Consider the following 53,620-nt stretch of genomic DNA (forward strand, 5'->3'; position numbering starts at 1 on the left):
CGGCCTTCCCTGCGCAATGGCTTTACGGCTTATGCCGTGCTCTCCCCGGAGACGAGTTCTTGGTTGACTCCGTCGCTGCCGTTCAGCTCTCGCCTACCCGACAGCTTGACACCTGCAACGGGTGCCAGGACCACACGGTTTTGCCGTACGCTTATCCACGCCGTCGTCGAGGCGTAAACCAGCGTCCACCGCAACCCGCCCAACGTCCGTGACGACGGCCGACGCCCTCTGAGTGGGACGGGATGGCGATAGATGCGCACTGATTTGGGTCGGCCGGCAACAGAAATATTTTTGATTTACAGAAATTTTCTACTTGACACGATTTCCGTAAATCAGAACTGATTTGCCCCCGCTTCGCCAAGGCTACGCCGGGCGCGGCCGTCGGGCCAATAGGCCGCATGTTTTTGACTTGCCAGAGCGCAACTCGGCTCTTTCACGCCGGAGAACGACGCACTACGCTGTCCCCAGCGCAGCAAGCCTTGCCCGACCAATCAAGCAGGCACCTGCGCAAGGGAGGGAAAATGATGCCGCAGCTCACGCCTGTGAACCGCCGCAAATTGCTGGCCATGCTCGGCGGCTCGATTGCCGCGCCGTATCTCGTAAGGCGCGAAGCGTTCGCGCAAGAGGCCTGGCCGACGCGGCAGGTGAAATACGTCAACGGTTTCCCGGCCGGCGGCGCCACCGATACGCTGTCGCGGATCATCTGCCAGAAGATGAGCGACCTGTCCGGACAGACCTTCGTCGTCGAGAACAAGGCTGGCGCGGGCGGCGTGCTGGGGGCCGATGCTGTGGCGAAATCGCCGCCCGACGGATACACGCTCGGCCTCGGCGGCATCGCCAGCAACGTGCTGGCGATCGGCAGCTACGCAAAACTTCCCTACGATCCGCGCGGTGATTTCACCTTCATCGGCGGCATGTGGCAATTGCCCAATATCCTGGTGGCGAGGAAGGATCTGTTCTCCTCGGATATCAGGGAATTGCTGGCCGCGTTCAGGAAGGAGCCGAAGAAATACACCTATGCTTCGGCGGGCTTCGGTACCACGCTGCATTTGTCGGGCGAGATGATGAACAGCATGGGCGGCGTGGAGGTCAACCACATTCCCTATCGTGGCGCCGGGCCGGCGTTGACCGACCTGCTCGGCGGGCGCGTCGATCTGTTGTTCGACAATCTGCCCGGCTCATTGCCGAGCGTGCGCGCAGGCCAGGTCAAGGCGGTTGCCGTCACCTCGCTGAAACGCATTCCCGAACTTCCTGATGTGCCCACGATGGCCGAGGTGCTGCCGGGATATGCGATGACGTCGTGGACCGCGCTGATCGGGCCAGCGAACATGAAGGCCGATCTTGTCGCGCAGGTAAGTGCGCTCACCGTCAAGGCGCTCGCCGATCGCGCCTTGCAGGAGCGCTACGCAGAGCTTGGCGCCACGCCTTGGCCGGCGTCATCAGCCGAGATCAGCAAATTCCGCGACGACGAGGAAAAGCGGCTGCTGCCGATCATGCAGGCGGCGGGGATCAAGCCGGGGTGAGTGGGCTGGTGGCCGGGGACAGCAGCGGTAATGACCAACGCGCTACTCGGACCTCCGCGAACGGCACGCCGCGAAGACTAGGCGGTTGTTGCCAGCAGCATCCTATGACACCATCCAGGTACCGCGTTTTCATGATCTCTGGATGCCTATGCCACCTCGGAAATATACTTGGGAAAAGCTGTCGGATGAGCAGTTGCTCAAGCAGCGTCTCAGCAGCCTGAAGGTCAAGGTCAAGGGCACCTGGCTCGAGGACTGTCTCGGCACTCTGAACGAAGAGCTCCAGGCGCGGGGCATACGGCTGCGGCCGCACGCGTGGATATCGAGCGAATGGTTCAGTCCGGCAGATGTGCCCGGCATTGCCATCCCATTCTATCTTGCTCATCCCCGCCTGATGAAACTCGAGAAAAAAATGATGCTCGAGGTAGAGGGAAGTACCTGGTCGGAGTGCATGGCCATCCTCCGTCACGAGGCAGGCCATGCCATGCAGCACGCTTACCAGTTGCAACGCCGCCGACGCTGGCAGCAGTTGTTCGGCCCGTCCTCGAAACACTATCCGCTCTACTACCGGCCCAATCCGGCCAGCCGGCGTTACGTCCAGCATCTTCGGCGCTGGTACGCGCAGAGCCATCCGGACGAGGATTTCGCCGAAACCTTTGCGGTGTGGCTGCGACCGCGGTCGAAATGGCGGGCACGCTATGCCGGTTGGCCGGCGCTGAAGAAGCTCGAATATGTCGACGAGCTGATGAGCGAGATTGCAGGCGAGCGTCCGCCGACTACATCACGGGAGCGTGTCGATCCGCTGTCCGGGCTCAGCCAAACGCTTGGCGAGCATTACCAGAAGAAGCAGGCGTTCTACGCTTTCGAGCCGCCGAAGACGTATGACCGCGACCTATCCCGTCTGTTCTCCACCGATCAACGACATCGACGGGCGCAGCCGGCGGCGTCCTTCATCAGGCGGCACCGCGCGCAAGTCAGGCAGCTGGTCGCGCTATGGACGGGCGAGAACCAGCTTACGCTCGATGCCGTTCTCGATGACATGATCTCCCGCTGCCGCGAACTCGGTCTCCGGGCCCCGGGCTCGGAACGGAAGCTTGTGATCAACTTCACCATTCTGTTGACCGCCAAGACCATGCACGCGCTGTTCGGCCCGTCACGCCGCAAATGGATCGCGCTATGAGACGCCTGCGCGTTCTAGTCCTGATGCATCCGGACTTCTTGCCGCCGGACTCGACCGACGGATACACCGCGCAGGAAATCAACCGATGGAAAACCGAATTCGACGTCGTGAGCACCTTGCGCGCGGCAGGCCACGATGTGCGCCCGCTCGGCGTGCAGGAGGAAATCAAGCCGGTCCGGGACGCGATCGAAAGTTTCAAGCCGCATGTGGTGTACACATTGCTGGAGGAGTTCCACTATACGTCGGGGTATGACCAGCACATCGCGAGCTTTCTCGAGCTGATGAAAGTCCCGTATACCGGCTGTAACCCGCGCGGCCTGGTCCTGGCGCGCGGCAAGGACCTGTCCAAAACGTTGGTGCACCATCGCCGGATCGCGGTGCCGGCCTTCGCCGTGTTTCCGATGCGCCGCAAAGTCAAACGGCCGACGCGTCTTGCGCTGCCGCTGATCGTCAAGAGCCTGAACGAGGATGGATCGTTCGGCATCTCGCAAGCATCCATCGTCGATACGGACGAGAAGCTTGCAGAGAGAGTCGCTTTCGTCCACGAACGGATGGGAACTGCCGCCATCGCCGAGCAGTACATCGAGGGACGTGAGCTCTATGTCGCCGTGCTCGGCAATAATCGGCTGCGAGTTCTGCCGGTTTGGGAATTGAAATTCGGCAGCATGGGTGGCCAGGGGGCACGGCAGATTGCCACCGAAAAGGTCAAACACGATCCCAGTTACCAGGAACGCGTCGGAATTGTAGACGGGCCGGCCAAGAACCTTGCGCCGGAGGTATCTGCCCGCATTCAGCGAACCGCGAAACGCATCTACCGTACACTGAAGCTCGATGGATACGCACGCATCGACTTTCGGCTCTCTGCCGACGGCACTCCGTATTTCATCGAAGCGAATCCCAATCCCGAAATAGCGAAGAGCCAAGAGTTCGCTACAGCCGCCCGGCATGACGGGCTTGACTACCCCGACCTGCTAAATCGCATTCTGGCCCTCGGAATCAGCCGGGCAAAGGCGGGCGCATCCGTAGGCTGAAAGGCAACGCAAAACGGTCATGCACAGCGGTGGTGCGCGCTCGGAAGTTGATGTTTCTGCGCTCGTCAACCCAAGGCGGGAGATATAAAGTCCCTGTGCAGGCAAGTTGGTCTTTGGGCGCCATCGAACCGCACGGTGATGCCGGTGGTACGAGGGCTCAGCTCAATGACAATGCCAGCCCGGTCAGCCAGCTCTGGGCACCGAGCGACTCCAAGTTTACTCATCTTGAAACGGGTGCCGACAAAAATTCTGTCGGCTTTCTGGTCAATCATTATGGCTATTCGATAAGTCGAAAAAAATCGTCTTCAGTAAAGCAAAGCGTCAAATCGCAGGGATCAGACTAGATCGGATCAACCCTGTGAACAATCTCCGGAGTAATACCGGACTCCGCAACGCAAGTAAGCTGCGTATCGCAGCGCAGCATTGATCGTCACTGATGAACACGCGGCCAAGCGTGGGAAAGCGAGTAAAACCAGCCACACGACGACAAAGCTTTCGGCATCGGCGGTCCAGTCGCTGGGATTTGCCGCGACAGCTGAAATCTCACGTCCGCCGAGGACACGCGATGCAGAAAGGCAACGCCCCGACGGAATGTCATCCGAGCAAGAAAATCTCCTTAGTATTTCCCGGACCAAGCGTGTATTTCCGGAACCCAGTCGGTACGGAGCGGGCCATGGAATTATTTCGGGCTGAGATGGTGGCCGTTGTGGAGAGTGAGACGGACAAGGATTGCCCTTCTTGTGGCGAGAGGTTGAGGCTGGTTCGAACAATGGTGAGCCCGAGCACCGGCTGCATCGTCCACATGTTCGAATGCAAGTGCGGACAGCGCACTTGGGCCGATTAGACGACTAAGAGTACAGCCTGTATCGATTGGACGACAACGTTGTCGTGCGGCAGTCTCGAAGACCAAGATGGTGGGTTACGCTTCCGCCTTTCGCTCTTTGAGCGACGGCGGACAAGTCGCTAACCCACCCTATGAAGCTGCGTCATCGTGCGGCCCTGACGTTCAGCCGACCAATTCGACCTTGCCGCTGTCGAGCCGATAAATACCACCGACGACCTTGATCTTGCCCTCGGCTGCGGCGGCGCTGAGGATTGGCGTCGCCGATTTGAGCCGGGCGACAACGTCGATGACATTCTGGCGGATGGCATTCGCGAGCTTGTCGCCGGGTTTGTCCGCGCTGGCCTTGACGGCAGGCGCAAGCGCGTTGACCAGCGACGGCAGGTGGCCGGGCAGAGTGGTGTTGTCCTTGAGCGACTTGATCGTGGCATCGACGGCGCCGCAGCTGTCGTGGCCGAGTACCAGGATCAGCGGCGAGTTGAGCACGGCTACGCCATATTCCAGGCTCGCGACCGTGTCGTCATTGGCGAAATTGCCGGCAACGCGGCAGACGAACAGATCGCCCCGGCTGCTGTCGAAGGCATATTCCGGCGCGATGCGGGAATCCGCACAGCTCAAAATGCTGGCGAAGGGATTCTGGCCGCCAACAAGAGCTTCCCGCTCGCTTTTGAAATCGTGCCGGCGCGAGACGCCTTCGACATAACGCGCATTGCCTTTCATCAACCGATCGAGGGCCGCGGCCGGCGACATCTGGTTCTGCGGCTTCGGCGGCGGTTTTGTATCCTTGGCCTTAGGATCCTTGGCAAAGGCCGCCGGCGCAAAGGCCAGAGTTGCGGCGATCCCGCCTGTGAATTGAAGAAAGCGGCGGCGTGAGGTTTCACGAACTTCAATGGCACGGCTGGCATCGCAGATACGGCACATGGCGGTTCTCCTTGGGGAGACGATAGCGATGCCGACGTTTATGTCACTGCGAGTGACGCGATGCAATCAGGCTCGCCGATTGCAACCCCAGCGGGTTCGCGCAAAGTGTGCTCAAATGACAGTTCGTAAGATACGTCCTTACGCCCGCGACGACGCCTGTCGCGATACGCTGTAGGCGTCCCAGCTGCCCCAGCTCACCTGCGCGAGGCTGCGCAGGTCGGTCGCCAGCGGCCGCTTGGTTTGCCTTTCGTGCGCGGCGATGCATCGCTGCGATTCAGCGATCTTGCGCTTGAGCTGGGCCAGGGCTTTTTGTTGCGCATGGCCGGCCGCGCCGGTCATCTCGCCAACCCGGAACCGGGCGATTTCCAGTTCCTTGACGGCCTCGCGGTTCTTCTTGAGCTGAACCCGGTGCCAGGCGATGTTGCTATTGCTTTCAGCGTTCATGTTTGCAGCCGTGATCAATACGAGTGGGCAGGAGAGGGAACGCCTGCGCGCGCCGGCCAGGTGACCCGACCTGGTCAATCCCTTGGATCCTCTCCTGGACTTTCGAGGATGAGACGGCTTGGTTAACGAAGGGTTAATGGCGTGGTAACGATCCGTAGGATCAGCGCCACAGGCAGCCTCAGCGCTGCTCCGCCGTCGCCGGCTTCTGATCGTCATCCGCCAGGCACCGGATGACAAAAGCGGTCCAGTCGCGCGGCAGCACCTTGGCGAGATGGGCCTTGCGCCGGCATTCGAGTTGCTCGGCCTTCTTGGCGTTCGCCTTCTCCTCGGTGAGGGAGGATTGCCTGATCCGGCGCAGCGTCACCGGCTCGCCGTCGGACTCGAATTGCAGTTCGTATTTCTGGCCATCCCTGGCGGTCGCCGCACAGGTGATGCTGGAGACCTGCCGCGTCGCGATGATCCCCATCTGACGGCAGGTGCCGGTCGATGATTCAACCAGTGGCACCGGCAGGCCGTCGACCTTCGGCCTTTCCTTGGAGTTCAGCAGCATCCGGTCGACCTGCAGTTCATAGACGTTGTCCTGCTCGCGGCGGCCGGTTTCGCCGGAGAACGAAATGATGTGGCTGTCATCCTTGGGATCGTCGAGCACGATCGTGAAATGCGCGCGGCCCTGCTGGCCGTGGAAATAGGCTACCGCCTTGCAGCCGAAATCGCTGCCGGCGATCTTGAGCCTGGTGCACTTGCCCGAGATGTGCGCGTACATGTCGATGTCGGGCTCTTCACGTTCCACCGCGCCCGCGGTCAACGATGGCGTTGCCGCACAGAGAACGCCAACAAGGAACGGCCAGCACAAGCGCATCGTCATGTCCGGTTCAGGAGAATTGGCCCGGTCAGGCACCGAGGGAATATCAGTTCGAATCGCATTCTGGTGGAACACTTTGTCGTTTCGATGGAACTTTTTGCCGGAAAAACACGGCAATCTGCCGCACTGCACCGGGGAATCATGGCCCTTTTAACCCGACACTAACTGGGATTCCTAACCGGGCTTCCATTCATCGCTGGCCTGATACCCATAGCCTCCAGCGTTGTCGATACGAGGGTTGAGGACTTGAAGACCGGAGCCAAAGCAAGTGCAGACGTCGCACAGGGCTATGCCGTGCGGCTGATGCAGCATTTGGTGGTCCCGACCTTCGTGCTCAATCCGAAACGGCGCGTCGTGATCTGGAACCGGGCCTGTGAGCGCCTGACCGGCGTCGTCGCGGCTGACGTCATCGGCACATCGGATCATTGGCGCGCGTTCTATCAGCAGCAGCGTTATTGCCTGGCCGATCTGGTCGCGCTCGGACGGCCCGACAAATTGAGCCAGCTCTATCCCGAGCACACCATCCCCGATGACGGCGTCGGCTTTTCCGCCGAAAACTGGTGCGTGATGCCGAAGCTCGGCAATCAATTGTATCTCGCCATCGACGCCGGCCCGATCCACGACGAGGACGGCAAACTGATCGCTGTCGTCGAGACCCTGCGCGACATGACCGATCAAAAGCGTGCGGAGCTGGCGTTGCAGACGCTGGCCGCGAGCGACGGCCTGACCGGCCTTGCCAACCGCCGTTCGTTCGACCAGACGCTGGCGATGGAATGGGCGCGTGCGCAACGAACCAAAAAGCCGCTGTCGCTGCTGTTGTGCGACGTCGACCATTTCAAGCTCTACAATGATCTGCACGGCCATCAAAAAGGCGACGAGTGTCTGCGCGCGGTGGCGGACGCGATCGGCAAGAACGCGTTTCGCCCGGCCGATCTTTCGGCGCGCTATGGCGGAGAAGAGTTCGCCATCATCATGCCCGAGACCGATTCCGCCGGCGCGCGAAAACTCGCCGAGCGGCTGCGCGATGCGCTGGCGCGGGGCCGGCTGCCGCACGGCGCGCCTTGTGTGCCGCCGTTCGTGACGCTGAGCATCGGCATCGCGACGCTGGTGCCGAGCGAGGATACGCGCGCGGATTGGCTGCTGGGACAGGCCGACCAGGCGCTCTACGCCGCAAAATATTCCGGCCGCAACCGCGTCGTGTCGGCCGACAAAGTGCTCGCCGCGTTCGCCGGCGCGCAGGACCTGCGCGAGAGCGAGACGCCGCAGCCGGTCCGCAAGCGCCGTGTGCGCAAGTCGGCTTGACGTTCGCGCTTTCCGTCATTTCCTCAAAACGACCGCGGCCCTCGTCAGGGGAGCTGACAAGGGCCGCGTTGGTACACATCGTCGCGCCTAGGTTCGCAACGAGGTGTGGGAGCTCGGGATTACGAATTAGAACGGCAGCAGCACGTCCATTACCTGCTGGCCATAGCGGGGTTGCTGCACGTCGGTGATCTGGCCGCGGCCGCCATAGGCGATGCGGGCCTGCGCGATCTTCGATGAATCGATGGTGTTGTCGCTCTGGATGTCTTCCGGGCGCACGATGCCGGCGACGATCAGTTCGCGGATTTCGAAGTTGACGCGGATCTCCTGCTTGCCTTCGACCACGAGGTTGCCGTTCGGCAGCACTTGCGTCACCACGGCGGCGACGTTGGTCTGCAGCGCTTCCTGGCGGTTGACCGAACCCTTGCCGTCGGTCGACGCGGTCGAGTCCGCCGTCAGGATCTTGCCCGGCAGGATCTTGTTGGCTTGCGTGATCGTCTGGGATCCGAGGAAGTCGGTAACGCCGGAGTCTTCCTTGCTGGAGCGGCTGCGCTGGGTCTGGTTGGCGATGTTGGCCTTGTCGGTGATGTTGACGGTCACCGTCATGATGTCGCCGACGCGCGCGGCGCGCTGGTCGCGGAAGAACGCGCGTGAGCCGTTCCGCCACAGCGAGTTCGCATTGTAGGAGGCCTGCTCGGGCTTGGGCATCGGCATCTGCACCGGCTTGTAGCCGGGCTGCGTGGTCGGATTCTCGATCTCGGTCAGCTTCGGCTTTTCGCCGATCTGGGAGAGACGGTCGATCGAGGAACAACCGCTTGCGAACGCTGCCACGGCCAGCAAGGCGCCGGTGAGAATGAAGCGGTTGATACGGGAGACTGACATTTACATTACTCGGCTTTTGGAGCGACTGACGAACTGAGTTTGGCGACGGCGACGGGGGGGGCGGCTTGTCCGGTGCTGCCGAGCGAGGAGGTGGTATCGGCGGCGGCAGGCGCAGGGCGCGGCGCGGCGACCGTGATCGAGACCTGGCCGCGGCCAATCACGGTGCCGGACACCGTGCGCTTGGATTGCAAATTCATGACGTTGACGACGTCGCCTTCGGTACCGCTTTCGAGCGCCTTGCCGCGCACGGTGAGGTAAAGTCCGGGGGAATCGTAGACCAGCGTGACGTTCTGGTCGCGCTGCACCAGATCCGGCTTGGCGAGATCGGCAACCCGGACGGCCTGGCCGGCGCGCAGCTGGCGGCGCGCCTGCATGCCGACCGCGCGGTCGCGCGTGGCGGCATCTGCGCCGACTTCGGCCTTGGGGCGGCGCTCGACCACGACGTCGGAGGATTTCAGAACTTCGTTGCGCTCGATTGCGCGCGCCAGCACCGCGGCCTCGATGGTCTCGATCGCGGTGCCGGTGAAGCGCAGCTTGATCGGCGCCGTGCCGCTGTCGTTGGAAATTTCGAAGGTGACGTCGAAGCGGCCGTTGCGCGGATCGAAGCGCACGATGGCGGCCTGCATGCCGCCGCTGTTGGAAGCATCGAGCCTGACATCGCCGGGATCGCGGTCGAAGGTGAGATTGAGATTGGCGGCCTCGCCGAGGCCGTTCTTGCGCTCCAGCGCGCGCGCGATCTGCTGCTCGATGTCCTTGCCCTCGAGCGTGCGGGCCAGCCGCGTCACCGAAATTTCCTTCAGGTCCCGTGTGTCGACGCCGATCACGTGATGCGACCGCAACGCATTGAGCACCTGCGCGACCGGCAGCGAACCGGTGGTGCCCAGATCCGGCGCGCGGTAGATCGCGATCTGCGCAGCACTGCCGGCGTTGTCGATGATGTCGCCGATCCGCACCAGGTCGCCCGTGACGGTCACGCTGGCGCGCAGCGCGGGTGCGGCGATGACGTCGCCACGGGTCTGCGCGACCGCTGTCGCCGCGGAGGCGGCGAGCAGTGCGGTGGCAACGAGGAGCGCGCGGGCGATCATGACAATTCCTCAGCGGAACATGTTGGAGGTGGATTGCAGCATCTGGTCGGCGGCGCTGATCACCTTGGCGTTCATCTCGTAGGCGCGCTGCGCCGCGATCAGGTCGGAGATTTCGGTGACGACCTCGACATTGGCCTGTTCGAGGTTGGACTGCTGCATGTCGCCGAAACCGTCGGTGTTGGCGATGCCGTCCTGCGGCGGCCCCGAGGCCGGCGTGTCCGTGAACAGATTGTCGCCGATCGGGTTGAGGCCGGCCTTGTTGATGAAGCGGGTCAGGCCGATCTGGCCGACGGTCGACGGCGTGGTCGATCCGGGCAGCAATACCGACACCTGGCCCTGGGCGTTGATGGTGAGGCCGGAAGCGCTCTGCGGGATCGTGATGGTCGGCTGCACCGGGTTGCCCTGCGAGGTCACGACGCGGCCCTGCGCGTCCATCTGGAACGAACCGTCGCGGGTATAGGTGTAGGTGCCGTCAGGCATCTGGATCTTGAAGAAGCCTTCGCCGCGGACCGCGATGTCGAGCTCGTTGCCGGTCGGCAGCAGCGTGCCCTGGCTCATCAGGCGCGGCGTGCCGACGGTCTTGACGCCACCGCCGATATCGACGCCCACGGGCAGGATGGTGCCCTGATCGGACGCCTGCGCGCCGACCCGGCGCACATGGTCATAGATCAGGTCCTGGAACGCGGCGCGCTGCTTCTTGTAGCCGGTGGTGCGCATGTTCGCGATGTTGTTGGAGATCACCTGAACGTTGAGTTCCTGTGCCGCCATGCCGGTCGAGGCTGTGTAGAGTGCGCGCATCGATCAAAACTTTCAGGTTATGCCGGAACTTCGGCGAGTTTCTCGATTGCGGATTTGTGCAGATCGCTCTGCTGCTGCAGCAGCGCCGAGATCTGCGTGTAGGCGCGCGTGATCTCGATCATGCGGCTCATCTCGGTCACCGAATTGACGTTCGACTTTTCGATGAAGCCCTGACGAACCCTTGAAGTGGTGTCGATCTGGGCGACGACGCCCTGGCCCGCCGAATAAAGGTTGCTGCCTTCCTTCTCGAGCTGCTGGGCGTCGGCGAAAGAAACCAGTCGCAGCTTGCCGCGGACCGAGTCGATGCGGCCGGTGCCCTCGACCACGGTGATGCTGCCGTCGGCGGCGATGTTGATTTCCTTGTCGGTCGGCTGGAACACGATCGGGCCGGAGGTGCCGAGCACGGGATTGCCGCCGGCGGTGACCAACTGGCCCAGATTGTTGATCTGCAGACCACCGTCGCGGGTGTAGCGCTCGCCGGCCGCGGTCTGCACCGCAAGGAAGGCCTTGCCGTCGATCGAGACGTCGAGCGGGTTCTTGGTGATTTCGGTATTGCCTGCCGCGAAATCCTTGAAGGTGGCGCGGTCCTGCACGAACGCGACTTGGCGGTCGGGGCGCTGGAAATTGTCTTCATGCGCGGGCGAGCGCAGAAATTGCTCGAACAACGACCGGTCGGCCTTGAAGCCGTTGGTGTTGACGTTGGCGACGTTGTTGGCGACGACATCCATCTGCCGTTCCAGCACCATCTGCCGCGATAGTCCGACGAGAAGCGTATTCTCCATCGGTGGTTCTCCCCTTCATCGATCAGCGTGCTGCTCTCCCAAGCCGCCCGCCGATCTCTCGAACCGCCCAGGCTCTCCCAAGCCCGTGGTCCGCCAAGTACTCAGCGAAAGCCGTGCCAGTTTGGAAAACGACGATTTTTAAAGGGGTTAGGCGTTTTGCCGGGGCGATTACGGACGGCAGAAAGGTCTTGTTGACCATGTTTGCCCGGCAACTTTTTCCTAGTTGAGGGCCAATGGAAAGGTTCCGTTAACCATTATTACCCTAGCGTTGCATTTGAAGAGAGCGCGTGTGCGCTGGCGGCTTTTGTATCGCGTCTGGGGCCTCGTACGGCCCGGCTGGTGGCAACCGTGTTCGTTCCCAATTGGATCGGGCGGGGCAATGGCGGACAACGAAGCAGAAGGTGCTGCCGAAGGCGCGGAAGCCGTCCCGGCTAAAAAGGGCAAGCTCAAGGTGATCATTGCCGCCGTCGGGTTCGTCGCCATCCTTGGCGCCGGCGCGGGCTGGTTCTTCCTGATGCGCGGCCACGGCGAGGAGAAGCACGCCGAGGCGCCGCCGCCGAAGCCGCCGTCCTTTGTCGAAGTCCCGGACATGATGGTCAATCTGGTCGGCGCCCCCGGCGAGCGCGTGCAATATCTCAAGGTCAAGGTCGTGCTCGAGTTCAAGGAAGAGAAGCAGCTCGAGGCGATCAAGCCGACGCTGCCGCGCGTCACCGATCTGTTCCAGACCTATCTGCGCGAACTGCGCCCCAGCGACATCAACGGCTCGGCCGGATTGTTTCGCCTCAAGGAGGAGCTGACCAAGCGCGTCAATATCGCGCTGGCGCCGCAACAGGTGAGCGCGGTGCTGTTCAAGGAAATCCTGGTCCAGTGACTCAGCAGGTCTCATAATCATGGCCAACGGTAAAGACCTCGACCAGGACGCAATTGCCGCCCAATGGGAGGCCTCGCTCGATTCCGAGGATCCGGCGGCGGCGGCGGAAGAAGCTGCGGCCAATGAACTCTCGGAGAGCATGGCCCTGCAATGGGCCGCGATGGTCGAGGACGGCAGCCGCGATTTCGGCAACAAGGCCGGCGGCGAGCGGGTCCTGTCGCAGGAAGAAATCGACAATCTGCTCGGCTTCACGGTAGGCGACGTCAATCTCGACGACAATTCCGGCATCCGCGCCATCATCGATTCGGCGATGGTGTCCTACGAGCGTCTGCCGATGCTCGAAATCGTGTTCGACCGCCTGGTGCGGCTGATGACCACGAGCCTGCGCAACTTCACCTCCGACAACGTCGAAGTCTCGCTCGACCGCATCACCTCGGTGCGGTTCGGCGATTACATGAATTCGATTCCGCTCCCCGCCGTGCTCAGCGTGTTCAAAGCCGAAGAGTGGGAAAACTTCGGCCTCGCCACCGTCGATTCAAGCCTGATCTATTCGATCATCGACGTGCTGCTCGGCGGCCGCCGCGGCCAGACGTCATTGCGCATCGAAGGCCGCCCCTACACCACGATCGAAACCAATCTGGTCAAGCGGCTGGTCGAGGTCGTGCTGGCCGATGCCGAGCAGGCGTTCCGGCCGCTGTCGCCGGTGACGTTCTCGATCGACCGGCTGGAAACCAATCCGCGCTTCGCCGCAATCAGCCGGCCTGCCAACGCCGCGATCCTGGTGCGGCTGCGCATCGACATGGAAGACCGCGGCGGCAATATCGAACTGCTGCTGCCCTATGCGACCATCGAGCCGATCCGGCCGGTGCTGTTGCAGATGTTCATGGGCGAAAAGTTCGGCCGCGACCCGATCTGGGAAGGCCACTTTGCCACGGAGGTGGCGCAAGCCGAGATCTCCGTCGACGCCGTGCTGTATGAAGCCAACGTTCCGCTCAAGCAGCTGATGAAGCTGAAGGTCGGCGACACGCTGCCGCTGGAAATGAAAAAGGACGCGCTGGTGTCGGTCCGCTGCGGCAACGTCGTGCTGACCGAAGGCCGCATGGGCCGGGTCGGCGACCGCGTCGCCATCCGCGTCACCAAGCAGCTGCGCAAACCGAATACCACCTTCGCGATGTTCGAGAAGGCCGACGAGCAAACCAAGTTGATGGAGGCACAATGAGTCATTCCCTCGGAATTATCATCGAGAGTCTGGTGGCGGTGCTGCTGCTGCTGACGATCGGTTATTGCATCCTGCTCAACGCGCGCCTCAAGCGGCTGAAGGCGGACGAGCATTCGCTCAAGGCAACGATCGGCGAACTGATCACCGCCACCGAAATCGCCGAGCGTGCGATCGGCGGCCTCAAGCATACCGTTCGCGACGTCAATGAGCACCTCGGCAGCCAGCTGACCGCGGCCTCCCAGATGTCGACGCAGCTGAAGGGCATGCTGGCCGAGGGCGACGGCATCATCCGCCGCCTCTCGAAGATCGCCGTTGCAGCGCGGCCGCTGACGTCGGAGCCGGAACAAGCCGCCGCTCCCAAGGTATCGAGCGCAAGAGCAGTCGCGGCTGCCGCGGAAGCTTTCTCGGAACGCCGAAGGGCTAGTGGCCTCGCTGCATGAAATCGTTTCGCGACATACGTGTCATTCCGGTGGTGCTGGTCGCCGTCTTCGGCCTTGCGGTGCTGAAGGTGGCCGGCCTCGTCATCGACGGAGGATACGTATTCGACTATCAGCCGCAGCCGGCCAAGAAGTCGTGGGCGCAGGATACTTTCAATTTCCCGGGCGGCGGCTCCAAGGCGGCGTCCAAGATCGCCTCCAAGCCTGAACCCGACGACATCACAGGCTCGGTGCCCAAGCCCAAGGAGGAGGCGCCGAAGCCGGCGGCCCCCGCTGCCGCCGATCCGCCGCCGCAACAAAGCGGCACGGTGATCTTTCCTGAACCCAACCAGCAGTCGATATCGCCGTCGGAGCGCGCCATTCTCGAGCGGCTGCAGGCGCGGCGGCAGGAACTGGAGCAGCGCGCGCGAGAGATCGAGATCCGCGAGAGCCTGTTGAAATCGGCCGAGAAGCGCATCGAGGGGCGGGTCGAGGAGATGAAGGCCACCGAGGCGCGGATCACGACCGCGACCGGGCAGAAGGCCGAAACCGAAGCCGCGCGCTTCAAGGGCATCATCACGATGTATGAGGGCATGAAGCCAAAGGACGCCGCCAAGGTGTTCGACCGGCTCGAAATGTCCGTTCTGTACGAAATCGCTTCCCAGATCGCGCCGCGCAAGATGTCCGACATTCTCGGCCTGATGCAGCCGGAGGCGGCCGAGCGGCTGACCGTGGAACTGGCGCGTCGCGCCGGACCCGACAAATCCGCCTCGACGGCCGAATTGCCGAAAATTGAAGGCAAGATGCTGCCGCAAAAGCCCAATTGACGGGGATATTTAACAATACCTTAAGCCGGCCAATTCAAGATTCAGCCGCGAAGGCGAGGGCGCCTCGCTGCTGCAATCGTTGAGGCCAAGAGACATCCTGGATGGGGCAAAGGGCTGCCGCTGGAATTGGGTCGCAAGGCCGCGCATTGGCGCGGATGGCCCGGCGCTGCCTTGATGTAACCCTTAACCGATCTCTTAACCGATCTCTTGGGCTCCGTTCGCCACTTGCCATCCTGCTGGTACTCGCCGGCTTGACGGCGGCCTGGCCGTGCCGGGCGCAGGACCTCGTCAAGGGCGAAGCAACGTTCACGGCGTCCGGCGGCTATGCGCGGCTGGTGCTGAAGCTTGCCGAGGACGTCGAGTCCGACGTCATCACGGCCGGCTCGATCATCGTGATCCGCTTCAAGCGTCCGGTGGACATTCCCGTCGACAAACTGAGCGACGCCGTGCCCGATTATGTCGGCTCAGCCCGGCGCGACCCTGATGGTTCGGCGATCCGGCTGTCGCTGGCGCGGCGGGCGACGATCAACACCATGACGGCCGGCGAGCGGATCTTCGTCGACTTCCTGCCCGACAGCTGGACCGGCCCGCCGCCCACGCTGCCGGCCGACGTCATTCGCGAACTGGCCGCGCGGGCCCGCGCCGCCGAACGCGCGCTGCGCGCCCAGCTTGCGGTTGCCGCGGCCAAGAAGAAGCCGCCGGTGCGCGTCCGCGCCTCGGTGCAGCCGACCTTTGTCCGCTTCGTCTTTGAAATGCCCAACGGGGTCAACGTTTCTTCGGTGCTGAACGAGCAGAAGCTGACGCTGCAGTTCAACGGCGTGCTGGCGTTCGATCTGGCCGATGCAAAGGTGGCGGCGCCGCCGAATATCGCCTCGATCACGCAGCGGACCGATGGCGATGCCTCCGCGGTCGATATCGTGTTGATCGGCGAAGTCGACGTGCATTCCTTCCGCGAAGAGAAGAACTACGTCATCGACGTCGCCTTCCAGCAGGTCGACAAGCCGGCGGCGGAACAGGCGCAAGCCCCGGCTGCCGCGAATGCCCCGGCTGTAGCGCATGCCCCGACGGCCAGGTCGGGGGTCGCAGCGCAGATCGCCGCTGCCCAGGCGATCGCCCACAGCAAGCCGCTCAACGACTCGATACCGCCGCAGCATCTCCCGCAACTGCCGCCGGTTACGTCGGAGGCAATCGCCGAGCAGGCCAAAATCGAGATCAATTCCGGCGAACCGCAGCAGGCGCCGCCCGCAATGGAAACAGCGCCGCCAGCCCCCGCGACAACGCCGGGCGCGATGCCGGTCGTCGAGCAGGCTGCTCCTGCAGCGGAGAAGCCGGCGCCGCAGGCTGCAGCGCCCACACCCGCCGTGGAAAAGTTGCTGGCTGCGCCTCAGAAGCCGGCGCTAGCGGCCGAGAAGACGGCGCCAGCGGAGACGCCGAAAGCCGCACAGCCTCCGGAAGCAAAGCCGGCCGCCGCGATCGAGACGCCAAAACCCGCAGCACCGAAGAAGGCCGCTTCTGCTGCCGTTGAGGCGCCGAAGAAAGCCGAACCACCGGCGGCTGCCGTCGAGGCGAGGCGGGACAGCGACGGCCTGCGCGTGATGTTCTCCTTTGCCGCGCCGACGCCTGCGGCCATGTTCCGCCGCGCCGACACGGTGTGGCTGGTGTTCGACCAGACCGGGCCGATCGATGTCGAGCAGATCCGCGCCAAGGGCGGCGCAATCATCGGCGACGTCAGCCGGCTGCCGCTGGAAAAAGGCCAGGCCATCCGCATTCGTCTCAACCGGCCGCAGATGCCGTCGCTTGAAAGCGATGGCCGCGCCAACGGCATGGTCTGGACGCTGACATTTGCCGATCGTGTGCAGGCGCCACCATTGCCGCTGCAGGTGTTGCGCAACATCACCGATCCGGCGCTGGCCAACGTCACCGTGCCGCTGGCGAACCCCGGCCTCATGCATCGGCTGGTCGACCCCGACGCCGGCGACACGCTGCTGGTGGTCACCGCGCCGCCGCCGACCCGCGGCTTCATCAAGCGGCAGGACTTCGTCGAACTGTCGCTGCTGGAATCCGTCCACGGCGTCGTCGTTCATCCCAATTCCGACGATATCACCGCTGAGGTCGGATCCGACAAGGTCATGCTCGGCCGGCCGGGCGGGCTGACGCTGTCGTCGGCCGACGTCTCTGCCGAACGCGCCACCGCGGCGGTGCGGTCGTTGTTTGACGCCAAGGAATGGCGCAAGAACCGCGAGGAGAATTTTCTGGGCCGGCTGGATGCGCTGATCAAGGCGGCGGCCGCGGCCGGCGATGACGGGCTGGCGCAAGCCCGGCTCGACCTTGCCAATTTCTATATGGCGCGGGGGATGTTTCAGGAAGCGAGGGGAGTGACCAATCTCATCCTCTCTGAATCCAAGGCTGGAAGTGAAGACGCTGGCGTCGTCATGGTCAATGCGGTCGCCAGCATCCTGATCGGCCATCCCGAGCGGGGACTGAAGGGCCTGGCCAGTCCGGTGATCGGCAACGGCTATGACTCCCAATTGTGGAAGGCGCTCGCCTTTGCCCGCCAGGGCAAATGGGCTGACGCCCGCGAGAAGTTCAAGAACGCCGAATTCTCGATCGCGGCCTTGCCGCTGGAAATGCAGCGCATCGTGACCGCGGATGCGATGCGGGCGTCGCTCGAGGTGAAGGACTATGCCGGAGCCTCGCGCCGCCGCAGCGAACTCGAGGTCGTCGGCGTGCCGAAGGAAATGAAGCCGGAGATCGCGGTGTTGCGCGGACGGCTGGCCGAGGCGCTCGGCCACGACAAGGACGCACTCGACGCCTACCGGTTCGCCGCCAATTCGTCCGATCGGCCCGCTGCGGCCGAAGCCAAGCTGCTGGAGGTCTTGCTCCGCCAGCGGCGCGGCCAGCTCGGGCAAGCCGAGGTGCTGCGCGAACTGGAAACGCTGTCGGCGATCTGGCGTGGCGACGCGATCGAGTTGAAGACCCTTGCTGTATTGTCGCAGCTATATGCCGACGCGGGCCGCTACGAGGAATCGCTCGCGGCGGCCAAGACCGCGACCCGGCTGCAGCCGAATTCCGAACTGGCGCGGCAGGGCCAGGACGCCGCGTCCGCGCTGTTTGCGCAGCTCTTTCTCAGCCCCAAGGGCGAGGACATGAAGCCGATCGATGCGCTCGGCATGTTCTACGAATATCGCGAACTGACGCCGATCGGCCGCCGCGGCGACGAGATGATCCGCCGTCTGGCGGACCGCCTGGTGGCGGTCGACCTGCTCGATCAGGCCGCCGAGCTGCTGCAGTATCAGATCGACAAACGGCTGGAGGGCGCCGCGCGCGCGCAGGTGGCGGCGCGCCTTGCCATGGTCTATCTGACCAACCGCAAGCCGGATCGCGCTGTCGCGGCGCTGCGCACCACGCGCATCGCCGATCTCTCCGGTGAGTTGCGCCAGCAGCGCCTGTTGCTGGAGGCGCGCGCGCAAAGCGACGTCGGACGCCATGATCTCGCGCTCGACATCATCTCCAACATCACCGGACGCGAGGCGATCCGCCTGCGTTCCGACATCTACTGGGCGTCACGGCAGTGGCGCGAGGCCTCCGAACAGATCGAACTGTACTATGCCGATCGCTGGCGCGACTTCAAACCGCTGAACGCGGTGGAGAAGGGCGATGTGATCCGCGCCGTCGTCGGCTATGCGCTCGCCGAGGACGCCATTGGACTGTCGCGCTTCCGCGAGAAATATGCGCCGCTGATGCTGGGCGATACCGACCGGATGGCGTTCGATATCGCAAGCAAGCCGGCCGCTGCCTCAAGTGCCGAATTTGTCTCGATCGCCAAGATGGCGGCGGGCGTCGACACGCTCGACGGCTTTATCCGGGAAATGAAGGTCCGCTTCCCCGACGCCACCGCGCGCGCGCCGATTTCGCCCGAAATGGCCAGGGGCGAGCCGGTCCACACCGGTTCGCTGCCCGCGATATCAGGACACAAAACCGCCGGAGCGGCAAAATAGTAGTTCAGGCAACCCCCGGCGGGGTTTGCGCGCCAGCGTTTCGTCGGTTAAGCGAAATCCACACATCAAGCCGTATGGAAGTTTGTCGTTCGATGCCGCTGACCCGGGGCCGAATTGTAGGACACGACAACGAACGATTGGCGTTCAAGTTCACCATGCAAAATGGGGACGAGCCGATCGAATGCCAGATCAGTGACGCCGCCATGGACGAGCTTGCTGGCGTCAAGGGAACCGAGAGCCTGGCAAGACAGGCGCAGTTTTTGGCGCTGCGAGATGCCGTCGAGCGCATCGCCTCCGACATGTTCGACACGGCGCCGGCCGTGAAGGGCTATGTCGTCAGAATATTCACAAAGCACATCCCGAAATAGCGGCCGGCGCGGCAAGGTATCGCGGCTCGCGCCCGTCCCCTCGACAGAGCGCTTCCGAACCGGCAACCTGCGCGCACAAAATCAAAGACGCCACCGGGGGAACTATCGCCATGAGCAAGCCAGCCAAGACCGAAGCCGAACTCATTGCGATGGCAGTAGCCGAGTTGAAGGTCCATGCCGATTGTCCCGATGGAATGGTGATCTCGGTGCTCCGCGACGGCGACTCCTGGGAGTTTCGCGTAAGTGCCGAACAGGCGACGATCGACAAGCCGGGCTATCCCGAATGCGTCGCGATGGTGGTGCAGATCGGCGACCACCTCTGCAAGCAGTATGATTTCAAGGAGTGAGTAGACCGCGAGGAGTTGCGCGCCTTTCCTATTTCGCAGGATTGCGCACAGCGTAGGCGGTACGAAGTCCCGGCACGAAGCCGCAAGCCTCGTAAAACCGATGCACGCGCGGATCGGCCCGGCCGCTCTGCATCAGTACCTGATAGCAATCCTGTTTCCACGCCTCGGCAAGGGCTGCCGCGATCACCGCGCGGCCGTGGCCGCGTCCCTGGAAGTCGGGATGGGTGGCGACGTTCTCGAGAATGCCGAACTGACGACCGCCGCGCAGAAGATTGGGCGTGGTGATGAGCGTGCAGGTTGAAACGATTCTACTGCTTTCGTCCGATACAAAGATCATTACTCCTTCGCGGGCGAGGATCTGCGCCCAAATTATTCTAGCTCGTTCCGGCTCCGCACTCCGGCTGACGTCGGACTCGGCAAACAGCGCCAGCAACGCGTCGAGATCGCCGGCATTTACCAGTCGCGCACTTGTCATCCGTGAGCTCCTTGATTGAAACCGTTTCCATCCCAAATCGTAGCTTCCCAAGCGGCCAAATAGCGTGAGAGACGGACTAGATTTTATGCATCCCAGGAATACACACCGAACGCTGGTTCCGGTCGCGATAGCTGTCGTGGTCGCGATCATCGGCACCGCGTTTTTCGCGGTGGAATTGCGGACCAAAGACGTGGTCGCGGACAACGGTATCAGTATGATCACGACGGCTGTCGTCGAGAAGGCCGGCGCGACCGCGTATCCGACCGTCCGTGACACCGGCGCGGATCAAATCAGCTACGTCCCGTAACTCTGCACCAGGCTTCCCGCCACCAGCGACCAACCGTCGACCAGCACGAAGAAGATCAGTTTGAACGGGAGTGACACCACGACCGGCGGCAGCATCATCATGCCCATCGACATCAGAACCGACGCCACCACGAGGTCGATGATCAGGAAGGGCAGGAACAACAGGAAGCCGATCTCGAAGGCGCGCTTCAGCTCGGAGATCATGAAGGCCGGCACCAGAATCCGCAGCGACATCTCTTCCGGCGTCGCCGGCGGCGGCTCGCGCGACATGTCCAGGAACAGCTTGAGGTCCTTCTCGCGGACGTTCTTCAGCATGAAGCCGCGCAGCGGCACGGACGCCCTTTGCAGCGCGTCCTCGACGCCGATCTGGTTGGCGACCAAAGGCTTGATGCCGTCGTCATAGGATTTTTGCAGCACCGGCCCCATCACGAACGCGGTCAGGAACATTGCGAGCGCAATGATCACGGAGTTCGGCGGTGCGGTCGCGGTGCCGAGCGCGGTGCGCAGCAGCGACAGCACCACCACGATCCGGGTGAATGACGTCATCATGATCAGGATCGACGGCGCGATCGAGAGGATCGTCAGCAGCGCGATCAGCTGGATCGCGCGTTCGGTGACGCCGCCACCGCCCTGGCCGAGATTGATGCTGATGTCCTGCGCCAGCACCGGATCGGCGAGCGATCCGGCGGCTATCAGTGTGACAAAAAATAAAACTCTACGCGGGGCTTTCGCCGATCTCACGAAGGAGACTTCGGGCGGCCCAGCAATGAGGCCATCTCGTCTTCGAGATTCTCAAACCCGCTTTTCTGCGGCGCGGGCGCGGGGGGCGGGGCGGGCGTCTCGCTGCGCGAGGGGCGGGCAGGCGGCGGCTCCGGCGCGACCGGCGGCGCGATCGGCGCATCGGCCGGCCGGCGCAAGGCAGCTTCGAGCCGCTGCGCCATCTCGGCGAGATTCTGGTCGGCGGACTGCGGCGGAGGCGCAGGCGGCGGGGGTGGCGGCGGCGGTGCTGCGGCACGCTCGGGCGCACGGACCGGCGGCGGCGCCTTCGGCGGCTCCATCTGGCGCTGCTGCCGCGGCATCAAGGGTTCATTGCGCGCCATGCGCGGCGGGACCGGATCGGGACGCGGTTCCGGCCGGCCGCCCATCGGCTCCGGCGCGAAGCTTGCCAGTGGATCGGTGCGGCGCTCGGCCATCGGCGGCGGCGCCGGGCGGCGGAGTTCGTCGGCGAAAGCGGGTCGTGCCGGGCGCGGCGGCGGCTCGGGCATTTGCGGCTCGGCGTGATCGAACGGGTCGCGCGCGCTCTCGTCGTTCCAGCCGGCATCCGGCAGCGGGGCGATACGCGGCGGCTGCTCGCCAGTGACCGCAGGCCGCGGCGCCATCTGCTCACGGCCCGGCATGGCACGGACGATATTGGGTTCCACCACGATGTCGCTGGGGCCGCCGATCATCAGGAGATGCTCGACATTGTCGCGCCGGACCAGCACCAGGCGCCGGCGGCCGTCCACCGCGGCGGCGTCGATCACGGCCAGCCGCGGCATCCGCCCGCGATTCGGGTTGGCACCAAGGCGGTTGGTGGCGAAGCGCCGCACCAGCCATGCGGCAACGCCGATCAGCGCCAGCACGGCGATGAATGCGAAGATGAAATATGCTGTCTGCATTCTCTAGTCCCCGGCCTCAGGCCGTTCTCACATGCTTGCTTCGAGGTGCGCGGACCTGATCTTCCAAGTTGAACATGATTCTTCCGGATTCATGTTCCGAAACGATATTCATGTTCCGAAGCGATCCGTCGACCGGCGAATCACGCCCGAGATGAGCCCTATTCCTTAGTTCCCCACGGCAAACGCTGCCGCCCATTAATTAATAGACCAAGAATCGCTTGATCCAAAACGACTTCTGAGCGCCCCCGGCCGCGTTGGCCGTTGCTGGTTAACGCAGGTTTCGTGGCGAAAATGCGCTCTTTTGGGCGCCGGCCCCCGTGCAAGCGCGTTGTCCACGGCCTGATTCTGCGGATTTTAACCAGCCGTTAACCATACACCGGGCAAATTCTGCCTACCTCGCGGCGCCTGCCAGAGGTTAACGAGGACCCGCTCGCGATGGCCATCAACGATCTTCCGATCCTGTCGGCGCTGCGCACCAAGATGCAGTGGCATCAGGAGCGCCAGCGGGTACTCGCCGAAAACATTTCCAACGCCAACACCCCGAACTTCAAGCCGCGCGATCTGGTGGAACCGAAATTCGACAAAAAGGGTTCCGCCGCCACCGTCGGCGGAACCTTCGGTTCGATGGCGATGATGCGCACCAGCGCGAGCCATATCGGCGTGTCCGGCGGCGCCCAGACCTTCGACGGCGATGGCGGCAAGAGCGGTTTCCTGACCCGGCCGGCCGGCAACGCCGTCAATCTGGAAGATCAGATGGTGCGGGTCTCCGCCAACCAGATGGACTATGCGGCGGCCACCTCGCTCTACACCCGCAGCCTCGGACTTCTCAAAACCGCGATCGGAAAGCGCTGACGCGCCGCATTTAGGGGAACCGGATCATGGCAGATGATGGTGGAAGCGACTTCGCCCGCTCGATGAGCATCGCGACCTCGGGCCTGCGCGCGCAGGCCGGGCGGATGCGGGTGATCTCGGAAAACATCGCGAACGTGGATTCTACCGCGCCGACTTCCGCCGGCGATCCCTATCGCCGCAAGGTGCCGACTTTCTCCTCGGCGCTGGACCGCACGATCGATGCGAAAGTGGTGACGCTCGGCAAGGTGCGCACCGACCAGTCGGCGTTCCGCATCAAGCACGAGCCGAGCAACCCGGCGGCGGACGCCGCCGGCAACGTCAAATATCCCAACGTCAACCCGCTGGTCGAAATGACCGACATGCGCGAAGCCCAGCGGTCCTATGAGGCCAACCTCAACATCATCAGCGCCACGCGCCGGATGATTCAACGCACGCTCGATATTCTCAAGGCCTGAAACAGGAATCATAGACCATGGCTTCACCGACAGTAGCAGCAAACGCCTACGCCGCGCTCTCGCGCATCATGGAGACCGGCGGTGCCGAGAAGGGCGGCCAGACTTCGGGCGGCCCCTCCTTCGGCGCGCTGCTCAAGGATGCCGTCGGCAGCGTGATGGAAGCCGGCAAGAAGTCGGACGCCCAGACCATCGCGATGACCTCGGGCAAGGCCAACGTCATGGACGTGGTGACGGCGGTGGCCGAGACCGACGTCGCGGTCTCGACGCTGGTGTCGGTACGCGACCGGGTGATCCAGTCCTACGAAGACATCATGAAGATGCCGATTTGACGTCCTTGGACGTCATCCCGGGGCGATGCGCAGCATCGAACCCGGGATCTCGAGATTCGGGTTCGCTTCGCGCCCCGGAATGACGCTGCGGAAAGAGCGAGACAAAAAATGACCGGTGCTGAAACCCTCGACGTGGCGCGTGATGCGATCTGGACCATCGTGGTGGTGTCGTCGCCCCTGATGGTGGTCGGCCTCGTGGTCGGCGTCGTGGTGTCGCTGTTCCAGGCGCTGACGCAGATCCAGGAGCAGACGCTGATCTTCGTGCCGAAGATCCTGGCGATCTTCGTGACATTATTGCTGGCGTTGCCGTTCATGGCGGATTCGCTGCAGGGCTACATGATGCGGATATCGTCGCGAATCATAGGCGGATGATGCACTGTGGTTGAGCCATGCGCATCGATGTCTCGTTCCTGCCGGCCCTTGCCGCGACTTTCATGCTGGTGTTCGCCCGCGTGGGGGCGATGGTGATGCTGTTGCCGGGATTTGGCGAGAGCAACATCCCGGTCCGGATCAAGCTCGCGATCGCGCTGTTGTTGACGCTGATCATCCTGCCGCTGCACCGCGCCGCCTATCAGGTCGATTTGACCTCGATGAGCGCGATGGGCGTCCTGATGGTGCACGAGATCGTCATCGGCGTGGTGCTCGGCGCCACCGCGCGGGTGACGCTGTCGGCGCTGGCGGTCGCAGGATCGGTGATCGCCCAGCAGCTCGGCCTCGGCTTCGTCACGGCTGTCGATCCGACCCAGGGCCAGCAGGGCCTTCTGATCGGCAACTTCCTCTCCATCCTCGGCATAACGCTGTTGTTCGCCACCGACACCCATCACCTGGTGATCGCGGCGCTCAACGAGAGCTACCGGATTTTCTCGCCGGGCGAGACGATGCCGACCGGCGATGTCGCGGCGCTTGCGACCCGGGCTTTCGCCGCCGCCTTCAAGATCGGCCTGCAATTGTCGGCGCCGTTTTTGGTGTTCGGCATCGTCTTCAACATGGGGCTCGGCATTCTGGCGCGGCTGATGCCGGCGATGCAGGTCTATTTCGTCGGTGTGCCGCTCTCGATCCTGATCGGCTTCTTGATCTTCGCCGGCGTCCTCACGGCGATGATGGGCACCTATCTGAACTACTTCACCGGCGTCATGCACGAGCTCACACCTCTTAGATAGAGCATGATCCGGAAAAGTGGGCACCGGTTTTCCCTCGCGACAAACGCGAAGCGTTTGCGCGGAGATCATGCTCAAATAAAAAAACCAAGGCACCGCGATGGCCGACGATAGCGACGATAAAACAGAAGACCCTACGCAAAAGCGTCTCGACGACGCGCATGCGAAGGGCGACGTTGCCAAGAGCCAGGAGGTCAACACCTGGTTCGTGATCGCGGGCGCGACGCTTGTTTTGTCGACCTTCTCGGGCTCGATCGGCGGCGGCATCCTGATGCCGCTGCGCAATTTGATCGCCAATGCCGGCACGCTGCGCGCCGACGGCTCGGCGCTGCTGCAACTCGGCAATACGCTTGGCATTGCCGTGCTGGCGGCGATCGGCGTACCGCTGTTGATGCTGATGCTATCGGCCATCGCCGGCAACATGATCCAGCACCGGCTGGTGTGGTCGTCGGAATCGCTCACGCCCAAATTCAGCAAGGTGTCGCCCGGCGCCGGCTTCAAGCGCATCTTCGGCAAGCAGGCGCTGGCGAATTTCCTCAAGGGCGTGTTCAAGCTGGTCGCGCTCGGCGCCGTCATGATGGCGGTGCTGTGGCCGGAGCGCCACCGGCTGGAATCGTTCCTGGCCTTCGACCCGACGGCGATCATGGGCGTCACCACCAGTCTGACGCTGCATCTGATGGGCGCGGTGGTGGCGATGCTGGCCGCCGTGGCGATCGCGGACTACTTCTTCCAGTACCGGCAGTGGTTCGAGCGGCAGAAGATGTCGCTGCAGGAGATCAAGGACGAGTTCAAACAGTCCGAAGGCGACCCCCACATCAAGGCCAAGATCCGGCAGTTGCGCCAGGCCAACATGAAGAAGCGGATGATGACCGATGTGCCCAAGGCCAGCGTGATCATCACCAACCCGACCCACTATTCGGTGGCGCTGTCCTACGACCGCGGCATGTCGGCGCCGGTCTGCGTCGCCAAGGGCGTCGACAATATCGCGTTCAAGATCAGGGAGATCGCCAAGAAACACGACATTCCGATCGTCGAGAACGTGCCGCTGGCGCGCGCGCTCTATGCCACCGTCGATGTCGACGAGGAAATCCCGGTCGAGCACTATCATGCGGTTGCCGAAATCATCGGCTTCGTCATGGGGTTGAAGCGCGACGCTGCCGGCCGGCGCAACTGACGGATGGGTCGGAAATTGCCTTGAAATGCGTTGGATAAAGCCCTGGACGATATTTTTTACGTGTTTTCTTCACTCGAACCGGTGCTCATTTCGCTTGAAACCGCTATTGATGCCAATTAGCCGCCTGATGGACTTGCGCTTGCCGGTCCGATTCAGGCACTCAAGGGAGGCGCGCAGATCAGCGCGCCATCCCATGCCGACGGGCTTGCGTCCCCTGATATGACCGCCGAAACCGACAGCCATCCGTCCCCCGAGCCCTTCGCGGCCCATGAGCCGGCGCGGCGTGGCGGCAGCATCGTGCTGGTGCTGCTGGTGGCCGCCGGCATCGTCGCGATCGCGGTCGTGCTGATGACCATCGGCCGCGCCCAGGCCCAGCCCTATATCCTCGGCGTGCTGGCGCTGCTGGCCATGGTCGGCCTGTTCAATCTGTTCGCCTTCGCCGCGGGCATCATCCGGTTCACCGACCGCAGCACCGACGATCCGGTGATGGGGCGGATCGCGGACCATGCCTATGACGGGCTCGCGGTCACCGATTCGCGCGGCCATGTGGTCTATTCCAACGCCGCCTATCTGGCGCTGACGGGGGCCGCGACCGCCCAGGAGGTGCGCCCGATCGAGCGCGTCTTCATCGGCAATCCCGATGTGTCGGAGGCGGTGTTCCGCCTGCTCAAGGCGGCGCGCGAGGGCAAGCGGCAGCAGGAGGAAGTTCGGATCGCAGGGACCGACGGCGCCCATGGCCGCTGGCTGCGGATGCGGGTCCGTCCGCTCGGCGCCAGCAAGCGCGAGGCGAAATATTCGGTGTGGTCGATCGCCGACATCACACGGGATCGCGAGCGCCAGGAGGACGTCTTCAAGGAATTGCAGCACGCGATCGAATATCTCGATCACGCGCCTTGCGGCTTCTTCTCGGTCAGTCCTTCAGGCGAGGTCGTTTATGTCAACGCGACGCTGGCGGGCTGGCTCGATCACGACCTTGCCGAGATCGGATCGGGCGGCTTGAAGTTGACCGATATCGTATCGGGCGACGGCGCGTCGCTGCTGACGTCGATCGTGGCGGTGCCGGGCGAAGTCAAAACCGAAGTGCTCGACATCGATCTGCGCATGCGCAGCGGCAAGACCATGCCGGTGCGGCTCTTTCACAAGCTGGCGTTCGGCGCCGACGGCGTGCCCGGCGCGTCGCGGACGCTGGTGATCAGCCGCGCGCGCGACGAGCATTCCGACCCCGAGCGCGCCGCTGAAGTGCGCTTCATGCGGTTCTTCGACCATACCCCGATGGCGATCGCGACCGTGGACCGCGCCGGCGCGGTGGTGCGCGCCAATGCCCGCTTCGCCAAGCTGGCGCAAAGCCTGAGCGCGGACGGTGCCGCCAACAAGTCGATCTTCCGCAGCGTGAACGCCCGCGACCGCAGCCTGCTGATCGCGGCGATCAACCAGGCCGCCGAAGGGCAGGGCGACATCGCGCCGGTCGAAGCCATGCTCGACGGCGCCAAGGAGCGCTGGGCGCAATATTTCGTCACCGCGGTCGAGGAGGACGAGCGCGAAACCGAAGCTGCCATCGTCTACATGCTGGAAACCACCGAGCGGCGCACGCTTGAGAACCAGATCAACCAGTCCCAGAAGATGGACATGGTCGGCCAGCTTGCCGGCGGCATCGCGCACGATTTCAACAACGTGCTTTCGGCCATCATGATGGCCAACGACTTCCTGCTGAACGCGCACAAGCCGACCGACCCGTCGTTCCAGGACATCATGCAGATCAAGCAGAACGCCACCCGCGCCGCGACGCTGGTGCGGCAGCTGCTCGCGTTCTCGCGCCGCCAGACCCTGCGGCCGCAGGTGCTCGATCTCGGCGACGCATTGAGCGATCTCACCATGCTGCTGCGCCGCCTGATCGGCGAGAAGGTCAAGCTCGACCTGGTGCATGGCCGCGATCTCTGGCCGGTGAAGGTCGACGTCTCGCAATTCGAACAGGTGATCGTCAATCTCGCCGTCAACGCCCGCGACGCGATGGCCGATGGCGGCAAGCTGACGGTCAAGACCAGCAACGTCACGACGGATGAAGCCGCGCTGTTGTCCTACAAGGGCATGCCGGCGGCGGACTACGTGCGGATCGACGTCGCCGATACCGGCACCGGCATCCCCGCCGAGATCGTCGACAAGATTTTCGAGCCGTTCTTCTCCACTAAAGAGGTCGGCAAGGGCACCGGCCTCGGGCTGTCGACCGTCTACGGCATCGTCAAGCAGACCGGCGGCTTTGTTTACGTGGATTCGAAAGCGGGGGAGGGCACCACGTTCCGCATCTTCCTGCCGCGGCACCGTCCCGAACTGGAAGCCGCGCCCGAACCGCAGGTTACCAATGGCGCCGCCAAGGAAGCCGCGGCGGAGCCGCCGAAGCCGCAGGCCGATCTGACCGGGCAGGGCACCATCCTGCTGGTGGAAGACGAGGACGGCCTGCGCTCGCTCAACGCGCGCGGTCTTCGTTCGCGCGGCTACAGCGTGATCGAGGCCGCCAACGGCATCGAGGCGATGGAAGCGCTGGAGGAGAAGAACGGCGCCGTCGATCTCGTCGTCTCCGACGTGGTGATGCCGGAAATGGACGGTCCGACGCTGCTCAAGGAAATGCGGCAGCGCAATCCCAACCTCAAGATCATCTTCGTCTCCGGCTATGCCGAGGAGGCCTTCGACAAGAGCCTGCCGGAAAACGAGCAGTTCGCCTTCCTCGCCAAACCCTTCGCGCTCAGCGCATTGGTCGCGAAGGTCAAGGAGACGATGACGGCGTCGTAACCGCTTTCGGTCTTCGGTCCGGATTTCAGGAATTGCGAGGCGGGAGTGGCCCCTGTTGTCACCTTTGAGCCGGAAAACCCACGCCACCATACAGCCACCATACATTTGCCGTTCTGAACGGGGTTAAGGTGTCCGCTTACGGCACCGACGCTGCTCACGAAGGCAAGTTGCATGACCGATCCTGCCACGGTTCCCGAGGCGGCTGACGCCGCGGAAACAGCGTATTTTCTGCGCCGTTTCGCCGACATGATGTCCAACGGGCAAAACGCCGAAAATCTGCTGCGGGCGGCCGATCTGATCGACGGCCTGATGGCGCGCGTTTCCGGCTCCTTCGATGAGGAACAGCTGTGGCGATACAAGTACGAAACCGTGAGCCACCAGAATGACGAGCTGGAAACCGAATGCGAAAGCCTTCGGCATGACGTCGAGCGCCACGTAAAGCTTTCCAGTTTCATCATCACCGAGCGCGATACGCTCAAGACGACGCTGCAGGGGCGGGAGGCGGAGCTGCTCGAGCTCGGCGACACGTTGAAGCGAGCGCAGGAAACCTTGGAGGGTGCACAGGAGGAGGCCGCGACGAAATCGCAGGCGCATGAATCGGCCCTGGCCGAGCTTGGTACAGGCTTCGATCAGGAGCGTGTCGCGCTGAAGGCAAGCCTGGAAGCGAGCATCAAGCAAATCGAGCAGCAGCGCAGCGAGCATCTGCGCGAGCGCGACGAGCTCTCGGCAAAGCTGTCGCAGAGCGAGGCCGTCATGGCCGAGTTCAGGCTTGCCTTTGATCGTGAGCGTGACGATTGGCAATCCAGGCTGCGAGCACGCGAGGACGAACTTGCGACGATCCGCGTCGCGACCGCGAACGAACACGAGGAGCTGCAGCAGAGGATCGAGGCGCTCGAGGCCAAACGGGAGGAGCTTCGGTCGGCCTTTGACCGGATCAGCCAGCTCGGCGTTGCGGCCGCCGACCCGCGCGCGGAAGCGCAAGGCGGCTTGCCTCCGGTTCAACCGCCGGACCGGGATTCAGCGCCCGGAGAAAACAGCGCGGTCGTGCCGAAAGAGACCCTGCGCCAGGCGCGGGCGCAATTCGAATTTCTGGCCAAGGAATGTGTTCGCCGCGGCGATGTCGCAACCCAGGCCATGTGCGAACTCGGGGCCCACACCATGGATCAGGCCCTCGTGGCCGAGGAAACATCGCATCCATCGCCGGTCGGTGAGGTGGCGTTAAGCATCCTCGGGCCGGTCCTTGCACCCGTCCTTCGACCCGTCGCGGCCGATCCCCATCCGACTCGCTAGGTCTGCGCGGAAAGCTTCTGAGTTCCAACGGGTTCAATCGTACAACCGGCCTAATCGTCACATCCCCGCGACTGAGGGCCGCAGCGCTTGTTCCCGTTTACGGCTTCACTTTTAAGCAGCTCTGACCATCTTAGGGGCTGCTTCCCCATGCCGGGGAATTGAGGAAACAGATATGAATTTCTCGCAACGCACGCGCGGAATTGTCCGGGCCTTCGCCATCGTCCTGTCGCTGGCGGTTCCCGCCGCGATGGCCATCACGGCGGCTGACGCCCGGGTGGGCGGCGGCAGCAGTTCCGGTTCGCGGGGATCGAAGACCTATTCGGCTCCGCCCAGCACCAGCACGGCGCCCAACGCGGCGCAGCCCATGAACCGTACCTTCAGCCAGCCGGGCGCACCGGCGGCCGCTGGAGCCGCCGCAGGGGCAGCCAAGGGTGGCTTCTTCAGCCGGCCCGGTATGGGCATGATGATGGGCGGTCTCGCCGCAGGCTTCCTCGGCGCCGGCTTGTTCGGCATGTTGTCCGGTGGCGGCCTGCTCGGCGGCCTCGGCGGGATTGCGTCGATCATCGGCCTGGTCCTGCAGATCGGCCTGATCCTGATCGTGGTCAAGCTGGCAATGTCGTGGTGGCAGCGCCGCCATACCCCGGCGGCCGCCTATGCCAATTCGGCTGCCGGACCTGCCGCGGGTTCAGCCCCGCCGCAGACCGGCTTCGGCTCCGGAATGGGCTTTGGTCTGGGATCGAGCAGCCCCGCGCCGCTCGAGATCGGGCCTTCCGACTACGAGGCGTTCGAACGGCTGCTTGGCGAAGTCCAGGCCGCATGGTCGAACGAGGACGTCGCGAAACTGCATACGCTCGCAACGCCCGAGATGGTGTCGTACTTCACCAAGGACCTCGAGCAGAACAAGGTCAACAACGACCTCAACAAGGTGTCCGACGTGAAGCTGCTGCAGGGCGACCTCGCAGAAGCCTGGCGCGAAGGCCAAACCGATTATGCGAGCGTCGCGATGCGCTTCTCGCTGGTCGACAAGACCCTGGAGCGCGGCACCAACCGTCTGGTCTCGGGCAGCGAGACCCCGATCGAGGCGACGGAAGTCTGGACCTTTGCCCGGCAATCCGGCGGACAATGGGAACTCTCGGCGATCCAGCAGACCAACTGATCTTCTGCTGAAGGCTAAAACATACAAGGCGCCGCGGTTAATTCCGCGGCGCCTTTTGCTTTGCCGCCGATTCTTATTTTGACGCGTTTTCTACCGCAGATAAGTTTACGCAATCTGCGCAAACTTGATTGCTATGCGAACCGGTATCCACTTCGCTCGAAAACGCTATGCCTCCGGAATAATGATCGCCGCGGCGTGTTTTTGACGACGTACCAACAAGAGAAAAGGGAGGCTTCGATGAACCTCGTTTCCAGGATGATCTCACCGGCCGGTTTCGTCCTCGCGGCGATCTCGCTTCTCGCCGCAGCGCCGGCGCAGGCGCAATCGGCCGACACCAGCTTCTTCGTGACCAGCAACGGCATCGGCAATGGCGGCAATCTCGGCGGCCTCGCCGGGGCCGATAATCAATGCCAGACGCTGGCGCAGGCTGCCGGCGCGGGCGGTAAGACCTGGCGCGCCTATCTCTCGACCCAGGCCGCCGACGGCAAGCCCGCCGTCAATGCGCGCGACCGCATCGGCAACGGACCGTGGAAGAATTCCAAGGGCACGGTGGTCGCCAAGGATGTCGCCGAACTGCACGGCAGCAACGGTCTCACCAAACAGACCGCGCTCAGCGAGAAGGGCGATGTCATCAATGGCCGCGGCGATACGCCGAACCGGCATGACGTGCTGACGGGCTCGCAGCCGGATGGAACGGCCTTTGCAGCCGGCGAGGACCGCACCTGCAAGAACTGGACGAGCAGCACGCAGGGGGCGGCGTTGGTCGGGCACATCGACCGTGTCGGCCTGCGAGACGACGACGCCTCGAAGTCCTGGAATTCGTCGCATCCGTCGCGCGGACCGGATGGCGGCTGTTCGCAGAACGATCTGAAGAGCACCGGCGGCGACGGCCTGATGTATTGCTTCGCGGTGAACTGACGACGTCATTCCGGAATGGTGCGTTAGCACCATATCGCAGATGCGCAATTGCACATCGGGGAATCTCGAGATTCCCCGATGTGCAATTGCACATCTGAGGTTCGATGCTTCGCATCACCCCGGAATGACGGAACGAGTCCATGAAGATCATCGACGCGCAGGTTCACATCAAACCGTGACGCCGACGTCGGGGCTGCATCGCAAGGTCGCGAAGTTCGCGGCCGAGGAAGTCCTGGCCGAGATGGACGAGGCAGGTGTGGATGCCGCGCTGATCCATCCGCCAGCCGGCTGGGATCCCGATTCCAACGCGCTGGCGATCGAGGCGGTTCGGAAATATCCGGACCGCTTTGCCATCATGGGCAATTTTCCGCTCGAAAATCCTGACAACCGCAAGCTGATCCATGGCTGGCGCCAGCAGTCCGGCATGATGGGGCTGCGCTGGCCGCTGCTGCTGGAAGCGCACCAGAAGTGGCTCTACGACGGCTCGCTCGACTGGCTGTGGCCCGCGGCCGAGCAGGAGGGGCTGCCGCTGGCGATGATGGGCGGACTGTTCCTGCCGAAATTTCGCGAGATCGCCGAACGGCATCCCGGCCTGAAGATGATCCTGGATCATTGCGGCCTGAACCGGCACGGGCGGCGATGCCGCGGCGTTCGTCCATCTCGATGAGCTGCTCGCGCTGGCGCAATTGCCGAACGTCGCGGTCAAGGCGACCGGCGCGCCGCATTATTCAACCGAGCCTTATCCGTTCCGCAACATCCAAGACGGGCTGCATCGCATCTTCGATGCCTATGGGCCGAAGCGAATGTTCTGGGGCACCGACATCACGCGGATGCCTTGCAGCTACCGGCAATGCGTCACGTTCTTCACCGAGGAGCTGCCGTGGCTGAAGGGCGCCGATCTGGAAGACGTGATGGGCCGCGCGCTCTGCGACTGGATCGGCTGGGACCATGCGAGCGTGCGCGGGTAGCGGCGTGGTCTCGTGAGGCCAATGAAGCAAACGTAAACCAGCGCTGATCGGAAAGGACTGCCCCCTTTAGGCGTCAGTCACCTTTCAACCTTAAGCTTTGTGAATGGGAGTAATCACCTGCATAGGCGCCGCCGTGTTGTGGTGGCTGGTCGCAGCCTACCAGATATGCTGCACCGGCGCGGGCGCAGTCACGTCTGGCGCAATCGTCATTGCCCTGTTGATCGCGGTTATCACGCAAGCTCCTTTTTGGATGCTGATCATCACCTTCCTGACAATGATTTCATCGCGGATTCCCGGCAAATGGAGCGTCGTCGTTTTCACGGCGGTTACCGTGGTCTCCACAACGCTTCTGACGATCGCTCTGCGCCGTTCCTACGGTCCGGAGTCGTTCACATATCGGGTCATCGTCTATCCAGCCTTTGCGGTTGCTCTGCTCTATGTTGTCAGGAGCATGTCGCGCCGCGTAACTCCCGCGTGCACCCCGGAAGGCTAGATCGCCTCGTTCAGCAATTGTTAGCGATGTTCGTCAAGGTAAATATTGTTTTCAAGTTGACGCATGGTGTTGCTCGGCTAGATCATTCAAACGGACGAAGTTGCGTGCAACTTCACGAATTTTCTTCAAGCCAACAGGTATAATCATGTCTCGTGTTATTGCCGCCGCCTTCGCCACCGCGCTCGCCGTCGCCGTCATCCCGACCGCCGCTTCCGCCGGCTGTTATTCCTGCTACCAGCCGCAGCCCTGCTGCGGTCAGCAATACGTGCAGCAGGTGGTCCCGGCGGAGTACCGCACCGTGCGGGAAACCGTGATGGTTTCGCCCGGCCGCGTCACCGCGTATCGCACCCCGGCGCGCTATCGCACTGTGATGGTGCCGAAGACCGTGATGGTCTCGCCCGGCCGCGTCCACTATGAACGGTCAGCCCCGCGATACGCCGTCCAGCAGCGCGTTGAAATGGTTGCGCCGGCCCGTGCCTATTATGCGCCGGTCGCGCCGCGTTGCGCCACCTGCGGTTATTGAGCCTCACGCAAGCCGCCATCGCCTGAAGCCGTCGCCCTGTCCGGCGCGACGGGTCCGCGATCGCGGCGCTGTTGCTCGAAGAAGCCATGCCCGGCTTTGAGGCCGCCTTTCAGGCGGCCTTTTTCTTTGACGCCTTGCCGGCGGTCTTCTTTTTTGCAGCCTTCTTTTTGGCAGGCGCTTTGACGGTCTTCTTGGCGGCTTTCTTCTTGGTCGTTTTCTTCTTGGCCAGATAGACACCGACGTTTTTCGACGAATGCCCGGCGGCGGCGACGGCAGCCTTCAGTTTCGCCGGGGTGACCTTGAACTTCTTCGACCAGTAGCGGACTTCGTGGGGTTGGCTGACGGCGATCAGGGCGCGGTCGGCGGCCTTGTGCTTCTGCTCCCCGATATAGGCTTCCACTTTCCTGGCGGAGTGGCCGACCTTCTTGACGGCGGCTTTCAGCTGGGCCGGCGTGATCTTCAATTTCTTCGACCAATAGGCGACTTCGTAAGCTTCGCCCATTGCGATCAGCGCGGCATCGGCACCGCCGCGCTTCTTCTTGTTATCCGCCATCCCATGCTCCTGTCGTGTTGAGGAATTCGGCACCCAGGAGGAACCTAACACGGCCTCCCGCCTTCGGACAGATTCGCGCCTGTATGGGCGTCAGGGCCGGCCGGCATTGTGACGAACGAAATGCGGACTGATGTGTTATGGCTGCGAGCAGGGCTCTTGGTACAGGGTCCTTGATACAGGGTCCCTGGAGATGCCGTCGATGCGCTATCAACTGTATTACTGGCCGCATATTCAGGGCCGCGGCGAATACGTCCGGCTTGCGCTGGAAGAAGCCGGCGCGGCCTATATCGACGTGGCGCGAAGCGGCAACGGCACCAGCGCGATGATGAAGATGATGGAGACCGCAAAGGGCACGCCGCCCTTTGCGCCGCCGTTCCTGAAAGCGGGAAACCTCGTGATCGGCCAGACCGCCAACATCCTGCTTTATCTCGGCGCGCGCCATGGGCTGGCGCCGAAGGCGGAAGCGGCAAGGCTGTGGGTGCACCAGCTGCAGCTCACCATTACGGATTTCGTGCTGGAAGTTCACGACACCCATCATCCGCTCGGCCAGTCGCTCTATTACGAGGAGCAGAAGGCGCCCGCTAAAAAGCGCACCGCCGAATTCTGGAAATCACGGGTGCCGAAATATCTGGATTATTTCGAGGCGTTGCTGGCCGCGGGTGGCGGCGGCTACGTCACCGGCCGGCGCCTGACCTATGTCGACCTGTCGCTGTTCCAGATCGTGGAGGGGCTGCGCTACGCCTTTCCCAGGCGCATGAAAGCGTTTGAAAAGAACATTCCCGCCCTGGTCGAACTGCATGACCGCGTCGCCGCACGGCCGAACATCAAGGCCTATCTCGCCAGCGAGCGGCGGATTGCGTTCAATGAGGACGGGATATTCCGGCGCTACAAGGCGCTGGATCTCTAACCTCGTCATTCCGGGGCGCGCGGAGCGCGAACTACGGTGCGCAATTGCGCACCTGAGAATCTCGAGATTCCCCGATGTGCAATTGCACATCTGAGGTTCGATGCTCTCGCATCGCCCCGGAATGACGGCGTTGCCGTCACCTGCTCCTCCCATCGATCGGCGTCATCGTCAGCTTCGACAATTCGATGCCGTCGATGCAGCTCACGTTGAGCGCCACCACTTCGCTGCCATCAGGCCTGGTGCCGCGCGCAAAGACGTCGACGCCGCAATCGATGCAGAGCTGGTGGCGGATCGCGTGCTTGTTGAAGAGATATTCGCGTAGATTGTCCTCGCCGGCGCGGAGCTGAAAGCTCTTCGGCGCCAGGAACGTGATATGCAGGCCCTTCTTGGTGCAGATCGAGCAATTGCAGGCGGTCACCATCGCCAGGTCGGTGGTGCATTCGAACCGAACTTGGCCGCAATGGCAGCCGCCCGTGTAGGTCTTGCTTTCAGGCATGTGTCCCTCACCAGATTCCCGGAACCAGACGATAGCGCACGCGCGCGGCATAGTCAGCATAGCCCGGCAGGCCCGCGATCAGCGCGCGCTCCTCAATACGGGCGCGTACCGCGAACAGGATGGCGAACAGCGGCGCCAGCGCCACGCCCCACCAGGATCCCAACAGCAGTGGCACGCCGACGAAAAACAGCATGATGCTACTGTACATGGGATGGCGGACAAAGGCGTACGGTCCCGTCGAGATCACATGATGGTCGCGCGCGGCCTGTACCTTGATCACGGGGGCCGCGAACGTGTTTTCGCGAAACACCCACATGATGAAGGCTGTCGAGAGCAGGTACATGGCAAGGCCCAGCACCTGCAGGGCCAGGGGGACGTGGGAGGCCTGCATGCGCCGGTCCAGTCCCATCGCGACGAACCAGATCAACCCCGTGGCGGCGAACACCAGCATGAACTTCTTGTCGGCGGCCGGCTGTTCCTCGCGTGCCGTCAGCCGCATCCGCTCGGCGAGCAGCGCGGGATCGGTTTTCGCAAGCCACAGGCCGCAGGCCGGGCCGAGCACCGCGGAGGTCGCAAGGCACGCCCACGCGCCGGGCCAATGCAGCGTGCCGGCGGAGGCAAACAGCAGCGCACCCATCCCGACGACGAAGAAAGTGTTCTGCAGCAACAGCTTCGCGATCATGCGTATCCCCATTGCCTGGGGCATCATGATCGCGTGATTTTTCGGCAAACTTGCGGCGTTTGGCCCGACAAGGCCAGGGCGAGCAGTCTCTATGCGAACTGGTCGATCCGCGTTCCCTGTCCAGGCGGCAGGGCGGCAAGCAGCGTCGGCTTCGGCAGGCGCGTGCCGTCGGCGGCGGCGCCGTTTTGTACGTCGGCGGGCTTTAAATCTGGCTTGGGCGCGCTGGCTTCAGGCGGCTTGATCTGCACCGGCGCGGACACAGCAGAGATATCCATCGGCATCATCCTTTTCGTTGCCTCCGACACTGGAGGCATTGAAGCGAACGATGTGTGAATCCCGGCCGGTGATCCCGCCCGATGGTGAACGGGGCGCTCGAAAATTCATTAGAATGCAGCGGATTCCGCAGGGGGGCCGCTACTCGTCCTTGCCGCGGGTGACCGCAATCGAGGCCTCGGTCTTGGTCCGCGTGCATTCCATGTTGAGCCGGCGGAAGCGCATCGAGACCTTGTCGCCGCGCAGGATGCCCATCCGCTTCATGCAGCGCGTCGAGCCGGTCACGACGTCGGGCTTCGGAATGGTGAAGACGAGCGCGCCGGCTCTCGCGACCATGTCGAGAAATTCCGGTTTGAATTTCCGGTCGGTCTTCGCATAGAGCTCGAGCGAGTAGCTCTTGCCGCGGCAGCCGATCGAGAGTTCCTTCGCGGAGGGGTGCGTCAGATAGACGATGTTGGCGGCCTTGAAGTTGACCTTGATCCCGTCGACCTGGCTGGCGAGTTGCTTGGCGACGTCGTCGCAGCGGTCGGCGCGGGCCGGTGAGGCCGAGAAGGCGGCCAGCGCCAGCGCGGCCGCGACCAGAACCGATCGGCGAAAGTGTCGTCGTGATGTCATTTGTAAATGCCCCTCTGGGCCCCATTGAAGCTTGCGCGGCAGCTTCCTGCAAGAGGCCTATTCGAATGTCAATCAGAAGCCGCGCATCATCATTGCGATAAAGAACGCCGTCGTGGTGAACAGGTTGAGCAGGGTCGGCGTGCTGACCAGCGCCGTGGCGGCCCCGAGCCGCTGGTCGCGCGCGGCACAGGCGATGGCAAAGGCAGCCATCAGCGGGAACAGGATGATTTGCACCGATGTTTCCAGAGCCGCGTAAGGGCCGTTGAAAGCGAGCCCGTGCCGGATCACCGAGGGCATGTAGCTCAGCCAGGTCATGAGCATGACCGCGCCGAGCGCCATGACCGCGTGGCGCACGTAACCGATGGCCGCGAACAGCAGCGCCGACAGCGCCAGCACCGGATGGACGGCAAGATGCAGCTTGATGACGGCCGCGCCGATGCCGGGACCCGGGATTTTCGACATATCGTCCAGCAGCGTCGGTGCGCTCGACATGCCCCAGTAGAGCTCCAGCAGCGCGATCACAGACAGCGCGATGCGCAGGCCGATCCGGGGCGGCGCTGACGTGGCAGGCGCGATCCCGGCCGCCGGGGCAGCCGCGCGCATCTCGGCCGCGGTCATCGGTGTCCCCATTGGCTTGCCGGCATTGTGCATCAGGCCCCGCGTATGGCGAGGCCGATGGCAATCGCGATGATGGCGGCGATGTTGAACAAGGTGGGAAGGCTGGCCAACGCGGTGGCAACGAGCAGCCGACGGTTGCGCGCGGCAAGGCCGATCGCGCAGACAGCCAATAGCGGGAACACGATGATCTGTGCAGGCGACCAGATCGCGCCGAAGCCGACCGCGTCTATTCCTGACGACACCACGGTCGGCATGTATTTCAGCCAGGTCACGATGATGACAGCGCCGAGCATGACGATCGCGGGGCGCACGCGCCCGAAGCCGGCGAACACCAAGGCCGCCAGCGCCAGCAACGGGTGCATGAGGCTAGCTGCGCCGCTGACGGCAGGCACCTCGATTTCAGGATCACCGAAGATCCCCCATGCCACCGAAATGCCGTCGAGGAGTTCGAGGACCGTGATGATGATCAGGGCGACGCCGAGGCCGGACAGGCTAGCCGCGGACGGGACCGGGGGAGGGGCGGCCACTGTCTCGGTCGACACTGCGGTGGGAACAGTCGTCATTCTCGATTTCGATTGCTGATGGCCATTCGGGAACCTTCCTTTTGTGTCAAAAGTGCTTAGAACGGTTCAAATGCCGGGGTGTCCCGTGGACGCTTCCGCCCCCAAAACCTTGCGAGCCCAGCCCATGAACGCCCCCACCGCCTTTCCCGACCAAAAGCCCGTTCCGCCCTACAAGCACACGCCGCTGTTTCCGCTGGGCGCGGACACCACGCCCTACAAGAAGATCACGGCCGAGGGCGTGCGGGTCGAGAAGGTGCTGGGCAAGGACATGCTGGTGGTGTCGCGCGAGGCGCTGCGGGCGCTCTCCGAGGCCGCCTTCGGCGACATCAACCACTATCTGCGCCCCGGCCATCTGAAGCAGCTGGCCAACATCCTCGAGGACAAGGAAGCCAGCGACAACGACAAGTTCGTCGCGTTCGATTTCCTGAAGAATGCCAACATCGCCGCCGGCGGCGTGCTGCCGATGTGCCAGGACACCGGCACCGCGATCATCATGGGCAAGAAGGGCGCCCGCGTCATCACCGACGGCGACGACGAGGCCGCGCTCTCGGAAGGCGCGCGCGACGCCTATCTGCGCCGCAACCTGCGTTATTCGCAGGTGGCGCCGATCTCGATGTACGAGGAAAAGAACACCGCCAACAACATGCCGGCGCAGTGCGAGATCTATGCCGAGGGCGATGACGCCTACAAGTTCATGTTCATGGCCAAGGGCGGCGGTTCCGCCAACAAGAGTTTTCTGTTCCAGGCGACGCCGTCCGTGCTGACGAAAGATCGCCTGCTGGCGTTCCTGAAGGAGAAGGTTTTGACCCTCGGGACGGCGGCGTGCCCGCCCTATCACCTGGCGATCGTGATCGGCGGCACCTCGGCCGAGCTTTGCATGAAGACGGTGAAGCTGGCGTCCGCGCGCTATCTCGATGCGCTGCCCACCCATGGATCGGCCGATGGCAACGCCTTCCGCGATCTGGAGATGGAGCAGGAAATTTTGAAGATGACGCAGTCGCTCGGCGTCGGCGCGCAGTTCGGCGGCAAGTATTTCTGCCACGACGTGCGCGTGATCCGGATGCCGCGCCACGGCGCGTCGCTGCCCATTGGTCTCGGCGTGTCCTGTTCGGCCGACCGCCAGGTGCTCGGCAAGATTACGAAAGACGGCGTCTATCTCGAGGAGCTTGAGCACAACCCCGCGCAGTATTTGCCGGCGGTCGAGCAAGCGCTCGGCGGCGAGGTGGTAAAAATCGATCTCAACCAGCCGATGAAGGATATTCTGGCGACGCTTTCAAAGCATCCGATCAAGACGCGGGTCTCGATGACCGGCACGATGATCGTCGCGCGCGATTCCGCCCACGCCAAATTGCGCGAGCGGCTGGAGAAGGGCGAGCCGCTGCCGGATTACTTCAAGAACCATCCGGTCTATTACGCCGGTCCCGCCAAGACGCCCGACGGCTACGCCTCCGGCGCGTTCGGTCCGACCACCGCGGGACGCATGGATTCCTTCGTCGACCAGTTCCAGGCCGCGGGCGGCTCCATGGTGATGGTCGCCAAGGGCAACCGCGCGGTCGCGGTGCGCGAGGCCTGCAAGAAGCACGGCGGCTTCTATCTCGGCTCGATCGGCGGCGCCGCGGCCAACCTTGCCGAGCACTGCATCAAGAAGGTCGAGGTGGTAGAATATCCCGAACTCGGCATGGAAGCGATCTGGCGCATCGAGGTGGTGGATTTTCCGGCCTTCATCATCATCGACGACAAGGGCAATGATTTCTTCAAGGAATTGAATTTGGGGTGAGGCGGCGTCCAGATTGTGAGCGAGGGTGTGATGGTCGAATGGTTCGAGGACCTGAAGCTCGGGATGCGCTTCAAGAGCGACGGAGTGACGGTGTCGAAGGACGACATCATCCGCTTCGCGACCGAGTATGATCCGCAGCCATTCCACCTCGACGAGGAAGCGGCGAAGAATACCATACTTGGCGGCCTCGCCGCTTCCGGGTGGCACACGGCTGCCATTGCGATGCGGCTTGCGTCGAGCTGTCGTCCGTTCGGACCACATCCCCTGTTCGGCGCCGGTGTCGATGATCTTCGCTGGCTGAAACCCGTGCGGCCCGGCGATACGATTCATCTTGAAGGGGAACTGGTCGAACTGGTGCCTTCACGCTCGAAGCCGCATGGCGTCGTTCGCATCAAATGGACGGCCTATAATCAGCGCGGCGAGGCGGTCTACGCATTCAATCCGATTGCGATCGTGCCAAGCCGGCCGAAGTGAGCGGGGGCGGGAGCTGCAGAGCCGTCGGCCTCGATGGATTTGGCAACGGCTGGGTCGCCGTGCGTCTTGAAGGCGGCACGCACGAAATTTCCTTCCATCGCGATGTCTCGGAAGCGTTGTCGCGCCCATTCGATCGGGCAGGGATCGATATCCCCATCGGCATGGCCGACCACGGCGAGCGCGCGTGTGATCTGCTCGCCCGCGACGAATTGCGCCCGCACACCTCGCGTGTTTTCACGGGCGCGCGGCGCTGGATTTGGCAAGGCTTCAACAACCCCGACGAAGCGAACAGGGAATGCCTGCGGCGCGGCCAAAAGCGAATATCGCGCCAGCTCTGGCATCTCGGACCGAAGATCATGGAGGTAGACGCTTTCCTGCGTGCGCATCGCGCGCTTGATGTCCGCGAGGTCCATCCCGAGCTGGTGTTTCTGCGGTTGAACGCAAACAAACCCTTGCCGTCGAAGAAATCCGAGGAAGGAGATTCGCTTCGTCGGATGTTACTCAAGCGGAGCGGGCTTGGCGATATCGAGCAATGGCTCGGCAAGGCGCGGATCGGCACCGGCGCGAAGCGTGACGATGTCCTGGACGCCAGCGCCGTGGCGATTGCCGCGCGCGAACCCGCAGGCAGCGTCGGATCGCCATTACCGGACGCCGACGGTCTGCCGATGCAAATCTGGTTCTAACGGCGCCAGCGGACGTCTCACTTGTCGTCCCGGCGAAGGCCGGGACCCATAGCCCCGATCATCTGTTGTTTGAAGGAAGTCATCGACCATCGTGCCAATTCACAATCGCCACGGTGTATGGGTCCCGGCCCCCCGTGCGCAAGTGCGCACTAGGCCGGGACGACATCGACCCCTCAACTGCAATTCGTGACCTGGCTGGAGCACAGGCTGCGCCACCAGCCGCGCACGCCGTCCTGGCTTTCGACGAGGCCCCAATAGCCGCTGCAGGCGAGCAGGCGCTTCGGGCCGCCGTCGGTGTCGAGGGGGCCGCCGAGCTTGCGCTGCGCCGGCGTCCACTTCGCATCGGCGAACGGCGCCTGGAATAATCCGCCCATCCGCGTGCCGCCATTGGCGTAGTTTGCGCCGACCTTGTTCGCGGCGACCCAGCCGCGCCCCGAATAGGGTTTTGGCGCGTTGCGCGGATATTTCTTTTCGTCCTCATATTCCTTGCCGGGCGGCGTCGCGCCTTCGATCAGGAACCAGCCGTCCTTGAATCCGATGACGCGGAATTCGGTCAGCCAGCCGTCTTCGGGTGTGTTCTCACTGCCAGCCATCTTCAGGCGATAGGGCGGCGGCAGCGTGCCGAGCACGCGCGATTTCACCGAAGGCTCGGCGCGGACGTTGAGGCCCTTGGGATCGCGATCTTCCGACCAGGCGCCGAGATTGCAGGGCTCGGTACCATCAGGCAGCGCCGCGCGTTTGGCCGCGAGTTCGGCGTGCGATTTTGCGAACTCGCTTTCCTGGCCGTCGGGATCGGTCATCGTGGTGTCGCGGTTGCCGCGCGTGGCGTCGCTGCGCGGCTTCAATTCCGCCGACAGCGCACGCCGCTCATCCTTGTCGAGCTTGATGACGAGCACCTGGCGGGCTGCGAACACGCTGGCAGCGGACTTGGGGTCGTTCGCGCCTGCCGGATAGACCGCGAGGTATCCGGTCATATCAGTGGTGCGGTAGGCTTCGCCCGCGACATAGCCCGCCGGCACCAAAGCGAGCGCGCTGGCGCGCCATGCCGGCTCGGGCTCGGGCGCGGATTGTGCGATCGCCGCCGTCACCAGGGAGGCGACGACGGCGATTGAAAGCAGTGTGGTCTTTTGCATGGATCGAACAACGAGGGAGCGAAGCTGCTCCGTCCGTATCAGGCCCGGGTGCCCGTGAACGGAAAACTGCCCATCGGGCCGATGCCCATTTCGCCGGACATGCTGTCGCCGGAAACTTTTCCGGTGAAGGCGAGCGTCAGCGGCATCGGGTTGGTGATGGAGATCTTCCAGGCGACGTCGTCGCCATTGGCGGTGCCGTCGAAGATGTCGCCGGAATTGCCGTCGGCGCCTTGCGTGCCCGTCAGCGTGCCGCCGGAATTCTTCAACGTCAGCGTCGCCTTGCGCTCGCCCATCGGCGTGGTCATGACGATATCCCAGTTTCCGTCCACGGCCATCTTGGTCTCCCCAATACATTTCCCAGCAACCGGAATGGTTCTGAGTTCTCCCGGCGGCGGTATAACCCATCTTGCCGCGCAAGCCCAACCCTGTAGCCTTCCTTTTGACGCGTTTTCTTGACGCGAACCGGTATCCACTTCGCTTGAAAACGCTTTGCCTACGGTACTTACGCGCGGGCGGCCGCGCGCAGGCGGCTGCCGACCAGGACGCGGAACGCGACATATTGCACGGCGAACAGAGCAATCTTGGCCCCGATCAGGACGACGGTCACATAGAACGTCCACAGCTTCATGTCGCCGGTCATCGCGACGCCGATGGTGCCGGCGGCGAGCACGAAGCACAGCCCGGCCCAGACGTAGCCTGCGACGGTGACATATTCCGGGATGGTCTGGGTCACGATCGGCGGCATATAGCGCAGCATCCAGCCGCGCTTGAGCATGATGAGGCCGATCGCAAAATGCCCGATCGCGGGTTTCGCCAGCACGAAGCGCGGGTCGTGGGTCAAGAGCGTGGCGCCGCCGAGCACGATCACGAGGCCGAGGCTGGCCCAGGTCATGTAGCCGAGTTCCTTGCCCTTGATGCGGGAATAGATCACCTGGCCGATGGCGCCTGCGATCGCGACGCCGGTCGCCAGCAACACGTTGTCGGTCGCGAGATAGATCGCGATGAACACGATGGTGGAGAAAAAGTCGGCGCCTAATCTTGCGAATACGTCTTTCATCGCGCTGCTTTCTGTTGAATGCGGTGGCTCGGAGAGATCGATATCTTAGTGCGTGCCGGGCAAAGCGTTGGCGGGCGGGGTGCCATACTTCGCCTTGCAGTATTCGGGATACCATTTGGTGAAATAGGCCGCGCTGTTGCGTGCGGCAAACGCGACCAGCAGTCCCGCCCACAGTGGCAGGCCCGGCACATAGATCAGCGCGGCATTGCCGGCCATCATCAACACCATCGCGCCGGTCCATGCCCAGGTGATGATATAGTTCGCCTTGATGAAGCCGGGCAGCTTCGCGGTCTTGGCATCGACCACCTCAAGCGCATATTGCAGCGTGAAGGGTTTGCCAGCGATGATCGAGCCCAGCGTGACCAGGAACATGCCGGCATCGACCGCGAGCTTGACGCCGGAGACGCTGAGGTCAGGATCGATCTCGGTGACGTAACCGCCGATCGCGGTAAAGACCACGACGGAGCCCACGCCCAGGATCTTCAGCGAGCGGCCGCGAACCATGTCGTAGGCGATCGCCGGGAGGCAAATCGCGGCAGCGCCGAACAGGGCGACGTCGGCCGAAGTCACCAGCATCAGCAGGGCGAAGGCACCGTAGGGGGCGAGGATCAGGAGGATCGTCATGGCAGCCTCTCCGGCTTTATCTTTACATCGTAAAGATACCGTAGGGGTAAGGGCGGGAGGCGTCAAGGAAAATCTTTACAGTGTCAAAATAAATGAATTGTAGCGAAATAGTCAATTAATACAGTTAGTTGTGCGGAATTGAGCGAGGACTATAACGGCCAGAAGCGCGCCAGCGCAAGAAGCGCGGCTGCGAGCAGCACAAGCAGGGTAAGCAGAATGCCGCCGACCCGGCAGATCTGAAACTGCAAGGTGCGTGGGCCGACATACATGCCGAGCGGATGCAGCAGCCGCGCCACCAGCAGCATTCCCATCAAGAGGTGCACCCGCGCGGTCGGCATACCGGACATTTCCAGCAGCGCGACCAGCAACACGATAACAGGGACATATTCGGCAAAATTGCCATGCGCGCGAATGGCGCTGCGCAGCTTGATGTTGTCGCCGTCGCCGAACACGATGCGATGTCCCCGCCGCAGGCGCGAGACCTGCAGGCCGAGCACGAGATACAGCAGCGCGAGAATGGCGAGATAGAAGCCGGTGATCGTGGGTATGTGCATGTGTGGGTCCCCCGAGACGACTCATAGCGTCATTCCCCGATGCGCAATAGCGCATCTGAGGGCGCGCGTTAGCGCGAACCCGGAATCTCGAGATTATCGTATTCTATCATCTCTAGATTCCGGGTTCATCGCTGCGCGATGCCCTCAGATGCGCAATTGCGCATCGGGGAATGACGGGAGGACCCTCAGGTCGCACTCACCCAATTGCCATGGAAGCCATCGGGCACGCGATGCCCGAGATGCACCAGCGCCACCGGTCCGGCTTCGACGTCTTTGGCGTTGAACACTGCCAGGTCGCTGCGGTTTTCCCGCGCGCGCCAGACCGCTGATAGCAGCCAGCCATCGCCCTCGGCGGCATCTTCACCGCGCTCGACGAACACGGCTTCGGAAATGGTGTCGCCGGCGGGCAGGTGATATTTGCCCAGCCGCTTGCCCTTGCCGTCGACATGCACGATGCCGGACAGCGCGCCGAACATCGGCAGGTCAGGATTGGCGCAGGCGTACCAGCCGTGGTTGCTGGCAAGGCCCGCGCGGCGATCGTCGATGCGCGGGAATTCGCCGGTCAAATCGTCGAGATAGGTTTGCGTGAAGCGGTCGGTATTGCCGGAGAGATCAAAGGTCCAGCGGCAATAGCGTGCGCGCGATTTTTCGGGGTCCGTCGGCGAGCCGTCGGGGTGGGTGAACAGTGGCGCTTCCTCGAACTGCATCACGTCGGCGACGATGCGGCCGCCTTCCTCCCACGCGTTCACGACGTGGAACACGTAGCAGCTCTCGGCGCGGAACCAGACGATGTCTTTCGCCGAGCCGGTGCGCTTCATGACGCCGACATAGGCGCCTTTCTCCGGCTCCCAGGCGTAAGGCGGCTTGCCGCGCATTGCCCGCTCCATGCTGCCGGTGATCGGCAGGATCGGAAACAACATGTGGTTTTCGGTGACGATGAAGTCGTGCACCATGCTGGCATAAGGCGCTTCGAAGCGATCGAACCGCGTCACCACGCCTGAGGCGTTGACCGATCCGAACGAGAGGGCAGGGGTCAGCGGCCCCGCGGCGTTGTAGCCGAAGAAAACCATCTCGCCGGTGACGGGGTCGATCTTGGGATGCGCCGTAAAGGGGCCTGCGATCGCGCCCTTGTAGTCGCAATAGCCCATACGCTCCAGGGTGCCCGGTTCGATCTCGGTCGGCATATGGCCTTCTTCCAGCGCCAGCAGGCGGCCGCCGTGGAAGATGATGTTGGTGTTGGCGACGCCGCCGTCATTGGTGACATCGGCGGGCGCGCCCGGCAGCTTGCGGCCAAAGCCGCCGAACAACGCGCGGCCGGCATCATGCTCGGCCTGCCATTTGGGGGTGCGGACCCAGCGGTTGCGATAGCTGGCGCGGCCGTTCTCGAGATGGAAGGCGTGCAGCATGCCGTCGCCGACGAACCAGTGCGCGCCGGGCGCTTCGAATTGCGGGTTGGGGCCGTTGCGATAAAGCGTGCCGTTGAGCTCGCGCGGCAATTCGCCGGTCACCTTCAGGAACGGTGCGTCGCATTCCATCGGTATAGGCGCCAGATTGGTCCGCGCCGCGTTGGTCGCCACTTGATCGAGCATCGTCGCTTCCTCCCGGTTTGATCTTTACAACGTAAAGATATGACTACAGGGCATGCCAGCCATCGTCAAGCAAAATCTTTACAGTGTAAAAATTGCGGCTATAAGGATTCGCAAGGGGTTCAAATGGCCAAAACATCGAGAGAAAACAAAGTCGTTCGCACCGTCGCGCGGACCCGCAAACCGGCGAGGGCGGCTGCCGAACGGCCCGCCGTGCGGCGGCGCAAATCACCGGGCGATACCCCCTATCATCATGGCGACCTGCGCGAGGCCCTTCTGCAGGCAGCCGAGCGGGTGCTGGAGCGCGACGGACTGGCGGGGCTGACGCTGCGCGCGGTGGCGCGCGAGGCCGGCGTCTCACATGCCGCACCGACCCATCATTTCGGCGATCTCACCGGCCTTGTCAGCGAACTCGCGGCGATCGGCTTTCGGATGTTCAACGAGGCCATGGTCACCGCCGGCAACAGCGAGACGCTGCCGATCATGAAGGGGCTGGCGAGCGCCAAAGCCTACGTCGCCTACGCGCAGGCGCATCCCGGTATGTACGGCGTGATGTTCCGCAGCGCACGGCTGGATTATTCGCGTCCCTCGCTGCATGAGGCTTCCGATGCCGCGTTCGCAGGGCTGACCCGCGGTGTCGGCGCCAGCCGGCACGAGCAGATTCCACAGGATGGAATCTCGCTGGATCAGGCCGCCGCCATCGCACGCGCGTGGTCGCTGGTGCATGGTTTTACCACGCTGCTGCTTGACGGCCGGCTCACGGGCATTCTGGAGCGGTTGCCCGAGGGTACGTCCGCCGACAAGCTGCTCGACGCGATGCTGCGCGGGGCCGTGCCCCGGCCGCCGGGGGCCTAGGTGGCAGCATACCAGCTATCGGGCATGTGACTTCCGCGTGACTTCCCGCAGGTCGGCGCTCTATAAGGTGCGGCTTAAATCGTTTCTAATATCGACCGAACGAGCCCCGCCGGGAAGGAACTAGCCGTGACAGACTCCAAAGCCGTCCTCATCGATCGTCATCCCGGCCGCACGGCCCAGACCATCGGGATCGCGCGCGTACTTGGCGCCGATCAGGACCTGATCCACGAGCCGTCGGTCGGCGTGGTCGGCACCAAGGGCGACAGCCAGTGCTACATGGGGGTGATGGCGAAGGTCGATGCGATCCACGCCAGCCTCAAGAGCCATGTCGGCAAGGGCGCCGGCCAGATGAAGCTGCGCCTGGTCCAGCCGGAATACACCATCGCCACCTCGGACGGCATCCGCAACGGGACGCGCGAAATGCGCTACTCGCTGATCGGGCGTGAAATTACCCACGATGCGCTGTGCGAACATCTGGAGGCCACTGGGCTCCTCGGCACCATCGCCGTCGTCGCCTGCGACAAGCCGCCGGTCGGCACGCTGGCCGCGCTGCTCGAGCACAATCAGCCCGCGATCATCATGTCCGACGGCGCGATCCATCCCGGCACCGATCCGAACACCGGCGAGAAGCTCGACATCGTCAGCGCCTACCAGGTCGCCGGCAACCCTGATGCGGAATACCGCCACCACATCGCCTGCCATGCCTGTCCCGGCTACGGCAGTTGCGGCGGCATGTTCACCTACAACACCATGCAGACCTTCATCGGCGTCGTCGGCATGCAGCCGCTGCACATGGTGGCGCCGCCGTCCGACGATCCCCGCCGCCTCAAGGAGTTTCCGGACCAGCTCGTCGGCTACCTCGCGCAGATGATCGCGAAGGGCCTCAAGCCGCGCGACATCGTGGTCCGCGACTCGATCCGCAACGCCGTGATCGTCGCGATGGCGATCGGCGGCTCGACCAACGTCACGCTGCATGCGCCGGAGATCGCGCGCGCCGCAGGCTTCGCGGACTTCTGGAAAGAGGTGATGACGCCGGCCGAGTTCAATCATCTGTCGCAATACGTCGTGCCTGTCCTCACCGACGCCCGGCCGTACGGCAAATATTCGATGGTCGACATCGATGCCGTCGGCGGCGTGCAGGTGATCGTTCGCGAATTGCTGGAGGCCGGACTGCTCAACGGTGACGTGATGACCTGCACCGGCGAAACCCTGGCCGAGCAGGTCAAGCGCCTCGAAACCAAACCCGCCGACGGCACGGTCATCTACACCGTGGCAAAACCCTACAAGCCGACCGGTGGCCTGCGCGTTCTCGGCGGCAATCTGTCGCCGGAATTTTCCGCCATTCTGAAACTGGCTGGCGTCGAAGGCGGGCTGGAAAACAACCTGTTCCGCGGCAGAGCGCGCGTGTTCGAAGGCGAGCGGGGGCTACTTGAGGCGCTCGACAAGACGCCCGACCTTTTCCAGAACAACGACATGATCATCGTGCGCTACGAGGGTCCGAGCGGCGCGCCCGGCATGCCGGAAATGCTCGATCCCACCTCGCGCATCACCACGCTGTGCCGTGAGCGCGGCATCGTGGTCGCGCTGATGACCGATGCGCGGTTCTCCGGCGGATCGGTCGGCCTCGTCATCGGCCATGTCGGCCCTGAGGCCGGCCTCGGCGGCCCCATCGCCTTCGTCGAGGACGGTGACGAGATCATCGCCGATCTCAACAAGAACGAACTCAATTGCACGGCGCTGGCGGATCCGGCCGTTCTGAAGGCGCGCAAGGCGGCCTGGGACAAGGTGGTGGCGGCCAATGGCGGCCTGCACCCGAACTGCGGCGTCGCCGACACCCGCCTGTTGCACCGCGCGCGGCTCTCTGCCGTGCCGGCCACCCGCGGCGGCGGCCTGCACCCGAACCGCGAAGTCTGGGTGCGTTACCCCCGTGAAGCCACACGCTCGGGCTTCGTGCCGAAGAACAAGCACCGGCCGGAGGCGGAGAAGGCGTTTTAGGAAGCGGCCGATTGGATGTGCTGGAAGCCGCGCCCTCCGGGGCGCGGAAGGCGCTCAACCTATTCTATTGAGAGTGCCTCGGATGCTCGTGAACATCTCGCCGATATTCTTCCGCATCGAATCGAGCTTCTGAAAATCTTCGAAGATCCTGGAAATTCTCGCGTCGAGCTCGGTCTTGTTGGTGGCGATCGCGTCCACGCGCGAGGCCAGCCCTTCATCGCCCTTCAGTTCGATCTCGCCAAGCGTCTTGCTCAGGATCGCGTGACCGATATTCACTTCAGCGATCAACGCCTCGATGCCGTAGACCGGTCCTTGCAGCGGCGCCAGTCCGGCCTGCGACGTGGCCAGTTCCTCCTTGAACTGGCCCAGCGTCGACGAAAAATCCTGCAAGTTCCGGAGACGCAATCGACAGTCGACGATGAATTCGTTCAGCGCGTTCTGGCGGTCGAGCAGGCTGGCGCCGCTGGAATCCGTCTCAATCGCTGCAAGTGAGCGCTCCAGATGCGTCCGACGTTCCCTGAGCTCTTCCAGGTCCAGGCGAATGGCGTCCAGAATATGGAAGCAATCATCGACGTGCGCGACCCGCTGCTCGATCTCGAGCTTGTTCTTCGAAAGGCTCTCGACGCGCAGACTGAGCTTTTCATCCCCGCTGGATTCGAGTTCATCCAGCATCCTGGTCAACTGGTCGCCGGATGAGCGCAGCTCGGTAATGAGGGCGTTGATCCCCGTTTCCGGCGTGCGCATGGGTACAAGCTCTGCGTGGGTCTTGGCCAGTTCTTCCTTGAAGCGGTTGAGCGTCGCCAGTGACTGCTGCAGCACGCCATGACGGTTGTGAATCGCCGATACGCTTTGGTCCAGTTCGCCCACGCGATCGCCGAGATTTTTCTTGTTGTCATCGGTTTCGAGCTCGGTGAGCCATCTGTCGAGCTGACGCAGCCGGTCCTTCAATTCGCTGAATACCGGCTCGGCGACACGTCGCTTCTCCGACACGACGCCGACCGTCTCTCGAAGCGCCTGCTGGCGACGCCGGATCTCTTCAAGCCGCTCATGGAGATCGACGGAGTCGTACCGGCTCTGCTGTACGGCGATCCGTTTTTCGGTGTCCGCGAGCGTCGCCTGAAGCGACACGATGGCTTCTTCGGGGTCGCTCTTGGCGAGATGCTGGACCGACGATTCGAAACCAGCTTGCGCATCATGCGCGGCCACAACCCCTTGTCGCAGGCCCCTGAGGCGGTCCCGCAGTAATTTATTCTGGCGCGCCAGGCCGTAAGCCTGCCAGACGGATGAGCCGATCAGCGATAGGGTGGTCAACATGATGGCGCCGAGCGCGAACCGCTGGGGACCTGGCAACGCCGAAAGCTGAACCGATATTTGGGCTGGATCGAGTCCCAATGTCGCGCCTGCAAAAAACGCGCAAGCGCTGAACAGCACTATCCAGGCGATGATCGGAAACCACATACGGTGATCTAATCAGACTGTGTCGTAATCGATTGAAGGGGTGTTTTTTGAGGGCAAACCGGGTTGGATGCCCGTTTCCGCAAATCCACGTCCCCCTTTTGGTCGGGAACCATAACGGCTTTTGAGGGCCTGCGGTAGTCTTACAGCGCCGGTACACGCGACTTGGCGCCGCAACCCTGGCGCGTCCATGGAGAGAAGGCCGGTGGGGGGCGCGTGTCAGAACGGAGCCAGGCGCCCGACGTCTTCCGCTAACGCTTCGCCATGCTCACGGCGTGGCCGGTCTCGCCGATCACCTTCACTTCGTCCTTGCCGCAGGTGAAGCTGCGCGCGATCTCGTCTGCGGCCTTGCGGGCGAGCTCGTTGGGATTTGGGTTGGCCTGGGCGTCGATATAGGCGACGTGGCAGACGGCGCCGGGCGGCAGCCTGGTCACCGCCAGCATCGGCTTGGCGGTGGGGCGGCCTTCCTTGTCCGGATCGCTGTTGTCGGCGATGTGCCAGCGTTGGATGATCGCGAACGGCTTGCCGTCCATCGCCCGCCATTCGACGGTGGTGGTGGTCGAGTTGAACGGGCCGAACCAGCTTTGCGCAGCCGGCTCCTTGGCCGCCGCGGCGCGGTTGCGGCCGACCGAGACGGTTTCGCGTAAGTCGCCTTCGCTGACCAGCACCATGAGGCCGGCCATGCCGGGGCAGACCCGCGTCGTGCTGCCGTCGAGTTCGCTGGGCTTGCCGATCATGCGGCAATCCTTCGGCGCCGTGGACGTATAGCTGCTGCTGAATGTCTGGGCATTTGCGGGTGAAAACAGGCCAAGCACGGCGCATGCCGCACCGGCCAATGCCGTCAAATGCAGATTGCGGAAGCGTTTCATCCCTTGGCGTCCCTTGCCGTCCCTGAGGTCCCCTGGGCCATCCCCGGCCTTTGGGGAACCATGACATTCTGACGTGTACAATCTGGGGAAGGTTCAAGGAAGCCAAGCGAAATACCTGACATCGGCGCGGAATCGTCCTAGAAGAGCAGCTTCGCCGTTCCTTTCACTCACCAGCGTGTCAGTAATTCAATCGTCATGGCTACCGTATCTCCGAACAAACCCTTCCGCGTCGGCCGCTCCCGCACCGGGCTTGGCCTCTTCGCCACCAAGCCGATCAAAAAGGGCGCCAAGATCGTCCGCTATTTTGGCCCGCTACTGGATTCGAAGAAGAAAAAAGACGACGCGATCGAGAACAAATATCTGTTCGAGCTGACCAACCGCTGGACCATCGACGGTTCGGTGCGCGCGAACGTCGCCCGCTACATCAACCATGCCTGCAAGCCGAACGCGGAATCCGACGTCAAGCCGCGCAAGCGCAAGGTCATCATCCGCGCCATCAAGAACATCGAGCCGGGCGATGAGATCAATTACGATTACGGCACCGACTATTTCAAAGCCTATCTGAAGCCGATCGGCTGCAAATGCGCGGCATGCGAAAAGAAGCGCAAGAAGAAGCGCGCCGAGGCGAGGGCGGAGAAGCTTCGCCTCAAGGCCAAGGCGGAGCGGAAGGCTTTGAAGGAAGCCGAGAAGCAAAAGGCGAAGGCCGCCCGGGCGCGCAAGGCCAGGGAAAAGGCCAAGGAAAAAGACAAGCTGAAGCTGGTCGCCAAGAATGGCACCAGGACCAATGGGGCCAAGACGAACGGCGCCAGGCTCAACGGCAAATCCTTGAACGGCAAGTCGCTGAACGGACACGCCCGCAAGACCCCGACTGCACGGTCCGGTATTCTGGCAAAGCCGCAGCAAGCCAGGGAAAGCCGGGCGACGGCGTAAATCCGTCCGTCATTCCGGGATGGTCCGAAGGACCAGACCTCAGATGTGCAATTGCACATCGGGGAATCTCGAGATTCCGGGTTCGCTTCGCGCCCCGGAATGACGATTACTAGCCCGGCTTCCGCGCCGACTGCGGCAACGACGAAACCCCGAAATCTACCGCCGAGCGCTGAACGATCGCGCCCGACGCGTCGACCACGACGCGAAAGCGCCGATGCTCGGAGAAGAACGTCAGGCGATGCCGCCCCTGATCCGCATCGACGCCACGCTCGGAAACGCTGGTGATCGTGCCCGCGCGCATGCCTTCCTTGAGCCGCGGCAGCGCGATGCCGAGACCTTCGGCGACGATCGACGCATCGATCTCCACTTCGCCATCGGCAAACTCGATCGGCTTCATGCGGCACCTCGCGCCGGGCTCGCTTTGGATCGCGCGGGATAGGCGCATTCCGCCAGAGTGGTGCCGTCGAGTTCGCGCATGAAGGCTTCGCGCGCGGCGGCGAGTTTCCCTTTCAGCCGGCAGCGCGGCAGCAGGGAGCAACAACCGCCATCCTCACGAAAACACTCGACCAGCGCTTCGCCTTCCAGTGCGCGCACGACTTCGCCGAGCGTAATCGATTGCGGCGGCCGCGCTAGGCTGAACCCGCCGCCGACGCCGCGTTGGGTTGAAATGAAGCCGCCATCGGCGAGATCCC

General features: G+C 63.3%; 61 protein-coding genes (1 of these 61 cut by a window edge). 34 read left to right on the forward strand and 27 right to left on the reverse strand.

Annotation, left to right across the window (positions count from 1 at the left end):
* The first annotated feature begins 521 nt into the window (after positions 1 to 521).
* From JQ611_RS21830 to JQ611_RS21845, 4 genes are all read left to right on the forward strand, one after another.
* A complete protein-coding gene (locus tag JQ611_RS21830) occupies positions 522 to 1,523 on the forward strand; it encodes a tripartite tricarboxylate transporter substrate binding protein (RefSeq protein ID WP_212466565.1) in 1,002 nt (333 codons plus the stop codon).
* A 142-nt stretch (positions 1,524 to 1,665) separates the two neighbouring features.
* Entirely contained in the window at positions 1,666 to 2,700 is a 1,035-nt protein-coding gene (locus JQ611_RS21835; RefSeq protein ID WP_249133353.1) for a putative zinc-binding metallopeptidase, read from the forward strand.
* Positions 2,697 to 3,731: an ATP-grasp domain-containing protein gene (locus JQ611_RS21840; RefSeq protein ID WP_212264278.1), complete on the forward strand. Its 1,035-nt coding sequence runs from the start codon at positions 2,697 to 2,699 to the stop codon at positions 3,729 to 3,731. The genes JQ611_RS21835 and JQ611_RS21840 overlap by 4 nt, the downstream gene beginning before the upstream one ends.
* 113 nt (positions 3,732 to 3,844) lie before the next feature.
* Positions 3,845 to 4,075 carry a hypothetical protein gene (locus JQ611_RS21845; protein ID WP_212466566.1) on the forward strand — a complete coding sequence of 77 codons (231 nt, stop codon included), beginning with the start codon at positions 3,845 to 3,847 and terminating at the stop codon, positions 4,073 to 4,075.
* A 662-nt stretch (positions 4,076 to 4,737) separates the two neighbouring features.
* On the opposite strand, the gene JQ611_RS21850 is transcribed toward JQ611_RS21845, so the two are convergent.
* From JQ611_RS21850 to JQ611_RS42740, 3 genes are all read right to left on the reverse strand, one after another.
* Positions 4,738 to 5,493, reverse strand: a complete 756-nt coding sequence (locus tag JQ611_RS21850) for a carbonic anhydrase (RefSeq protein ID WP_212466567.1) — start codon at positions 5,491 to 5,493, stop codon at positions 4,738 to 4,740.
* A gap of 138 nt (positions 5,494 to 5,631) precedes the next feature.
* Entirely contained in the window at positions 5,632 to 5,937 is a 306-nt protein-coding gene (locus JQ611_RS21855; protein ID WP_212264281.1) for a hypothetical protein, read from the reverse strand.
* A 178-nt stretch (positions 5,938 to 6,115) separates the two neighbouring features.
* The gene (locus JQ611_RS42740; RefSeq protein WP_312012103.1) at positions 6,116 to 6,802 is read right to left on the reverse strand and encodes a hypothetical protein; all 687 of its coding nucleotides are present in this window, start codon (positions 6,800 to 6,802) and stop codon (positions 6,116 to 6,118) included.
* 243 nt (positions 6,803 to 7,045) lie between these two features.
* Here JQ611_RS42740 and JQ611_RS21865 point away from each other — a divergent pair, with 243 nt between their 5' ends.
* Positions 7,046 to 8,101, forward strand: a complete 1,056-nt coding sequence (locus JQ611_RS21865; RefSeq protein WP_249133354.1) for a diguanylate cyclase domain-containing protein — start codon at positions 7,046 to 7,048, stop codon at positions 8,099 to 8,101.
* A gap of 126 nt (positions 8,102 to 8,227) precedes the next feature.
* On the opposite strand, the gene flgH is transcribed toward JQ611_RS21865, so the two are convergent.
* Genes flgH through flgF form a run of 4 tightly spaced genes read right to left on the reverse strand, consistent with a single transcriptional unit; the run spans position 8,228 to position 11,645 of the window.
* Positions 8,228 to 8,980 (reverse strand): flagellar basal body L-ring protein FlgH, encoded by a 753-nt coding sequence (gene flgH, locus JQ611_RS21870; RefSeq protein WP_212264282.1) that lies wholly within the window; start codon positions 8,978 to 8,980, stop codon positions 8,228 to 8,230.
* A 5-nt stretch (positions 8,981 to 8,985) separates the two neighbouring features.
* The gene (gene flgA / locus JQ611_RS21875; RefSeq protein WP_212466568.1) at positions 8,986 to 10,065 is read right to left on the reverse strand and encodes a flagellar basal body P-ring formation chaperone FlgA; all 1,080 of its coding nucleotides are present in this window, start codon (positions 10,063 to 10,065) and stop codon (positions 8,986 to 8,988) included.
* A gap of 9 nt (positions 10,066 to 10,074) precedes the next feature.
* A complete protein-coding gene (gene flgG / locus JQ611_RS21880) occupies positions 10,075 to 10,863 on the reverse strand; it encodes a flagellar basal-body rod protein FlgG (protein WP_192740248.1) in 789 nt (262 codons plus the stop codon).
* A 17-nt stretch (positions 10,864 to 10,880) separates the two neighbouring features.
* Positions 10,881 to 11,645: a flagellar basal-body rod protein FlgF gene (flgF, locus tag JQ611_RS21885; RefSeq protein ID WP_212264284.1), complete on the reverse strand. Its 765-nt coding sequence runs from the start codon at positions 11,643 to 11,645 to the stop codon at positions 10,881 to 10,883.
* 379 nt (positions 11,646 to 12,024) lie between these two features.
* Here flgF and fliL point away from each other — a divergent pair, with 379 nt between their 5' ends.
* The 7 genes from fliL to JQ611_RS21920 all read left to right on the forward strand — a co-directional run bounded on the left by fliL (position 12,025) and on the right by JQ611_RS21920 (position 19,691).
* Positions 12,025 to 12,516, forward strand: a complete 492-nt coding sequence (gene fliL, locus JQ611_RS21890; protein WP_212264285.1) for a flagellar basal body-associated protein FliL — start codon at positions 12,025 to 12,027, stop codon at positions 12,514 to 12,516.
* Between the two features lie 19 nt (positions 12,517 to 12,535).
* Entirely contained in the window at positions 12,536 to 13,735 is a 1,200-nt protein-coding gene (gene fliM, locus JQ611_RS21895; protein WP_212264286.1) for a flagellar motor switch protein FliM, read from the forward strand.
* Positions 13,732 to 14,175 carry a DUF6468 domain-containing protein gene (locus JQ611_RS21900; RefSeq protein ID WP_212264287.1) on the forward strand — a complete coding sequence of 148 codons (444 nt, stop codon included), beginning with the start codon at positions 13,732 to 13,734 and terminating at the stop codon, positions 14,173 to 14,175. Before fliM ends, JQ611_RS21900 begins: the two co-directional genes overlap by 4 nt.
* A complete protein-coding gene (locus JQ611_RS21905; protein WP_212466569.1) occupies positions 14,172 to 14,978 on the forward strand; it encodes a MotE family protein in 807 nt (268 codons plus the stop codon). The genes JQ611_RS21900 and JQ611_RS21905 overlap by 4 nt, the downstream gene beginning before the upstream one ends.
* A 101-nt stretch (positions 14,979 to 15,079) precedes the next feature.
* A complete protein-coding gene (locus tag JQ611_RS21910) occupies positions 15,080 to 18,976 on the forward strand; it encodes a tetratricopeptide repeat protein (protein WP_212466570.1) in 3,897 nt (1,298 codons plus the stop codon).
* Between the two features lie 92 nt (positions 18,977 to 19,068).
* Positions 19,069 to 19,344, forward strand: a complete 276-nt coding sequence (locus tag JQ611_RS21915) for a DUF1488 family protein (protein ID WP_212466571.1) — start codon at positions 19,069 to 19,071, stop codon at positions 19,342 to 19,344.
* Between the two features lie 110 nt (positions 19,345 to 19,454).
* The gene (locus JQ611_RS21920) at positions 19,455 to 19,691 is read left to right on the forward strand and encodes a hypothetical protein (RefSeq protein WP_212264290.1); all 237 of its coding nucleotides are present in this window, start codon (positions 19,455 to 19,457) and stop codon (positions 19,689 to 19,691) included.
* Positions 19,692 to 19,719: 28 nt separating this feature from the next.
* Here JQ611_RS21920 and JQ611_RS21925 read toward each other — a convergent pair whose 3' ends face one another.
* Positions 19,720 to 20,166 carry a GNAT family N-acetyltransferase gene (locus tag JQ611_RS21925; RefSeq protein ID WP_212264291.1) on the reverse strand — a complete coding sequence of 149 codons (447 nt, stop codon included), beginning with the start codon at positions 20,164 to 20,166 and terminating at the stop codon, positions 19,720 to 19,722.
* 136 nt (positions 20,167 to 20,302) lie between these two features.
* Between JQ611_RS21925 and JQ611_RS21930 the strand changes: the two genes are divergently transcribed.
* A complete protein-coding gene (locus JQ611_RS21930) occupies positions 20,303 to 20,473 on the forward strand; it encodes a hypothetical protein (protein ID WP_212264292.1) in 171 nt (56 codons plus the stop codon).
* Here JQ611_RS21930 and fliP read toward each other — a convergent pair.
* On the reverse strand, positions 20,461 to 21,213 hold the full coding sequence (fliP, locus tag JQ611_RS21935) for a flagellar type III secretion system pore protein FliP (RefSeq protein ID WP_212035006.1): 753 nt from the start codon (positions 21,211 to 21,213) through the stop codon (positions 20,461 to 20,463). The genes JQ611_RS21930 and fliP overlap by 13 nt on opposite strands.
* A complete protein-coding gene (locus tag JQ611_RS21940) occupies positions 21,210 to 22,130 on the reverse strand; it encodes a flagellar biosynthetic protein FliO (RefSeq protein WP_212264293.1) in 921 nt (306 codons plus the stop codon). The genes fliP and JQ611_RS21940 overlap by 4 nt, the downstream gene beginning before the upstream one ends.
* A gap of 435 nt (positions 22,131 to 22,565) precedes the next feature.
* Here JQ611_RS21940 and flgB point away from each other — a divergent pair, with 435 nt between their 5' ends.
* From flgB to JQ611_RS22010, 14 genes are all read left to right on the forward strand, one after another.
* Positions 22,566 to 22,982: a flagellar basal body rod protein FlgB gene (flgB, locus tag JQ611_RS21945; protein ID WP_212466572.1), complete on the forward strand. Its 417-nt coding sequence runs from the start codon at positions 22,566 to 22,568 to the stop codon at positions 22,980 to 22,982.
* Between the two features lie 26 nt (positions 22,983 to 23,008).
* A complete protein-coding gene (gene flgC / locus JQ611_RS21950; RefSeq protein ID WP_212264295.1) occupies positions 23,009 to 23,437 on the forward strand; it encodes a flagellar basal body rod protein FlgC in 429 nt (142 codons plus the stop codon).
* A gap of 17 nt (positions 23,438 to 23,454) precedes the next feature.
* Positions 23,455 to 23,766: a flagellar hook-basal body complex protein FliE gene (fliE, locus tag JQ611_RS21955; protein ID WP_212264296.1), complete on the forward strand. Its 312-nt coding sequence runs from the start codon at positions 23,455 to 23,457 to the stop codon at positions 23,764 to 23,766.
* Positions 23,767 to 23,874: 108 nt separating this feature from the next.
* Entirely contained in the window at positions 23,875 to 24,138 is a 264-nt protein-coding gene (fliQ, locus tag JQ611_RS21960; protein WP_192740264.1) for a flagellar biosynthesis protein FliQ, read from the forward strand.
* 17 nt (positions 24,139 to 24,155) lie between these two features.
* Complete coding sequence (fliR, locus tag JQ611_RS21965) at positions 24,156 to 24,926, forward strand: flagellar biosynthetic protein FliR (RefSeq protein WP_212387248.1); 771 nt, start codon at positions 24,156 to 24,158, stop codon at positions 24,924 to 24,926.
* Positions 24,927 to 25,023: 97 nt separating this feature from the next.
* A complete protein-coding gene (flhB, locus tag JQ611_RS21970; protein WP_212387246.1) occupies positions 25,024 to 26,097 on the forward strand; it encodes a flagellar biosynthesis protein FlhB in 1,074 nt (357 codons plus the stop codon).
* Between the two features lie 219 nt (positions 26,098 to 26,316).
* Positions 26,317 to 28,881 (forward strand): cell cycle histidine kinase CckA, encoded by a 2,565-nt coding sequence (gene cckA, locus JQ611_RS21975; protein WP_212466573.1) that lies wholly within the window; start codon positions 26,317 to 26,319, stop codon positions 28,879 to 28,881.
* A gap of 309 nt (positions 28,882 to 29,190) precedes the next feature.
* Positions 29,191 to 30,171 (forward strand): hypothetical protein, encoded by a 981-nt coding sequence (locus JQ611_RS21980; RefSeq protein ID WP_212466574.1) that lies wholly within the window; start codon positions 29,191 to 29,193, stop codon positions 30,169 to 30,171.
* 172 nt (positions 30,172 to 30,343) lie between these two features.
* Positions 30,344 to 31,327: a Tim44-like domain-containing protein gene (locus JQ611_RS21985; protein ID WP_212466575.1), complete on the forward strand. Its 984-nt coding sequence runs from the start codon at positions 30,344 to 30,346 to the stop codon at positions 31,325 to 31,327.
* 255 nt (positions 31,328 to 31,582) lie between these two features.
* The gene (locus JQ611_RS21990; RefSeq protein WP_409411291.1) at positions 31,583 to 32,245 is read left to right on the forward strand and encodes a lectin; all 663 of its coding nucleotides are present in this window, start codon (positions 31,583 to 31,585) and stop codon (positions 32,243 to 32,245) included.
* A gap of 175 nt (positions 32,246 to 32,420) precedes the next feature.
* On the forward strand, positions 32,421 to 32,912 hold the full coding sequence (locus tag JQ611_RS21995; protein ID WP_212466577.1) for an amidohydrolase family protein: 492 nt from the start codon (positions 32,421 to 32,423) through the stop codon (positions 32,910 to 32,912).
* Positions 32,913 to 32,922: 10 nt separating this feature from the next.
* Positions 32,923 to 33,213 carry a hypothetical protein gene (locus JQ611_RS22000; protein WP_409411292.1) on the forward strand — a complete coding sequence of 97 codons (291 nt, stop codon included), beginning with the start codon at positions 32,923 to 32,925 and terminating at the stop codon, positions 33,211 to 33,213.
* 133 nt (positions 33,214 to 33,346) lie between these two features.
* Positions 33,347 to 33,706, forward strand: coding sequence for a hypothetical protein (locus JQ611_RS22005; protein WP_212466579.1), 360 nt, complete (start codon positions 33,347 to 33,349; stop codon positions 33,704 to 33,706).
* Between the two features lie 145 nt (positions 33,707 to 33,851).
* A complete protein-coding gene (locus tag JQ611_RS22010; RefSeq protein WP_212264304.1) occupies positions 33,852 to 34,229 on the forward strand; it encodes a hypothetical protein in 378 nt (125 codons plus the stop codon).
* 109 nt (positions 34,230 to 34,338) lie between these two features.
* On the opposite strand, the gene JQ611_RS22015 is transcribed toward JQ611_RS22010, so the two are convergent.
* Positions 34,339 to 34,782, reverse strand: coding sequence for a DUF3606 domain-containing protein (locus JQ611_RS22015; RefSeq protein ID WP_212264305.1), 444 nt, complete (start codon positions 34,780 to 34,782; stop codon positions 34,339 to 34,341).
* Between the two features lie 199 nt (positions 34,783 to 34,981).
* Here JQ611_RS22015 and JQ611_RS22020 point away from each other — a divergent pair, with 199 nt between their 5' ends.
* On the forward strand, positions 34,982 to 35,689 hold the full coding sequence (locus tag JQ611_RS22020) for a glutathione S-transferase (protein WP_212466580.1): 708 nt from the start codon (positions 34,982 to 34,984) through the stop codon (positions 35,687 to 35,689).
* Positions 35,690 to 35,825: 136 nt separating this feature from the next.
* On the opposite strand, the gene JQ611_RS22025 is transcribed toward JQ611_RS22020, so the two are convergent.
* The 6 genes from JQ611_RS22025 to JQ611_RS22050 all read right to left on the reverse strand — a co-directional run bounded on the left by JQ611_RS22025 (position 35,826) and on the right by JQ611_RS22050 (position 38,936).
* Positions 35,826 to 36,185, reverse strand: coding sequence for a GFA family protein (locus JQ611_RS22025; RefSeq protein ID WP_212264307.1), 360 nt, complete (start codon positions 36,183 to 36,185; stop codon positions 35,826 to 35,828).
* A gap of 7 nt (positions 36,186 to 36,192) precedes the next feature.
* Positions 36,193 to 36,867: an isoprenylcysteine carboxylmethyltransferase family protein gene (locus JQ611_RS22030; protein ID WP_212387227.1), complete on the reverse strand. Its 675-nt coding sequence runs from the start codon at positions 36,865 to 36,867 to the stop codon at positions 36,193 to 36,195.
* An 89-nt stretch (positions 36,868 to 36,956) separates the two neighbouring features.
* Positions 36,957 to 37,142, reverse strand: coding sequence for a hypothetical protein (locus JQ611_RS22035; RefSeq protein ID WP_212387224.1), 186 nt, complete (start codon positions 37,140 to 37,142; stop codon positions 36,957 to 36,959).
* Positions 37,143 to 37,281: 139 nt separating this feature from the next.
* Complete coding sequence (locus JQ611_RS22040; protein ID WP_212466581.1) at positions 37,282 to 37,755, reverse strand: hypothetical protein; 474 nt, start codon at positions 37,753 to 37,755, stop codon at positions 37,282 to 37,284.
* 72 nt (positions 37,756 to 37,827) lie between these two features.
* Entirely contained in the window at positions 37,828 to 38,373 is a 546-nt protein-coding gene (locus tag JQ611_RS22045; RefSeq protein ID WP_249133357.1) for a hypothetical protein, read from the reverse strand.
* Positions 38,374 to 38,405: 32 nt separating this feature from the next.
* A complete protein-coding gene (locus JQ611_RS22050; protein WP_212387220.1) occupies positions 38,406 to 38,936 on the reverse strand; it encodes a hypothetical protein in 531 nt (176 codons plus the stop codon).
* Between the two features lie 124 nt (positions 38,937 to 39,060).
* On the opposite strand from JQ611_RS22050, the gene JQ611_RS22055 reads away from it, so the two are divergent.
* From JQ611_RS22055 to JQ611_RS22065, 3 genes are read left to right on the forward strand one after another with little or no spacing between them, the layout of a single operon-like run.
* A complete protein-coding gene (locus tag JQ611_RS22055) occupies positions 39,061 to 40,713 on the forward strand; it encodes a fumarate hydratase (RefSeq protein ID WP_212264312.1) in 1,653 nt (550 codons plus the stop codon).
* A gap of 30 nt (positions 40,714 to 40,743) precedes the next feature.
* The gene (locus JQ611_RS22060; protein WP_212387218.1) at positions 40,744 to 41,187 is read left to right on the forward strand and encodes a MaoC family dehydratase; all 444 of its coding nucleotides are present in this window, start codon (positions 40,744 to 40,746) and stop codon (positions 41,185 to 41,187) included.
* A gap of 59 nt (positions 41,188 to 41,246) precedes the next feature.
* Positions 41,247 to 41,870: a DUF429 domain-containing protein gene (locus JQ611_RS22065; RefSeq protein ID WP_312012106.1), complete on the forward strand. Its 624-nt coding sequence runs from the start codon at positions 41,247 to 41,249 to the stop codon at positions 41,868 to 41,870.
* Between the two features lie 173 nt (positions 41,871 to 42,043).
* Here JQ611_RS22065 and JQ611_RS22070 read toward each other — a convergent pair whose 3' ends face one another.
* From JQ611_RS22070 to JQ611_RS22095, 6 genes are all read right to left on the reverse strand, one after another.
* Entirely contained in the window at positions 42,044 to 43,003 is a 960-nt protein-coding gene (locus tag JQ611_RS22070) for an SH3 domain-containing protein (protein ID WP_212466583.1), read from the reverse strand.
* Positions 43,004 to 43,041: 38 nt separating this feature from the next.
* The gene (locus JQ611_RS22075) at positions 43,042 to 43,338 is read right to left on the reverse strand and encodes a hypothetical protein (protein WP_212264316.1); all 297 of its coding nucleotides are present in this window, start codon (positions 43,336 to 43,338) and stop codon (positions 43,042 to 43,044) included.
* A gap of 167 nt (positions 43,339 to 43,505) precedes the next feature.
* Entirely contained in the window at positions 43,506 to 44,060 is a 555-nt protein-coding gene (locus tag JQ611_RS22080; RefSeq protein ID WP_212466584.1) for an inner membrane-spanning protein YciB, read from the reverse strand.
* 45 nt (positions 44,061 to 44,105) lie between these two features.
* On the reverse strand, positions 44,106 to 44,684 hold the full coding sequence (locus tag JQ611_RS22085) for a hypothetical protein (RefSeq protein ID WP_212264318.1): 579 nt from the start codon (positions 44,682 to 44,684) through the stop codon (positions 44,106 to 44,108).
* A 149-nt stretch (positions 44,685 to 44,833) separates the two neighbouring features.
* Complete coding sequence (locus JQ611_RS22090; RefSeq protein ID WP_212387205.1) at positions 44,834 to 45,238, reverse strand: MAPEG family protein; 405 nt, start codon at positions 45,236 to 45,238, stop codon at positions 44,834 to 44,836.
* Positions 45,239 to 45,423: 185 nt separating this feature from the next.
* The gene (locus tag JQ611_RS22095) at positions 45,424 to 46,827 is read right to left on the reverse strand and encodes a carotenoid oxygenase family protein (RefSeq protein ID WP_212466585.1); all 1,404 of its coding nucleotides are present in this window, start codon (positions 46,825 to 46,827) and stop codon (positions 45,424 to 45,426) included.
* A gap of 123 nt (positions 46,828 to 46,950) precedes the next feature.
* On the opposite strand from JQ611_RS22095, the gene JQ611_RS22100 reads away from it, so the two are divergent.
* Together JQ611_RS22100 and JQ611_RS22105 are read left to right on the forward strand one after the other, a co-directional pair.
* Positions 46,951 to 47,679, forward strand: coding sequence for a TetR/AcrR family transcriptional regulator (locus tag JQ611_RS22100; RefSeq protein ID WP_212466586.1), 729 nt, complete (start codon positions 46,951 to 46,953; stop codon positions 47,677 to 47,679).
* A 126-nt stretch (positions 47,680 to 47,805) separates the two neighbouring features.
* Complete coding sequence (locus JQ611_RS22105) at positions 47,806 to 49,674, forward strand: dihydroxy-acid dehydratase (RefSeq protein ID WP_212387199.1); 1,869 nt, start codon at positions 47,806 to 47,808, stop codon at positions 49,672 to 49,674.
* A 54-nt stretch (positions 49,675 to 49,728) separates the two neighbouring features.
* On the opposite strand, the gene JQ611_RS22110 is transcribed toward JQ611_RS22105, so the two are convergent.
* Positions 49,729 to 51,132: a hypothetical protein gene (locus tag JQ611_RS22110; protein ID WP_212466587.1), complete on the reverse strand. Its 1,404-nt coding sequence runs from the start codon at positions 51,130 to 51,132 to the stop codon at positions 49,729 to 49,731.
* 248 nt (positions 51,133 to 51,380) lie between these two features.
* On the reverse strand, positions 51,381 to 51,998 hold the full coding sequence (locus JQ611_RS22115) for a hypothetical protein (protein ID WP_212466588.1): 618 nt from the start codon (positions 51,996 to 51,998) through the stop codon (positions 51,381 to 51,383).
* A 195-nt stretch (positions 51,999 to 52,193) separates the two neighbouring features.
* Between JQ611_RS22115 and JQ611_RS22120 the strand changes: the two genes are divergently transcribed.
* A complete protein-coding gene (locus JQ611_RS22120) occupies positions 52,194 to 52,928 on the forward strand; it encodes an SET domain-containing protein (RefSeq protein ID WP_212466589.1) in 735 nt (244 codons plus the stop codon).
* A gap of 109 nt (positions 52,929 to 53,037) precedes the next feature.
* On the opposite strand, the gene JQ611_RS22125 is transcribed toward JQ611_RS22120, so the two are convergent.
* Positions 53,038 to 53,325, reverse strand: a complete 288-nt coding sequence (locus JQ611_RS22125) for a DUF6522 family protein (protein ID WP_212466590.1) — start codon at positions 53,323 to 53,325, stop codon at positions 53,038 to 53,040.
* Positions 53,322 to 53,620 carry the 3' portion of an Rrf2 family transcriptional regulator gene (locus JQ611_RS22130; RefSeq protein ID WP_212466591.1) on the reverse strand. 136 nt of this gene lie beyond the right edge of the window, so only the last 299 of its 435 coding nucleotides appear in the window; its start codon lies off the right edge, out of view; its stop codon occupies positions 53,322 to 53,324. The genes JQ611_RS22125 and JQ611_RS22130 overlap by 4 nt, the downstream gene beginning before the upstream one ends.

The organism is Bradyrhizobium sp. AUGA SZCCT0182 (assembly GCF_018130185.1).
Taxonomy (GTDB): domain Bacteria; phylum Pseudomonadota; class Alphaproteobacteria; order Rhizobiales; family Xanthobacteraceae; genus Bradyrhizobium.

What these genes read in the sequence shown, in the direction of transcription:
- JQ611_RS21830 (WP_212466565.1), top strand. Translation starts at nt 522, where the DNA reads ATGATGCCGCAGCTCACGCCTGTGAACCGCCGCAAATTGCTGGCCATG.
- JQ611_RS21835 (WP_249133353.1), top strand. Translation starts at nt 1,666, where the DNA reads ATGCCTATGCCACCTCGGAAATATACTTGGGAAAAGCTGTCGGATGAG.
- JQ611_RS21840 (WP_212264278.1), top strand. Translation starts at nt 2,697, where the DNA reads ATGAGACGCCTGCGCGTTCTAGTCCTGATGCATCCGGACTTCTTGCCG.
- JQ611_RS21850 (WP_212466567.1), bottom strand. Translation starts at nt 5,493, where the DNA reads ATGTGCCGTATCTGCGATGCCAGCCGTGCCATTGAAGTTCGTGAAACC.
- JQ611_RS21855 (WP_212264281.1), bottom strand. Translation starts at nt 5,937, where the DNA reads ATGAACGCTGAAAGCAATAGCAACATCGCCTGGCACCGGGTTCAGCTC.
- JQ611_RS42740 (WP_312012103.1), bottom strand. Translation starts at nt 6,802, where the DNA reads ATGACGATGCGCTTGTGCTGGCCGTTCCTTGTTGGCGTTCTCTGTGCG.
- flgH (WP_212264282.1), bottom strand. Translation starts at nt 8,980, where the DNA reads ATGTCAGTCTCCCGTATCAACCGCTTCATTCTCACCGGCGCCTTGCTG.
- flgA (WP_212466568.1), bottom strand. Translation starts at nt 10,065, where the DNA reads ATGATCGCCCGCGCGCTCCTCGTTGCCACCGCACTGCTCGCCGCCTCC.
- flgG (WP_192740248.1), bottom strand. Translation starts at nt 10,863, where the DNA reads ATGCGCGCACTCTACACAGCCTCGACCGGCATGGCGGCACAGGAACTC.
- flgF (WP_212264284.1), bottom strand. Translation starts at nt 11,645, where the DNA reads ATGGAGAATACGCTTCTCGTCGGACTATCGCGGCAGATGGTGCTGGAA.
- fliL (WP_212264285.1), top strand. Translation starts at nt 12,025, where the DNA reads ATGGCGGACAACGAAGCAGAAGGTGCTGCCGAAGGCGCGGAAGCCGTC.
- fliM (WP_212264286.1), top strand. Translation starts at nt 12,536, where the DNA reads ATGGCCAACGGTAAAGACCTCGACCAGGACGCAATTGCCGCCCAATGG.
- JQ611_RS21900 (WP_212264287.1), top strand. Translation starts at nt 13,732, where the DNA reads ATGAGTCATTCCCTCGGAATTATCATCGAGAGTCTGGTGGCGGTGCTG.
- JQ611_RS21905 (WP_212466569.1), top strand. Translation starts at nt 14,172, where the DNA reads ATGAAATCGTTTCGCGACATACGTGTCATTCCGGTGGTGCTGGTCGCC.
- JQ611_RS21910 (WP_212466570.1), top strand. Translation starts at nt 15,080, where the DNA reads ATGGGGCAAAGGGCTGCCGCTGGAATTGGGTCGCAAGGCCGCGCATTG.
- JQ611_RS21915 (WP_212466571.1), top strand. Translation starts at nt 19,069, where the DNA reads ATGCCGCTGACCCGGGGCCGAATTGTAGGACACGACAACGAACGATTG.
- JQ611_RS21920 (WP_212264290.1), top strand. Translation starts at nt 19,455, where the DNA reads ATGAGCAAGCCAGCCAAGACCGAAGCCGAACTCATTGCGATGGCAGTA.
- JQ611_RS21925 (WP_212264291.1), bottom strand. Translation starts at nt 20,166, where the DNA reads ATGACAAGTGCGCGACTGGTAAATGCCGGCGATCTCGACGCGTTGCTG.
- JQ611_RS21940 (WP_212264293.1), bottom strand. Translation starts at nt 22,130, where the DNA reads ATGCAGACAGCATATTTCATCTTCGCATTCATCGCCGTGCTGGCGCTG.
- flgB (WP_212466572.1), top strand. Translation starts at nt 22,566, where the DNA reads ATGGCCATCAACGATCTTCCGATCCTGTCGGCGCTGCGCACCAAGATG.
- flgC (WP_212264295.1), top strand. Translation starts at nt 23,009, where the DNA reads ATGGCAGATGATGGTGGAAGCGACTTCGCCCGCTCGATGAGCATCGCG.
- fliE (WP_212264296.1), top strand. Translation starts at nt 23,455, where the DNA reads ATGGCTTCACCGACAGTAGCAGCAAACGCCTACGCCGCGCTCTCGCGC.
- fliQ (WP_192740264.1), top strand. Translation starts at nt 23,875, where the DNA reads ATGACCGGTGCTGAAACCCTCGACGTGGCGCGTGATGCGATCTGGACC.
- fliR (WP_212387248.1), top strand. Translation starts at nt 24,156, where the DNA reads ATGCGCATCGATGTCTCGTTCCTGCCGGCCCTTGCCGCGACTTTCATG.
- flhB (WP_212387246.1), top strand. Translation starts at nt 25,024, where the DNA reads ATGGCCGACGATAGCGACGATAAAACAGAAGACCCTACGCAAAAGCGT.
- cckA (WP_212466573.1), top strand. Translation starts at nt 26,317, where the DNA reads ATGACCGCCGAAACCGACAGCCATCCGTCCCCCGAGCCCTTCGCGGCC.
- JQ611_RS21980 (WP_212466574.1), top strand. Translation starts at nt 29,191, where the DNA reads ATGGCGCGCGTTTCCGGCTCCTTCGATGAGGAACAGCTGTGGCGATAC.
- JQ611_RS21985 (WP_212466575.1), top strand. Translation starts at nt 30,344, where the DNA reads ATGAATTTCTCGCAACGCACGCGCGGAATTGTCCGGGCCTTCGCCATC.
- JQ611_RS21990 (WP_409411291.1), top strand. Translation starts at nt 31,583, where the DNA reads ATGATCTCACCGGCCGGTTTCGTCCTCGCGGCGATCTCGCTTCTCGCC.
- JQ611_RS22010 (WP_212264304.1), top strand. Translation starts at nt 33,852, where the DNA reads ATGTCTCGTGTTATTGCCGCCGCCTTCGCCACCGCGCTCGCCGTCGCC.
- JQ611_RS22015 (WP_212264305.1), bottom strand. Translation starts at nt 34,782, where the DNA reads ATGGCGGATAACAAGAAGAAGCGCGGCGGTGCCGATGCCGCGCTGATC.
- JQ611_RS22020 (WP_212466580.1), top strand. Translation starts at nt 34,982, where the DNA reads ATGCGCTATCAACTGTATTACTGGCCGCATATTCAGGGCCGCGGCGAA.
- JQ611_RS22025 (WP_212264307.1), bottom strand. Translation starts at nt 36,185, where the DNA reads ATGCCTGAAAGCAAGACCTACACGGGCGGCTGCCATTGCGGCCAAGTT.
- JQ611_RS22030 (WP_212387227.1), bottom strand. Translation starts at nt 36,867, where the DNA reads ATGATCGCGAAGCTGTTGCTGCAGAACACTTTCTTCGTCGTCGGGATG.
- JQ611_RS22035 (WP_212387224.1), bottom strand. Translation starts at nt 37,142, where the DNA reads ATGGATATCTCTGCTGTGTCCGCGCCGGTGCAGATCAAGCCGCCTGAA.
- JQ611_RS22040 (WP_212466581.1), bottom strand. Translation starts at nt 37,755, where the DNA reads ATGACATCACGACGACACTTTCGCCGATCGGTTCTGGTCGCGGCCGCG.
- JQ611_RS22045 (WP_249133357.1), bottom strand. Translation starts at nt 38,373, where the DNA reads ATGACCGCGGCCGAGATGCGCGCGGCTGCCCCGGCGGCCGGGATCGCG.
- JQ611_RS22050 (WP_212387220.1), bottom strand. Translation starts at nt 38,936, where the DNA reads ATGACGACTGTTCCCACCGCAGTGTCGACCGAGACAGTGGCCGCCCCT.
- JQ611_RS22055 (WP_212264312.1), top strand. Translation starts at nt 39,061, where the DNA reads ATGAACGCCCCCACCGCCTTTCCCGACCAAAAGCCCGTTCCGCCCTAC.
- JQ611_RS22060 (WP_212387218.1), top strand. Translation starts at nt 40,744, where the DNA reads ATGGTCGAATGGTTCGAGGACCTGAAGCTCGGGATGCGCTTCAAGAGC.
- JQ611_RS22070 (WP_212466583.1), bottom strand. Translation starts at nt 43,003, where the DNA reads ATGCAAAAGACCACACTGCTTTCAATCGCCGTCGTCGCCTCCCTGGTG.
- JQ611_RS22075 (WP_212264316.1), bottom strand. Translation starts at nt 43,338, where the DNA reads ATGGCCGTGGACGGAAACTGGGATATCGTCATGACCACGCCGATGGGC.
- JQ611_RS22080 (WP_212466584.1), bottom strand. Translation starts at nt 44,060, where the DNA reads ATGAAAGACGTATTCGCAAGATTAGGCGCCGACTTTTTCTCCACCATC.
- JQ611_RS22085 (WP_212264318.1), bottom strand. Translation starts at nt 44,684, where the DNA reads ATGACGATCCTCCTGATCCTCGCCCCCTACGGTGCCTTCGCCCTGCTG.
- JQ611_RS22090 (WP_212387205.1), bottom strand. Translation starts at nt 45,238, where the DNA reads ATGCACATACCCACGATCACCGGCTTCTATCTCGCCATTCTCGCGCTG.
- JQ611_RS22095 (WP_212466585.1), bottom strand. Translation starts at nt 46,827, where the DNA reads ATGCTCGATCAAGTGGCGACCAACGCGGCGCGGACCAATCTGGCGCCT.
- JQ611_RS22100 (WP_212466586.1), top strand. Translation starts at nt 46,951, where the DNA reads ATGGCCAAAACATCGAGAGAAAACAAAGTCGTTCGCACCGTCGCGCGG.
- JQ611_RS22110 (WP_212466587.1), bottom strand. Translation starts at nt 51,132, where the DNA reads ATGTGGTTTCCGATCATCGCCTGGATAGTGCTGTTCAGCGCTTGCGCG.
- JQ611_RS22115 (WP_212466588.1), bottom strand. Translation starts at nt 51,998, where the DNA reads ATGAAACGCTTCCGCAATCTGCATTTGACGGCATTGGCCGGTGCGGCA.
- JQ611_RS22120 (WP_212466589.1), top strand. Translation starts at nt 52,194, where the DNA reads ATGGCTACCGTATCTCCGAACAAACCCTTCCGCGTCGGCCGCTCCCGC.
- JQ611_RS22125 (WP_212466590.1), bottom strand. Translation starts at nt 53,325, where the DNA reads ATGAAGCCGATCGAGTTTGCCGATGGCGAAGTGGAGATCGATGCGTCG.